Here is a 49,810-nt window from a genome sequence, read left to right on the forward strand (position 1 = left end):
CGCCACCAACCGAGGCTCGCCGCATAAAGCACAATCCGTGCCGGACAGCCGTGGGACAAGCCCGGCCATGACGAGTCTGGACTCGAGACGCATGGCCTGCGTGTAGACGCTGCTTCGCCTACTCGGCCGCCTGCATCTGCTCGGCCCGGAAGGCGGCGCGCAGCGTGTCGATGGGGGCGAGGCCCGTGGCCGTCTCGACGTGCCAGAAGGTCCAGCCGTTGCAGGCGTCGAGGCCTTGCGCGAGGGCGCCGATGCGGTGGATCGAGCCAACCGTGTCGCCGAGGCTGACGGCGCCGTCGGCCCGCACCAGCGCGGTGACGCGGCGCTTGGCGTCGGTGAGCGTGGTGCCGGGCGACACCATGCCGCGCTCGATCAGCGCCGCGAACGGCACCCGCGGCGCCTCGCGGGCGGTCTGGAACGGCGCGACGCTCGCGGCCGGCAGCGGCAGCACGGAATCGATGCGGTCCCGCGCGGCGGTCGCGTAGACGCTGTCGCGCTCGACGCCGACGAAGCGGCGACCGAGCTTCTTGGCCACCGCGCCCGTGGTGCCGGTGCCGCAGAACGGATCGAGCACCAGGTCGTCGGGTCGCGACGAGGAGAGAATCACGCGGGCGAGCAGCGCCTCCGGCTTCTGGGTCGGATGCAGCTTCTTGCCGTTGCCGTCCTTCAGGCGTTCCTCGCCCGTGCACAACGCGAGCGTCCAGTCGGAGCGGACCTGGACGTCCTCGTTGCCGGCCTTCAGGGCCTCGTAATTGAACGTGTAGTTCTTGGCGTTCGGCTCGCGCGCCGCCCAGATCATGGTCTCGTGCGCGTTGGTGAACCGACGCCCGCGGAAGTTCGGCATCGGGTTCGACTTGCGCCAGATCACGTCGTTGAGGATCCAGAAGCCCAGATCCTGGAGGATCGTGCCGACCCGGAAGATGTTGTGATACGAGCCGATCACCCACAGGGTCGCGGACGGCTTCATGACGCGGCGCGCGGCGAGCAGCCAGGCGCGGGTGAAGTCGTCGTAGGCCGAGAAGCTCTCGAACTTGTCCCAGGCGTCGTCGACCGCGTCGACGCGCGAATCGTCGGGACGCTTGAGGTCGCCCTGGAGCTGGAGATTGTAGGGCGGATCGGCGAAGACCAGATCGACCGACGCGGCCGGGAGCTTCGCCATCTCGGCCACGCAATCGCCCGTGAGGACACGGAACGAGGGGGCCGGGCGGGGAGTTGAGCGGGGCGTCCTGACGGACGCCCCGCGACGCGTAACACCCATGACTCGGTACTCTACTTGAGCGACGCGGTCGGCGACGCGAGACCTTCAACCGACCCCAGGAATGTCGCCGACCAAGGTAAAAATCGACTTAACCGGGCCCCCGGACTGGCGCCGAAAATCGTCATGGACCATATTCTCGCCAGGCCCGCGGGCGCCCCCTCCGGACGGACGTGTCCGTCCGGATATCCGGCCCGGTTTCCTCCCCTCGCGCGACGGGCCGCGCGACGACGTGCCGCCACGTGCGACGGAGCAGAACCGATGCGCTGGGACAACCTGCCTGAGAGCAACAATGTCGAGGATCGCCGCGGCGACGACGGCGGCGGCCGCGGCGGCTTCCCGATGGGCATGGGCGGCGGCGGCGGGCTCGGCATCGGCACCATCGTGGTGCTCGGCCTGCTCGGCTGGTTCCTCGGCATCGATCCGCGCATCCTGATCGGCGGCGCCGAGATGATGGGCGCGGGCAGCCAGCGCGAGACGCCGGCGCAGTCGCAGCAATCGGGCCCGCGCGGCAGCCCGACCGACGAGATGGGCAAATTCGTCTCCCGCGTCCTCGGCAGCACCGAGGTGCAGTGGAAGGAGATCTTCGCCAAGGACGGCAAGACCTATCGGGCGCCCGTGCTGGTCCTCTACAACGAGGTGACCAACCAGGCCTGCGGCGGCGTCGCGCAGGCCGCGATGGGGCCGTTCTACTGCCCGGCCGACAAGAAGATCTATCTCGACACGTCGTTCTTCCGCGAGATCGAGCGCCGCTTCAAGGGCTGCGACGTCGGCTCCAAGTCGTGCCAGTTCGCCCAGGCCTACGTGATCGCCCACGAGGTCGGGCATCACGTCCAGAACCTGCTCGGCATCCTGCCCAAGGTGCAGGAGATGCAGCAGGGCCTGAGCAAGGTGGAGGCCAACAAGCTGCAGGTGCGGGTCGAGCTGCAGGCCGACTGTTTCGCCGGCGTGTGGGCCAACAAGTCCGACCAGCGCTGGAACCTGATCGAGCCCGGCGACGTCGAGGCGGCGATGCGCACGGCCGCCGCGATCGGCGACGACAAGCTGCAGATGCAGGCGCGCGGCCGCGTGGTGCCGGACAGCTTCACGCACGGGTCGTCGGCGCAGCGCCAGCGCTGGTTCGACATCGGTTTGAAGCAGGGCTCGGTTGCGGCGTGCAACACGTTCAAGGCGCAGACTTTGTGATACGACACGGCGTGCTTCCGGCGGGCCGCGCGACGAAGCACGTCGTTTCCGACGCATGTCGCGTCGCGGGTGGGCCTGCCTTCAAACGAGGACAGGCCATGATCGTCGAGTTCGTCACCTTCGAATCACCGAAGGGCTGGGACCGCGCGAAGGTGCTCGCCGACGCCGAGACCACGATCCCCAAGTGGAGCGCCAACCAGGAGCTTCTGCGCAAGCACTTCCTGCTCGGCGTCGGCGAGGCGGAAGGCACCGGCGGCGGCATCTACATCTGGCCGTCGATCGCGGCGGCGCAGCGCGCCCATGACGACGCCTGGCGCGAAGGCATCAAGACGCGCACCGGTGGCTATCCGACGGTCCGCTATTTCGACCTGATGCTGCTGATCGACAACGAGCAGGGCCGCGTCACCGCCTGGGACGAGACCGGCGCGCCGCACGACCGCACGCCCGCGAAGGCGTGAGCGTTCCATTGCCGTCATTCCGGAGCGCGGACCGTCAGGTTCGCGAGCCCGGAATCCATATCCCCGGTGACGGTGGCTTACGCCCGCCGAGACAGGGCGTATGGATCCCGGGCTCGCGGGCCTTGCCCGCGCCCCGGGACGACCGAGGCACGTCGGAAAGGCTCCGCCCCCACCCCGCCGATTGACGCCCGCCGGGGCGGACGCCATCGTGCCGGCGGCGGCCGGCGCGCACAGGACGCGGGCTGCGACGAATTCGGAGATCCGCATGCCCGGCCTCGACGACTCGCGCCAGTTCGTGCCGCTGAAGATCGCGGTGCTGACCGTGTCCGACACCCGCACGCCCGAGGACGACAAGTCCGGCAACACGCTGGTGGAGCGGATCACGGCGGCCGGCCACACGCTGGCGGCACGCGGCATCGTGGTCGACGACGTCGCGGCGATCCGCAGCCGGGTCGAGACCTGGATCGCCGATCCGGAGATCGACGTGGTGATCACCACGGGCGGCACCGGCTTCACCGGCCGCGACGTCACCCCGGAGGCGGTCGAGCCGCTGTTCGAGAAGCGCATGGACGCCTTCTCGAGCCTGTTCCTGCTGGTCAGCTTCCAGAAGATCGGCACCTCGGCGATCCAGACGCGGGCGACCGCCGGGGTCGCGCGGGCGACCTACATCTTCTGCCTGCCGGGCTCGCCGGGCGCCTGCAAGGACGCCTGGGACAACATCCTGGTGCACCAGCTCGACTACCGCTACCGGCCGTGCAACTTCGTCGAGATCATGCCGCGCCTCGACGAGCACCTGCGCCGCCCGAAGGCCAAGGGCGCGACGGTTTAGGGCGGGCGGTTTATTCCGTCATGGCCGGGCTCGTCCCGGCCATCCACGCTCTTCCGCACCGAGCGTCAGCAAAGACGTGGATGCCCGCGACGCGCGCGGACATGACGGCTCAGCGCGGCGGCTCGACGCTCAAGCCGAGCGCCAGCTCCCACGTCTCCCCCAGCAGCGCGTGACCGAACACGCAGTGCGGCTCCTGTTTCACCAGCCCGAAGCCGAGCGACGCATAGAGGCCGCGCGCCTCGACCAGGATGCTCTGCGTCCACAGCGTGATTTTCGCGTAACCGCGCGCGCGTGCGAAATCGATGCAGGCCTCGACCAGGCGGCGGCCGAGGCCGAGGCCGCGGGCCTCCGGCACGACCAGGATCAGCCGCAGCTTGGCGACGCCGTCGCCGCCGTTCACCAGGACCGCGCTGCCGACCGGCACGCCGTCGCGCTCGGCGATGAAGCAGACCTCACGCGCCGCGTCGAAGCTGCGCAGGAACTCCGCGACGATCTCGGCGACCAGAGTCTCGAAGCCTGTGCCCCAGCCGTATTCGGCGGCGTAGCAGCGCGCGTGGCTCGCCAGCACGAAGCCCATGTCGCCGGCGCGGTGGGGCCGCAGCAGAACGGCCGGCGGCGCCTCGCCTTGCGTCACCAGGGTCTCGATGGTGCGCATCGCCGCCACGAGGCGTTGCTGCGCCTCCTCGGGCAGCGTCGTCAGCAACGCGGCGACCTGGTCCTCGGCGCGGCGGACCAGATCCGCGAAGGCCGCGGCACCGTCCGCCGTCAGCGACAACAGGCTCTGCCGCGCGTCCTGCGCCGAGGGGCGCCGGACGACCAGACCGGCCGCCTCGAACTTCTTCAGGATGCGGCTGAGATAGCCGTGGTCGAGGCCGAGCGTCGCAGCGACCGCGGTCGCCGTGGTGCCGGGCACCGCCGTGCCGGCTCGATCGGCGACCGGCGTTCCGGCGTTGGCGAGCTCGTAGATCACCCGCGCCTCGGTGAGCGAGAACGGCGTGTCGACGAGCCCGTCCTGGAGCAGCCCGAGGCTTCGGGTGTAGGCGCGGTTGAAGCGCCGCACGGCGTCGAGCCGGGCGGCCGGCGGCCGTGAGGTCGCGAGGGCGGGTTCGGGAGATGCAAGCGACATGACGTGACGATCCGGCAGGCGGGCTGGGACACAGTCACGCATATCGTTGACAAAGTCAACTATCAGCCGGGCAACTCTGCCCCCGTGATCCCGCTGCGCAGCCGAATCAACCGTCGCCGGCCGATCCGGCCGAGCAGCGCGGCCTCCGGCGCGTCGCCGTCCGGGTGACCGCCGAGCGTGTCGTAGAAGCGCCGGCCGATCAGCAGGCCCTGGTCCGGCGACGGCTGCCGCCGCACCGCCTCGCGCAGCAGCGCCATGGCCTGGCCGCCGAGCGACGGGCTCGCCCCGGCCGGCTCGGTGCGGAACACGGCGCCCATGTCGAGCCTGCCGTGCCGCTCCAGATCCTCGACGACCCGGATCGCCTCCTCGGCCCAGGCCGGGTCGGGCATCGCGCCGGGCCGCAGGAACATCAGCCACGACGCCCGCGCCGCAGCGGCGGCGGCGCGCAGCCGCGCCGCCAGCGGGGCGCTCGACACCAGCGTGGTGCAGCCGGCGATCTCGGCCACCTTGGTGGTCTCGTCCTGCGAGCCGGCGTCGGCGACGATCACCTCGCGCACCGCGCCGGCCACGGCCGCGCCGACCAGCACGGCGAGCGTGCGTACCAGCGCCCGCTCGCAATCGCGGGTCGGAATGACGACGCTCAGCATGACCCTCGTGCCCTTTGTCCGGCACCCACTATACGGACGCGCCACCGGAATTTCGATCGCTTCGCGACACTTTCCGCACCCGGGTGTGGCAACCATCACGGTTAATTGTTCTTGTTATGTTCTCTTTCGCGGCTTATAGTCCTCTCCATGAGCGCAGCATCCGCCCTTCGCCGCCGGCCCGATCCGGCCCGCATCGACGCCCGCCTGGGCGCCGAGGCCGCCCTCCGTCAGGTCCATCCGAGCCAGGGTCATCCGAGCCAGGTCCATCCGAGCCAGGCCCATGCGGATCAGGTCCATCCGAGCGGCCTCCCCGGTCCCAGCGCCGTCGCCGCCGAGCGTCGGCGCGGCCGCGGGGCGGTCACCAACGCGTCCGGCCGCTTCGAGCCGGTCGCTCGCGTCGCCTTCGACGACGGCTGGGAGAGCCTGGAGGCGCTGCCGCCCTTCGCCACCACGGTGACCACCGACACGGCCCGCAAGGTGATCACCCGCAACGAATCGCCCGACATCTCGTTCGACCGCTCGATCAACCCGTATCGCGGCTGCGAGCACGGCTGCGTCTACTGCTTCGCCCGGCCGACCCACGCCTATCTGGGCCTGTCGCCCGGGCTCGACTTCGAATCGAAGCTGTTCATGAAGCCGGACGCGCCCGAGCTCCTGGAGCGCGAGCTCGCCGCCAAGGGCTACGTGCCGAAGACCATCGCGATCGGCACCAACACCGACCCGTATCAGCCGATCGAGCGCAAGACCGGGCTGATGCGGCGCATCCTGGAGGTGCTGGAGAACGCCGGGCACCCGGTCGGCATCGTCACCAAGTCGGATCTGATCCTTCGAGATCTCGACATTCTCGCGCGGATGGCCGAGCGCAAGCTCGTCCGCGTCGCCCTGTCGGTCACGACGCTGGATGCAAAGCTGTCGCGCCTGATGGAGCCGCGGGCGCCGACGCCGGCGCGCCGGCTCGCGGCGCTGCGCGGCCTCGCCGCGGCCGGCGTGCCGGCCACCGTGATGGTGGCGCCGCTGGTGCCGGCCATCAACGACACCGAGATCGAGCGCATCCTCGACGCCGCCGCGGCGGCCGGCGCCGAGGGCGCCGGCTACGTGCTGCTGCGGCTGCCGCGCGAGGTACGCGACATTTTTCGCGAATGGCTGGTGACGCATTTCCCCGACCGCGAGCGGCACGTCTTCACGCTGATCCGCCAGATGCGCGGCGGCAAGGACTACGACGCCGAGTTCGGCCGGCGCATGACCGGCTCCGGCCCCTATGCCTGGATGCTCGGCCGCCGCTTCGAGAAGGCCTGCGACCGCCTCGGCCTCAACCTGCGGCGCACCGCCCTGACGGTCGAGCACTTCGTGCCGTCGGCCCGGAAAACCGCGCAGCTCGAGCTGTTCTGAGAGGCGGCGGGTGCGCGGCCCGCATCACCGGACTGCCGTGCCGGGAATCATGGTCGTCGAACGACCGCGCGGCGATCTCCGGCTGTCGAGCTGCGGGACACCGCCTCCGGCCCGGGTGTCGTGCTTGCGATTCCGCGCATGCTCCGCCACCTTCGCGGCCCATGAGTCGCCGTCCCGCTCCCCGGTCCGCCGATCCGGCCCCGCCGCGCCTGCCGCTCGACGACGGGCCGGTGCGGCCGAGCTTCGAGCGCGAGCGCCGGGCGCACCGGCGCGGCCTGTGGCCGGTCGCCGGCTGCGACGAGGCCGGCCGTGGCCCGCTCGCCGGGCCCGTGGTGGCGGCCGCCGTCATCCTCGACCCGAAGCGCATCCCGCGCGGCCTCGACGACTCCAAGAAGCTCACGGCCGAGCGCCGCGCCGTGCTGTTCGAGCGCATCTGCGCGGTCGCCGAGGTCGGCGTCGCGATGGCGTCGCCAGCGCGCATCGACCGCGACAACATCCGCCAGGCGTCGCTGTGGGCGCTGGCGCGCGCCGTGAAGGCCCTGCCGCTCGCCCCGCGGCTCGTCTTCGTCGACGGCTGCGACCGCATCGACGCCGGCTGCGACTGCGAGGCGGTGGTGTCGGGCGACGCCCTGGTGCTGTCGATCGCGGCCGCCTCGATCATCGCCAAGGTGACGCGCGACCGGCTGATGGAGCAGGTCGGCGCGGCCTTCCCGGGCTACGGCTTCGAGCGCCACATGGGCTACGGCGTGCCCGAGCACCAGCGCGCGCTCGCCGCGCTGGGGGCGACGCCGCACCACCGCCGCTCCTTCGCGCCGGTGCGCGCGGTGTGCGGCGAGGCCGCCGCGGCCCGCGTCGATCCGCGCCGGGTCGCTTCCTAGACCCACCCGGGTTTGCTACGACGACGGCACGGCCGGCGTATCCGGACGGCCGAGGCGGCGCCGCGCGGAGCGGTCCCGTCCGCCACCCGTCCCGTCCGCGACCCGATCGCGTCCACACCAGAACCGCGCCGTATCGCCGCCGATGCTCCACGTCTCCCTGTTCGTCGAACTCCTGCGCGCCGATCCGCGCCTCGTGGTGTGGGCGGCCGCCCTCGTCCAGGCGACGCTGTGGTGGCTGGTGCCGACGCTGTTCTATGCGGCGCCGCCCGGCAACCTGCCGCTGATCATCGCGGTCGGCCACGAGTTCCAGCTCGGCTCCTACTGGGGCCCGCCGCTGGCGAGCTGGCTCGCCGAGATCGCCTTCGCGATCGCCGGCACGCCGGGCGTCTATCTGCTCTCTCAGGCCTGCGTGGTGGCGACCTATTGGGGCGTGTTCGCGCTCGGCCGCGCCATCGTCGGCGCCCAGCACGCCGCCATGGCCGTGCTGGTGATGGTCGGCATCGCGGTGCTGACCGTGCCGACGCCCGACTTCGGTCCGCCGATCCTCGCCATGCCGCTCACCGTCTTCGTCCTGCGCCACTACTGGCGGGTGATCGGCGAGGGGCGGCGCAGCGCCTGGTACGTGATGGCGATCGGTCTCGCGCTGCTGCTGCTCACCATGTATGCGGGCCTGATCCTGATCGCCGCCATCGCCGTGTTCACGGTGGCGAGCCGGCGCGGCCGCGAGATGCTGCTCGGCATCGAGCCGTGGGTGGCGCTGTTCCTGATCGGCGTGATCGTGCTGCCGCATTTCCTGTGGATCGACATGTCGGGCGTGTGGGGCGTGTGGACGGGCGCCCCCGGCGGCGCGATCGAGCCGCTGGAGAAGCTCGGGCAGCTTCTCGCCGGGCTGGTGCTCGCGCATCTCGGCGTCGGGCTCCTGTACCTGATCGCGGTCGGCCCGACGCCGCCGAAGGAGAAGTCGCCGACCTTCACGCGAAAACCGCTCACCGGGCTCGAGCGCCACTTCGTGCTGTTCTTCGCCGCCGCGCTGCCGCTCGGGGCGATTGTCGCCGGCGCCTTCATGGGCGACCGCGGGCCGATCGGCGGGCTCGGGCCCTATGTGGTGCTGTCCGGCCTCGCCATCGTGGTGCTGGCCGGCAACACCATCGTGCTGCAGCGGCAGGGGCTCACCAGCCTCGCCTGGACGCTCCTCCTCGTCGCCCCGCCCGCCATCGCGGCCGCCTCGGTCGCGGTGCTGCCGTTCGTCTCCAAGACCGACGTGCCGATCGGCCAGCCGGCCGCGGCGATCGGCGAGTTCTTCGGCGACCGGTTCGAGCGGCGCACCGGCAAGCCGCTGGCGATCGTCGCCGGCGAGCCGCGCCTCGCCAGCTTGGTCGCCATCGCGGCGCCGTCGCGGCCGAGCTTCTATTTCGACGCGGCACCCGACCGCACCCCCTGGGTGACGGGCGAGGAGCTGCGCCGGAAGGGGGCGATCGTGCTGTGGCCGACCACCGGCACCTCGACCACGGTGCCGCCCGACATCAAGGCGCGGTTTCCCGACCTCGTCGCCGAGGTGCCGCAGACCTTCACGCGCACCATCCAGGGCCGGCTGCCGCTGATGCGCATCGGCTGGGGCATGCTGCGGCCGCAGTGACGGCGTCGCCCGGCCGCCCGCTTCGACCGGCTGCCCCGGATCACTCCCGTGTGAAGTGACAATCTCGCCATAAATCCGCGCCAGGATTGCGCTTCCGGTGCAGACTGGTTAGCTCACCCCCGCGGCTCCGTGCGAGCCGTGCGAAACACCGCCCTATCCGAAGAGGAAGACCGTGCCCGTCACACGCCGCGAAGTCGTCACCAGCGCCACCTGCCTCGTCGCCGTCGCGGCGCTCGGCCTTCCCGTCACGGCCCGGGCTGCCGACACGGTCGACGTGACGGAGCTGATGAAGCCGAGCCCGCTCGGCGACGTCGCGATGGGCCATGTCTCGGCCCCCGTCACCATCGTCGAGTACGCCTCGATGACCTGCTCGCACTGCGCCCACTTCTCGCGCGACGTGCTGCCGAAGATCAAGGAGCGCTACATCGACACCGGGAAGGTGCGCTACATCCTGCGCGAGTTCCCGCTCGACCCGCTCGCCGCCGGGGCCTTCATGCTCGCCCGCTGCAGCGGCGACGACAAGTACTACCCGATCGTCGAGTCGCTGTTCAGCCAGTTCAACAAGTGGGTGGTGCAGAACCCGATCCCGCCGCTGCGCGAGATCTCCAAGCAGTTCGGCTACACCCAGCAGTCGTTCGACGCCTGCCTGCAGAACCAAGCCCTGCTCGACAAGCTGGAGGAGGTGCGCAAGCGCGGCTCGCAGACCTTCAACGTGCAGTCGACGCCGACCTTCTTCGTCAACGGCGAGCGCGTCGTCGGCGCCCTGCCGCTGGAGGAATTCGCCAAGGTCATCGACAAGTATCTGAAAGCCTGACAACGACTTGACCTCGCCCCGCCGGCGCGGGGCGAGGGTCCGGCACGCTGTTCCGAGCCGGCGCGGGCGAGGATCCTCGCGCCGGCCCGGCGCCCGCGGCGGTGGACAAGCCGGCCGCCCCTGTTGCGTTCGCGGCCGCGATCGATTCATTCTCCGGCCCGATGCGGCAGACCTCGACCCCACAGGGCCAGAGCCCTTTCCTCGTGCGTTCGGCGGCGACTCCGTCGCGCGCGGCCGACGCCGTTATGCGTGCGGCGCCTCGCGTCCCGTACCGGGCGTCCCGTGGGGGGGAGCACTCCTGACATGAAGTTCAAGCGGCTGCGCCTGATCGGCTTCAAGTCCTTCGTCGAGCCGACCGACTTCGTCATCGAGCCGGGCCTCACCGGGGTCGTCGGCCCGAACGGCTGCGGCAAGTCGAACCTCGTCGAGGCGCTGCGCTGGGTGATGGGCGAGGCGTCCCACAAGGCGATGCGCGCCGCCGACATGAACGACGTGATCTTCTCCGGAAATCACAAGCGCCCGGCCCGCAACACCGCCGAGGTGTCGATCCTGATCGACAACGGCAGCCGCACCGCGCCGGCCCAGTTCAACGGCGACGACACGCTCGAGGTGTCGCGCCGCATCGAGCGCGAGCAGGGCTCGCTCTATCGCGTCAACGGCCGCGAGGTGCGGGCTCGCGACGTGCAGATTCTGTTCGCCGACGCCTCGTCGGGCGCGCGCTCGCCCGCCCTCGTCCATCAGGGCCGCATCGGCGAGATCATCCAGGCGAAGCCCGAGCAGCGCCGCCGCGTGCTGGAGGAGGCCGCCGGCATCTCCGGCCTGCACGCCCGCCGCCACGAGGCCGAGCTGCGCCTGCGCGCCGCCGAGCAGAACCTCACCCGGCTCGAGGACGTGATCGGCCAGCTCGCCCAGCAGATGGAGTCGCTCAAGCGCCAGGCCCGCCAGGCGGTGCGCTACCGCGCCCTCTCGGGGCATGTCCGCAAGGCCGAGGCGACGCTGTTCCACGTCCGCTGGAGCCAGGCGAACGCCGAGGTCGCCGCCGCCGAGGCCGCCAAGGACGAGAGCAGCCGCGCCGTCGTCGAGTTCACGGCCGCGCAGAGCGAGAGCGCCACCGCCCAGGCGCACGCCGCCGCGGCGCTGCCCGGCCTGCGCAACGCCGAGGCGGAGGCCGCCGCGGCGCTGCAGCGCCTCGTCTCGGCGCGCGACGCCCTCGCCCGCGAGGAGGCCCGCGCCAACGAGCGCATGGCGGAGCTGATCCGCCGCGCCGAGCAGATCGCCCGCGACCGTGATCGCGAGGCTCAGATGCTGGCCGACGCCGACGGCACCATCGCGCGCCTGGAGGCCGAGCGCGAGACGCTGATGGCCGACCTCGAGGCCGCCGCCGAGCGCCGCGCCGAGATCGACGAGCGTGTCGGCGACGCCGACGAGACGGTCGCGGCGACCGAGAAGCGCCTGGCCGAGCTGACCGCGGCGCTGGCCGACGTCGGCGCCCGCCGGCGCCAGCTCGAAAGCGCGATGCGCGCCGACAGCGAGCGGGCGAGCCGCGCCGAGAGCGAGCTTGCGAGCGTCACGGCCGACCTCGACCGGATGATGGCCGAGGCGACCAGCGCGGTCGATCTCGATGCGCTCGCCGAGGCCGTCGAGGCCGCGAACGAGGCCGCGGCCGAGGCCGACGCCGCGTCGGTACGGGCCGAAGCGGCGCATTCCGCCGCCCGCCAGGCGCTCGACGTCGCCCGCCAGCCGCTCGCCGAGGCGGAGCGCCGCGCCAACCGGCTGGAGACCGAGGCGAAGACCCTCGCCAAGGTGCTGCATGTCGACGCCAAGCAGCTGTGGCCACCAGTCATCGACGCGCTGACCGTCGACAAGGGCTACGAGACGGCGCTCGGCGCCGCGCTCGGCGACGATCTCGACGCCCCGGTCGAGCCGACCGCGCCGATCCGCTGGACGCTCGCCGAGGGCGACGGCACCGACCCGGCGCTGCCCGACGGCGTCGATTCGCTCGCCGCCCATGTCAGCCGGGTGCCCGACGAGCTGAAGCGCCGCCTCGCCCAGATCGGCGTCGTGGCGCGCGCCGACGGGCCGCGGCTCGCCACGCTCCTGAAGCCCGGCCAGCGCCTCGTCTCGCTCGACGGCGACTTCTGGCGCTGGGACGGCTTCGCCGTCGCGGCGCATGCGCCGACGGGTGCGGCGCGGCGCCTCGCCGAGCGCAACCGCCTCGCCGACATCGAGGCCGAGCTCGCGACCGCGCGGGCCGAGCTGGAGACCCGGCGGGCCGCCGTCGAGGACGCCCAGGCCGAGGTCCGCGCCGCCGCCGAGCAGGAGGCCGCGAGCCGCTCCGCCCGCCGCGACCTGCAGCGCGCCGCCGACGCCGCCCGCGACCGCCATGCCGCCGCCGAGCGCGAGCTCGGCCGTCTCACCGCCCGCCGGGCCGGCCTGATCGAGGCGCAGACCCGTCTCGCCGGCACCCGCGACGAGGCCCGCGCCGCCGCCGAGGAGGCCGCCGCCGCGCTCGAATCGCTGGAGCCGACCGACCGGCTGGAGGCCGATCTCGCCGAGGTGCGGGCCCGCGCCGGCTTGGAGCGCGCCGCCCAGGCGGAGGCGCGCGCCGCCGCCCAGGCGCTCGCCCGCGAGATCGACCTGACGACCCGCCGACTCACCACGGTCACGAGCGACATCGCGGCGTGGCGGACCCGCAAGCTGAACGCCGGTGGCCAGATCGAGACGCTGGAAGCCCGCCTCGCCGAGACCGAGGCGGAGCGCGAGGAGCTGTCCGACGCACCCGCGCAGTTCGCCCTCAAGCGCCGCTCGCTGATCGGCGAGGTCGAGGCGGCCGAGGCCGCCCGCCGCGAGGCCGCCGACGCGCTCGCCGCCGCCGAGACCGCCCAGCGCGACGCCGACAAGGCCGCCAACGTGGCGCGCGACGCCATGGCGATGGCGCGCGAGCAGGCGGTCCGCGCGGAGGAGCGCTTCGAGGCGGCCAAGCGTCGGCTCGCCGACGTCGCGCGCGAGATCCACGACGTCTTGGAGGTCGAGCCGACCGCGCTCCTCGCCATCGCCGAGCTGGCGCCCGAGGCGGCGCTTCCCGACCTCGGCCAAGTCGAGGAGAAGCTCGACCGGCTGCGCCGCGAGCGCGAGCGCCTCGGCGCCGTGAACCTGCGCGCCGACGAGGAGCTGAACGAGATCGAGCAGCAGCACACGACGCTGACGACCGAGCGCGAGGATCTGGTCGCCGCCATCAAGCGGCTGCGCCAGGGCATCCAGAGCCTCAACAAGGAGGCCCGCGACCGCCTGGTCGCCTCGTTCCAGGTCGTCAACGAGCACTTCAAGCGGCTGTTCACCAGCCTGTTCGGCGGCGGCACGGCGGAGCTGCAGCTCACCGAGAGCGAGGATCCGCTGGAGGCCGGCCTCGACATCCTGGCGAAGCCGCCCGGCAAGAAGCCGGCGACGCTGTCGCTGCTCTCGGGCGGCGAGCAGGCGCTCACCGCGATGGCGCTGATCTTCGCCGTCTTCCTCACCAACCCGGCGCCGATCTGCGTGCTGGACGAGGTCGACGCGCCGCTCGACGACCACAACGTCGACCGCTTCTGCGACCTGCTCGACGAGATGACCAAGTCGACCGACACGCGGTTCGTGGTGATCACCCACAACCCGATCACCATGGCGCGGATGAACCGACTGTTCGGCGTGACGATGGCGGAGCGCGGCGTCTCCCAGCTCGTCTCGGTCGACCTCGAGGCCGCCAACCGCATCATCGACCAGGCGGTGGCCTGAGCGGTACGACGCGGTCGGCCGCGTCCCCGCGCGAGCCCTGCGAAGTCCGGGTCGTCCCGGGGCGGCCGAAGGCCGCGCCCGCGACGACGGCGTCTGACATCCCTCGCCGGCGCGAAGCCCCGCCGACGACACGCTCGCCCCTCGCTTCGCCTCTTCTCCAAACATCCGCCGCGCTTTCACAATTCGATGAGCGGCCCGCCGGAGCCGGACTGTTCAGTGGCGGTTCACGTCATCCTGCGACAGTGTCGCGGGACCAAGCGGGCGAGGTACGAGAACCCTTCGGAGAGCCAAGGACCATGCGTTTCTGGACAACGGGGTTGCGAGGCGGAGTGATGGCCGTCCTGGCCGTCGCGACGATGTTCCTGTTCGTGAGCGCCGACACGGCCGACGCGCGCTGGCGCGGCGGCGGCTTCTACGGCGGCGGTTTCCGGGGTTACGGCGGGCCGCGGTTCTACGGTGGCGGCGCCCGCTTCTACGGCGGACCGCGCTTCTATGCCGGGCCGCGAATCTATCGCGGCGGCTTCTATCGTCCGGTCGGCGTCTATCGGCCCGCCTTCCGCCCCGTCTATGCCGGTTACGGCTGGCGTCGTTCCTATTGGAGACCGCGGCCCTATTGGGGGTGGCGGCGTCCCTGGGTCGCGCCCGTGGTGGTCGGCGCCGGCTTCTACGGCGGCGGCTGGTACGGCTCGTGCTGGCGCTGGCGTTTCACGCCGTGGGGCTGGCGGCGCGTGAACGTGTGCGGCTATCCGGTCGTGCCGTACTGGCGGGCGGCCTATCCCTGGGGCTGGTGAGCCGGCTACGGCCGCGCTCGATCAGACCTCGATCACGCGAGAGAGCCCTTCGGGGCTCTCTTGTCGTCCAGGGCCGTGCGGGTCGTTCGGCGCCATGCGGGGCGCTCGTTTCGTTCGAGGCCGGCGTGTCCGGCCCGGCGTCGAACCGGACCGTCTTACCGTGCGACCAAGGGGTGGCGCGGCCGGGGACCGCGCGACGGCGCGCGTCCCGGCCCGCCTTCGGCTATACTCGAGCGTTTCCCGAACCCGGCTCGCACCCCTTCTCGGAGCCCTTTCATGTCCACCACCGCCTGGATCGTCCTCGGAGTGATCGTCGTCCTGATCCTCTGGGTGATCACGGTCTACAACGGCCTGGTCGCGATGCGTCAGCGCGTCGACCAGTCCTTCGCCGACATCGACGTCCAGCTCAAGCAGCGTCACGACCTGATCCCGAACCTGGTCGAGACCGTGAAGGGCTATGCCAGCCACGAGCGCGGCACGCTCGAGGCCGTGGTCGCGGCCCGCAACCGCGCCATCGCGGTGCAGGGTCAGGGACCGGACCAGCAGGTCGCCGCCGAGAACCAGCTCTCCGGCGCGCTGCGCCAGCTCTTCGCGCTGTCCGAGGCCTATCCGGACCTCAAGGCCAACCAGAACTTCCAGCAGCTCCAGACCGAGCTCTCCGACATCGAGAACAAGCTCGCGGCGGCGCGGCGCTTCTTCAACAATTCGGTGAGCGAGTACAACACCGGCATCCAGCAGTTCCCGGCGGCGCTGTTCGCCGCCTCCTTCGGCTTCCATCCGAAGACGTTCTTCGACGTCGGCGAGGAGCGAAAGACGCTGGAGCAGGCGCCGCAGGTGAAGTTCTGAGCCTGTCATTCCGGGGCGCGGGCTGAAGGCCCGCGAGCCCGGAATCCATACTCACGGACAGGGATTATGGATTCCGGACAGCCGACCTTCGGTCGGCTTCCGGAATGACGAGCAGGTCGAGCGCCATGGCCTACGGGCTCTACACCCACATCGCATCCAACCGGCGGCGCTCGATCGTCCTGCTGGTCGGGCTCTTCGCCCTCGTCTACGTGCTGGTCTATGCCGGCGCGCTGGCCGGCGAGGCGCTCGCCGGCGACGCCTCGCTGTCCTGGCTGCTGCACAAGGCGTGGCAGGACTTCGTCGTCGCCGTCCCGTTCGCGACGGTCGGCACCGCGATCTGGATCGCCGTCGCCTGGCGCTTCCACCAGGCCATGATCGACGCCGTGACCGGGGGGCACGACGTCACGCGGAAGGACGAGCCGCGCCTCTATAATTTGTTGGAAAACCTGTGCATCTCGCGCGGCATCCCGATGCCGAAGCTGAAGATCGTCGAGACCGACGCGCTCAACGCCTTCGCCACCGGGCTGAACGAGAAGCAGTACGCCGTCTCGGTGACGACCGGGCTCCTGAACGCCCTCGACGACGCCGAGATCGAGGCCGTGCTTGGCCACGAGCTGACCCACATCCGCAACGGCGACGTCCGCCTGATGGTGATCGCCGTGATCATCGCCGGCGTGATCTCGTTCGTGGCCGAGCTGGTGTTCCGCCTCGGCCTGCGGGTGCGCTGGAGCGGCGGCTCGCGGTCGAGCTCGGACGGCGACCGCGGCAAGGGCGGCGCCGGCGCCGCGATCCTGATCGCCGTCGTGCTGGTCGCGGTCGCCTGGCTGCTGTCCTCGCTGATCCGCTTCGCGCTGTCGCGCTCGCGCGAGTATCTGGCCGATGCCGGCGCCGTCGAGCTGACCAAGAACCCCGACGCGATGATCTCGGCGCTGCGCAAGATCGAGGGGCGCGGCGAGCTGGAAGGTGCCACCTCGGCCGTGATGGAGCTGTGCGTCGACAATCCGCGCCAGGGTTTCGCCGATCTGTTCGCCACCCATCCGCCGGTCGACGCCCGGGTGGCGGCGCTGGTGCAGTTCGCCGGCGGGCACGACCCCGGCCCGATCGCCCTGCCCGCCCCCGGCGCGGAGTCCTTGCCGGACGCGACCGGCGCGGCCGACGGTGCCCCGCCCGGCGAGACCCGGCATGGCGAAATGCGACACGGTCCCTGGGGCGACGCGCCGGGCGGCCCCGGCGCGCCGCCTCCCGGCGGCACGCCCTCGGGCGGCCCCGCGGCACCGCCGCCCTTCCCCGGACCGCTGCCCGGTTCCGGCGGGGGCCGAAATCCGTTCCCGATCCCGGGTCCGTGGGGGCCGCGACGCTGAGTCCGGTCGCCCGCCCGTGGATGACGGCGCCGGCCCGGAGCTTCCGACATGCGCGCGCGACCCGGCTGGCGTAACCTGCGGGCAGTGATTCGCTCTATCCCGGAAGGATCGTCATGGCGAGCCCGGCCGTCGTGCTGGTGGGTGCGGACAAGGGCGGCGTGGGCAAGACGACGGTCGCCCGCACGCTGCTCGACTATCTCTTGGCCCGCAAGCTGCCGACCCGTGCCTTCGACACGGAGTCCCCCAAGGGGACGCTGAAGCGCTTCCATCCCGACATCACCGAGATCGTCGACATCACGACGGTGCCGGACCAGATGCGCATCTTCGACTCGCTGTCGGACGCGCAGGTCACCGTGATCGACGTGCGGGCCGGCCTGCTCACCCCGACGCTGCGCGCGCTGCGCGACATCGGCTTCACCGACGCGGCGCGGAAGGGTCAGATCAGCCTGACCCTGTTCCACATCCTCGGGCCGTCGATCTCGTCGCTGGAGGAGATCGCCGAGACGGCCGAGCACGTCTCAGGGACCAAGTACCACCTGGTGAAGAACTTCATCAACAACACCTCGTTCTTCGAGTGGGACCAGGCCACCTACGACAACTACTTCAAGCGCCTGCAAGGCGTCTCCGAGATCACCATCCCGAAGCTCAACGAGATGGCGGCCGAGCAGGTCGAGCTCGCCTCGGTGCCGTTCCTCACCTTCGTGGCCAACAAGACCGCCAAGGCCGAGACGGCGAACTACTCCTTCGTGCTGCGCGGCTATGTGCGCTACTGGCTCAGCCACGTCTGGGCCGAGTACGACCGCATCAAGCTGTCCGAGCATCTCGGCCCCCGCGATGTCGTGCCCCTGCGGGCCGGCCAGACCGGCTGAGGCTTCCTTCACCTCTCCCCAGCGGGGAGAGGTCGCATCTCGCGTGAAACGCGAGATGCGGGTGAGGGGGTGCCGAGGCCAGCCAACTGGCGCCTACGCCCCTCACCCCGACGCGCAAGAGCGCGTCGACCCTCTCCCCTCGGGAGAGGGTAAGAAACCAGCCGGTGGAGAACGGCCCATGCAGGCCATGCCGGCGCGGCATCGGCCTTGCAACGGCCTTGCATCGGCTTGGTCCGGTCGCCATAACTGCGCGCCTGCACCGCGGCGCCGGCCGTCGGGGGCCGTGGCGGAGGCGACCTGTCGCAACCGCCCGACCGAAGATGCACGATTTCCTCTATCGCCTCGCCCGCCCGGCCCTGAAGCTGCTCGATCCCGAGCAGGCCCACCGGCTCGCCGTCGTCACGCTCCAGCGCGGCCTCCTGCCCGCCACCGCGTCGGCCGACGACCCGATCCTCGCGACCCGCGTGTTCGGGCTCGACTTCGACAACCCGATCGGACTCGGCGCCGGCTTCGACAAGCACGCCGAGGTGATCGACGCGATGCTCGGCTTCGGCTTCGGCTTCGTCGAGGCCGGCACCGTGACGCCGAAGCCGCAGCCCGGCAACACCGGCCAGCGACTGTTCCGCCTCGACGAGGACCAGGCGGTGATCAACCGCTTCGGCTTCAACAGCGAGGGCCTCGGCCCCTTCGTCGCCCGCCTGACGGCGCGCCGCGCCGGCACCCCGCATCGCGGCGTCGTCGGCGCCAATATCGGCAAGAATCGCACGAGCGAGGACGCCGCCGCCGATTACGAGACCTGCCTCGCCGCGGTCGCCCCTCTGGTCGACTACGTCGTCGTCAACGTCTCCTCGCCCAATACGCCCGGCCTGCGCGGCCTGCAGGCGCGCGCCCCGATCGAGGCGCTGGTCGGCCGCGTGCTCGCGGCGCGCGACCGCGCCGCACGCCCTGGCGCGTCGAGCGAGGTGGCGGCGCCGAAGCGGCCGCCGATCCTCATCAAGGTCGGACCCGATCTCGACGAGGATCAGCTCCGCGACATCGCCGAGGTGACGCTCGACACCGGGCTCGACGGGCTGATCGTCGGCAACACCACGGTGACGCGGCCGCCGACGCTGAGGAGCCGCTGGCGCGACGCCGAGGGCGGGCTCTCGGGCCGCCCGCTGATGGGGCTTTCGACCGAGTGCCTGCGCGCCATGTACCGGCTCACCGAAGGCCGCGTGCCGCTCGTCGGGTGCGGCGGCGTCGCCAGCGGCGAGGACGCCTACACGAAGATCCGGGCCGGCGCCTCGCTGGTGCAGCTCTACTCGGCCCTGGTGTTCCACGGCCCCGGTTTCGCCGTGACGGTCAAGCGCGACCTCGCGAAGCTCCTGCGCCGCGACGGCTTCTCGAACGTGGCCGAGGCCGTCGGAGCGGATCATCGATGAGGCGGTCGCGACCGTGGTGACGGCGGACGATCTCGCGATCTTCGACGGCGCCGTCACGCTGTTCCATGTCCCGTCGCGCCGCGACGCGCGTGGTGCCCTGCACCCCTTCGACTTCGACGCGCTGCCCTTCGTGCCGAAGCGCGCCTTCGTGGTCGAGCCGGCGGCGGCCGGCACGGCGCGCGGCGGCCACGCCCACCGCACCGCGCGGCAGATCCTCGTCCGCCTCGCCGGCACGATCGAGATCACGCTGGCGTACCGCGGCCGCGAGGCGACGGTGCGGCTCGACGACACCGCGACGGGGCTCGTGCTCGCGCCCGGGGTGTGGGCGAGCCACACCTACCTGACGGCCGACGCACGGATTCTCGTCTTCGCCAGCGAGCCGTTCGACCCCGGCGCCTACGTCACCGCGAAGGACCGGGCGGGCGCCGGCTGAAGCACGTCACGTCGCCGCCGTCACCGTGCGAGCGTCACCGCGGCGGCGTGCCGTTGGCGGCGAGAACCTCACCGGCCAGATAGAGCGAGCCGGTGATCAGGATGCGTGGGCTCGGCTCGAGATCGAGCGCGCCGACGCGGTCGAGCGCCTCGTCGAGGCTCGCGCAGGCGTCCGCCGCGAGGCCGAGGCCACGTGCCGTCGCCGCGATCTCCTCGGCCGGCCGGCCCTTGTCCTGGTGGATCGGCACCGCGATCAGCCGCAGCGCGAGGCCGAGGAAGTTCTGCAGGAAGCCCTCGACGTCCTTGGTCGCCAGCATGCCGACGATCAGCACCAGCGGGCGCGAGACGCGCTCCTCGAGATCCCCGAGCGCCGCCGCGACGGCGCGGCCGCCCTCGGCATTGTGACCGCCGTCGAGCCACACCTCGCTACCGGCCGGCGCACGCGCGACCAGCGTGCCGGTGGCGAGGCGCTGCATGCGGGCCGGCCACTCGGCCCTCACGAGCCCGTCCTCGTAGGCGGCGACCGGCAGGCCGAGGCCGGCCGCCCGCAACGCCGCGATCGCCGTGCCGGCATTGTCGAACTGATGACGACCGAACAGGCGCGGCGCCGGCAGATCCAGAAGCCCGTCGGCGTCCTGATAGACGAGGCGGCCGCGCTCCTCCGCCGCCATCCACTCCTGCCCGGCGACGACCGGCACGGCCCCCACCGCGTCGATGCGCTCGATCAGCACGTCGCGGGCGACGTCGATCTGGCGGGCGATCACGGCCGGCACGCCGCGCTTGAAGATGCCGGCCTTCTCGACCGCGATCTTCGACAACGTGTCGCCGAGGAATTCGACGTGGTCCATCGAGACGGGTGTCACGACGCTCGCCAGCGGATGAGCGATCACGTTGGTGGCGTCGAGCCGTCCGCCGAGCCCGACCTCGAGCAGCACGATGTCGGCGGGATGCCGGGAGAACAGCAGGAACGCCGCGGCCGTCTCCATCTCGAACACCGTGACGGGCGCGCCGCCGTTGCGCCGCTCGCAGGTCTCGAGGACTTCGGAGAGCTCCTGATCGGAAACAAGCTCGCCGCCGCCCTCGCGGCCGAGCCGGAAGCGCTCGTTGACGCGCACCAGATTGGGCGAGGTGTAGACGTGCACGCGCTTGCCGGCGGCCTCCAGCATGGCGCGCATGAAGGCGACGGTCGATCCCTTGCCGTTGGTGCCGGCGACGTGAATCACCGGCGGCAGCCGGCGCTCCGGATGGTCGAGCGCGGCGAGCAGCCGCCACATCCGATCGAGCGTCAGATCGATACGGCGCGGATGGAGGGCGAGCAGGCGCGCCAAAATCGCATCCGTGGGGGTGGGCGGGGTCATGATAGGGCCGCGCGCACCGAAACCCTCTCCCACAGGGAGAGGGTCGGCGCGCACTTGCGCGCCGGGGTGAGGGGTTCCGGCGCCGATGGCTCGCTCACCCGCCCCCTCAACCGGTCCGCCTGCGGCGGCCCGAACTCTCCGCGCCGGGGAGAGGTGGAACAGAACCCATCACGCTTCTGCACAAAAACGTGGATGGCCGGGACGAGCCCGGCCACGACACGCTGGTGCGTCTGGTCGGACGAGCCGATCACGCCGCCGGCTCGGGCGCGGGCGTCGGCTGGTCGGCGACGGCCGGTAGGTTGGTCGGCGGCTCGGGGGCCGGCTGCTTGGTGAGCAGGCGGCAGATCCGCGCGATGGTGGCGCGCATCTCGTGGCGATGCACCACCATGTCGACCATGCCGTGGGCCTTCAGATACTCGGCCTTCTGGAAGCCGTCCGGCAGCCGCTCGCGGATCGTCTGCTCGATGACGCGCGGGCCGGCGAAGCCGATCAGCGCGCCCGGCTCGGCGATGTGCACGTCGCCCAGCATCGCGTAGGACGCGGTGACGCCGCCCGTCGTCGGGTTGGTCAGCACGACGATGTAGGGCTTCCTCACCTCGCGCAGGCGCTGCACCGCGACCGTGGTGCGCGGCATCTGCATCAGCGAGAGGATGCCCTCCTGCATGCGCGCGCCGCCCGACGAGACGAACAGGACGAACGGCGTCTGCTTGTCGATCGCGGTCTCGATGCCGGCGATGATCGCCTCGCCGGCCGCCATGCCGAGCGAGCCGCCCATGAAGTCGAACTCCTGGACGCCGATGACGACGGGCTGGCCTTCGAGCTTGCCGTAGCCGAGCTTGACCGCGTCGGTCAGGCCGGTCTTGGCGCGGGCGTCCTTGAGACGGTCGGTGTAGCGGCGTGCGTCGCGGAACTTCAACGGATCGGTCGGCACGGCCGGCACGCCGACGTCGAACCAGGTCTCGCCGTCGAACATCGCCTTGAGGCGCGCGGTCGCGCCCATGCGCATGTGATAGTTCGAGCCGGGGATGACGAACTGGTTCGCCTCGACGTCCTTGTAGAAGACGAGCTGGCCGGTCTCCGGGCATTTGATCCAGAGATTCTCCGGCACCTCGCGGCGGTTGAGGAAGCTGCGGATCTTCGGACGGACGACGTTCGAGATCCAGTTCATCGAAGAGATGTCCATGAAACCCTGCTCCGGAGCCTACTCCGCGGCCGAACGGCGCGCGCCGCGCACGCCGCCGGCGAGCTCGCGCACCAGCGCGGCGGCGGCCGCGACGGTCGCCTCCGTCGCGGCATCGTTGCTGTCGAGAGCCGACTTGATCGCGGCGACCAGCGCCGAGCCGACCACCACGGCGTCGGCGCTCGCAGCGATGGCGGCCGCGTCGTCGGCGGTGCGCACGCCGAAGCCGACCGCGACCGGCAGCGGCGTCTTCGCCTTGACGGCGGCGACGGCGCGACCGACCGCGGCGAAGTCGGGCTTCGCCGTGCCGGTCACGCCGGTGATCGAGACGTAGTAGAGAAAGCCCGACGTGTTGGCGAGCACGGCCGGCATGCGCGCCGCGTCGGTGGTCGGCGTGAGCAGACGCACGAAGTTGATACCTGCCTTCACGGCCGGCACGCACAGCTCGTCGTCCTCCTCGGGCGGCAGGTCGACGACGATCAAGCCGTCGACGCCGGCCGCCTTCGCCTCGGTCAGGAAGCGCTCCACGCCGTGCACGTAGATCGGGTTGAAGTAGCCCATCAGCACGATCGGGGTCGTGTCGTCGTGCTCACGGAAGGCGCGGACCAGATCGAGGGTCTTCGCCAGCGTCTGCCCGTTCGCCAAGGCGCGCTGCGACGAGGCCTGGATGGTCGGGCCGTCGGACATCGGATCGGAGAACGGCATGCCGAGCTCGATCACGTCGGCGCCGGCGGCGGGCAGCGCCTTCAGGATGGCGAGCGAGGTGGCGGGATCGGGATCGCCGGCCGTGACGAAGGTCACGAGCCCGGCCCGGCCCTCGCGCTTCAGCGCCGCGAAACGGGTGTCGATGCGGGTGGTCATTAATTGATCCTCATCGCCCGCCACAACCCGTGATATACCTCCCCCCTGTGGGGAGAGGTCGGTCGGCGGCGCGCGGCGGCGACGACCGGGTGAGGGGGATGGAGCGTTTCAGGAAGATTGCACGAAATCTTCGCGCCCGGCAGACGAGCGCCGAGGCGAAGCTCTGGCACGCGCTGCGTGGGCGCCGGCTGGCGGGGTGGAAATTTCGTCGCCAACACCCGATCAACGGCTTCGTCGTCGACTTCGTCACGCTCGACGGCATGTTGATCATCGAGGTCGATGGCGCGACGCACAGCACGCCGGCAGAAATGGAGCGCGACGCCGAACGATCGCGAGTGTTCGGCGCGCTTGGTTTCCACATCGTGCGGGTGACCAACACGGACGTGTACGAGAACCTCGACGGCGTCCTCGACATGATCGACCGCACGCTGCGACCGCCGTGAGGGACGCTCCTTCACCCGCACCTCGCATGCTGGGACGAGCCCCGCCCCTCCCGCGGTCGGGTCGGCTCGATCACGACCGTGGTGTGGGCCAACGAGCCTGCGGCGCCCTCGTTTCACCTCTCCCCGTCGGGGAGAGGTCGGACCGCGAAGCGGTCCGGGTGAGGGGGGACGTCCGCCCGACGGACCCATCAGCGCCGGCTCCCCCTCACCCCGACCCTCTCCCCGACGGGGAGAGGGAGTCGCGCCGTGCTCGCGGCATCGGCAGCGAGCGGCCGCATCGCTGTCGACACAGGGCCGATACATCCCTCGTGCCACGTCTGCGCCCGAACTGACTGCCGGCGAGAGGTGATCCAAGCGGGCGATGCCGCGCCTCACAGCTTACCCCCCAGATGGCGCGCGACGGCGTCGAGATCCTTGTCGCCGCGGCCGGAGAGGTTGACGATCATCAGGTGGTCCTTCGGCTTCTTCGGCGCGATCTCCATCGCCTTGGCGAGGGCGTGGGCGGGCTCCAGCGCCGGGATGATGCCTTCCAGACGCGAGCACAGCTTGAAGGCGTCGAGCGCCTCGTCGTCGGTCGCCGCGAGATAGCTCACCCGGCCGACATCGGCGAGCCAGGCGTGCTCGGGGCCGACGCCGGGATAATCGAGGCCGGCCGAGATCGAGTGCGCCTCGTCGATCTGCCCGTCGGCGTCCATCAAGAGATAGGTGCGGTTGCCGTGCAGGACGCCCGGCCGGCCGCCCGTGATCGAGGCCGCGTGCTTGCCGGTCATCACGCCGTGCCCGGCCGCCTCGACGCCGTAGATCTCGACCGTCTCGTCGTCGAGGAACGGGTGGAACAGGCCCATGGCGTTGGAGCCGCCGCCGATGCAGGCGACGAGCGAGTCCGGCAGGCGCCCCTCGGCCTCCTGCATCTGCGCCTTCGCCTCGATGCCGATGATCGACTGGAAGTCGCGCACCATCATCGGATAGGGGTGCGGGCCGGCCACCGTGCCGATGCAGTAGAACGTATCGGCGACATTGGTGACCCAGTCGCGCAGCGCCTCGTTCATGGCGTCCTTGAGCGTGGACGAGCCCGACGTGACGGGCCGCACCTCGGCGCCGAGCGCCTTCATGCGCAGCACGTTGGGCTGCTGCCGGTCGATGTCGACGGCGCCCATGTAGACGATGCAGTCGAGCCCGAATTTCGCGCACAAGGTCGCCGTTGCGACCCCGTGCATGCCGGCGCCCGTCTCGGCGATGATCCGCTTCTTGCCCATGCGCACCGCCAGCATGATCTGGCCGAGCACGTTGTTCACCTTGTGGGCACCGGTGTGGTTGAGATCCTCGCGCTTGAGGTAGATCTTCGCCCCGCCGAGATGCGCCGTCATCCGCTCGGCGAAATAGAGCGGCGAGGGCCGGCCCACATAGGTGGCGAGATGGCCGTACATGGTGCGCTTGAAGGCCGGGTCGGCCTTGGCGGCCGTGTAGGCGGCCTCCAGCTCCAGCACGAGCGGCATCAAGGTCTCGGCGACGAAGCGGCCGCCGTAGAGGCCGAAATGGCCGCGCTCGTCGGGCCCGGTCCGGAACGAGTTGGGTTTTTGGACGATGGTCATGCGGATCCTGCGGATGCGGGGCCTGACGCGCCAGGGCGCGACGGAAGCTCGGTTGCGCGCCGGTGCGCCCCGGGGAGCGGGCGTCCGCGGACCGCGCAGACCCACCCGCGTCCGCGCGAGGTCACGCGGCCGTCATGGTCGGCCCCTTGCTAGCACCAAGCCGACCGTCAGGGGAGAGGCAAACGCGTCACGCCCGCGGCCCGGCGGCGGCCGGCGCCGTGGCCGCGGCGGCCCGTGCGGCCCGCACGAAATCGACGATCTTGTCGGGATCCTTGTCGCCCGGCGCCCGCTCGACCCCGGACGAGACGTCGACGGCCGGCGCCCGGGTGATGCGCAACGCCTCGGCCACGTTGGTCGGGTCGAGGCCCCCGGACAGCATCGTGGCGAGGCCGGGATCGAGGCTGTCCAGCAGCCGCCAGTCGAAGGCGCGGCCGAGGCCGCCCGGCCGGGTCGCGTCCTCGGGCGGACGGGCATCGAACAGGATGCGGTCCGCCACGGCCGCATAGGCCGGCACGGCAGCGAGGTCGGCCGCCTCGGCGATGCCGAGCGCCTTCATGACCGGCCGGCCGAGCCGCGCCTTCACGGCGGCGACCCGCTCCGGCGTCTCCTTGCCGTGGAGCTGCAGCCAGTCAGGATCGAGCGCCGCGACGATGTCGTCCAGGAGCGCGTCGTCGGCGTCGACCGTCAGCGCCACGACCTGCAGCCGCCCCTTCGCCGGCGCCACGAGCGCACGGCCGCGGGCGAGATCGACATGCCGGGGTGACGGCGGGAACACGACGAACCCCGCCATGTCGGCGCCCGCCGCCACGGTCGCCTCGACCGCCGCCGGCGTCGTCAGGCCGCAGATTTTGATGAGGAGGGTCATGGCTCGACCGTCTCGACGAGCGGCAACAAGCGGTCGATCGCCGCGACCAGTCGCGGACAATCACGCGAGACGACCTCATGGACGATCTCGAAATCGACCCGCCAATAATAACGAACCAGCAAATGACGCATGTTGATCGCAGCGCGCCAAGGAATCTCCGGGGCGAGGCTCGCGACGGCCGACGGGATATTGTTCAAGGCTTCGCCCAGAACAACCAGGCAATAGGCTGCGCTGCCGCATGCATCGTGTCTTTCGGTGAAGACCGATGCGTCCAGCGTCCCGAAATCCGCCGCTCTGTCCGCCATCTCGCGGGCATCGCGCAGATACTCCACCGTCGAGTGGCTCATATCGGCTGAACCAATCGGGGGAAGTCGACGGCCTCCGATCCTTTCAAACCACTGACCAGGACGATCCCGAATTGGCGACCGAGCAGGTCGCCAAGATCGACCTCGGCTTGAGCGAGATCGAGCAGGCTGAGCCCCGGTCTCTTCTCCGCCAGAAAGGCCAGGGAGTCCTCTGACTGGACGTGGCCCGCGCTGCCCTGCGGCAGAAGGCCGACGAACTTCAGGGGAAAGCGCTGCTCGATCGCCGCGACATGCATGCGCAGGATCGAGCGGTTGATGTCCGGGGCGTTCATGGCACGATCTCCGTCGTCCGCGCGCCCTGCAACAGGGACATTCGGCGAACGAACGTCACCTACGGTGACGCGGCAAAGGTTCATTCGTCTGGCTACGACCGCAAGGATAAAATTGCGGACGGAGGAACGAACCCGCAGGGCCGGTGGATGCCGAGCGACGTCCCTCGCCTCAGGCCGCCGGGCGGGAGAGGGCACGGGGCGGCCAGCGGCGGCCTTCGTCCTCGGCATCGGCGACACGCTGCTTGAGCTCGGCGATCTCGGCGCGGGCGGAGCCGAGCTCCCACTCGGCACGGCGGGCGGCGCGACGCCATTTGCCCTGGTTGAGCCAGGTCGCGACGCCGCCGACCAGGACGCCGAAGGCGACGAGGCCGAGCACCAGAACGAACAGCGGCACCTGCACGGCGTATTTCAGGTCGCCCGGATTGAAAGCGTCGAGCGAGATCGGCACGGCGTGGCGGTTGACCAGGGCCAGCGCGACCAGGGCGATCGCCAGCGGCACCAGCACGATGACGGCGATAATCTTGCGGATCATGTCGAAATCACTTTCGCTCGACGTCGAAACGACGACGTGTGGACGGACACCGCGGGCGGCCGGATGCCCGCCGCGGCGAGCCCGATCGCGCCGCGAAGGCCGCGGCGGATCAGGACTGCGGCGGCTCCGGACGGTTGAGCCGCTCGCGCATCTCCTTGCCGGTCTTGAAGAACGGCACGCATTTCTGGTCGACCTCGACGTGCTGGCCGGTGCGCGGGTTGCGGCCCGTGCGGGCCGGCCGCTCCTTCACCGAGAAGGCGCCGAAGCCGCGCAGCTCGACGCGATCGCCGCGGGCGAGCGCCGCCGTGATCTCGTTGAGGATGGCGTTCACGATGTTCTCGACGTCCCGCTGATAGAGATGCGGGTTCTGCGCCGCGATGCGCTGGACCAGTTCCGATTTGATCATCTGTCGTTTCCGCCGATCATCGACGAGTCCGGGCGAGCAATTACCGGGAGACCGCCGCACCGCCGTGTGTCCGGCGATGCCTCCCGTGATGCGGGCGAGCGACGACCGGCTCGTCCGGCCCGCGCCCCGCCGCCCTAGTCAGCCGCCGCAGGGTGCCAAAGCGCCAGCAGACCGTCAAGACTAAGGCGTTCAAAAGATTGAATTGTCCCGGTCCCCAGCAGGCTGCGGGCGAGCGGCCCGAGGCCGACCGCCTCGGCCAACGCGGCGGTGCCGAGATGCAGGAAGGACAGGTCGCCGAGCTTGGGGTCGAGCTTCCAGTCCTTGACTGGCAGCTTGGGGTCGATCCCCTTCTCCTTGGCGAGCCAGGCGACCGCCGTCTCCTCGGTGCCGATGGCGTCGACGAGCTTCAGCTCGACGCCCTGCCGGCCCGTGAACACCCGGCCGTCCGTCACCTTGGCGAGCAGCTCGCCGTCGAGGCCCCGCCGCTCCTTCACCATGGTGCGGAACCAGTCGTAGGAATCGGCGACCAGGGCGGCGATGGCGGCGCGCGCCTCCGGGCTGGTCGGCTCGAAGCCGTTCGGCGCCGCCTTGAGGGGCGACGACTTCACCTCCTCCATGCGGACCCCGAGGGTCTTCAGGAGGTCGGCGACGTTCGGATACTGGAACAGGACGCCGATCGAGCCGACGATCGAGTTGCCCTGGGCGACGATGTGGTCGCCCGCCATGGCGGCGATGTATCCGCCCGAGGCCGCCATGCCGTCGACGACGATCACGGTCGGCTTCTTCTCCGCGAGCTTGCGCAGCGCGGTGTGGAGCTGCTCGGAGCCGGCCGTCGTCCCGCCGGGGCTGTCGATGTGGACGATGACGGCCTTGGCGGCGCTCGCCTTGGACAGCTTCTCCAGCGCCTCGACGCGATCCTGGTCGTTGCGGATGACGCCCTTGATGCCGATGCGGGCGATCTGGGCCGACCCCACCCCGCCGAGCCCCAGCTCGCCGCGGCCGCGCAGCGCCGCCGTCACGGCGACGATGCCGACGACGGCGACCAGCACGGCCAGCACGCGCCAGAAGGTGAGCTTGCGCCGCATACGGCGGCGATCGACGAGAGCATCGGCGTCGAGCGACATCGGGTCTTCCCTGGTCCGGCCGGCCCGCGTCCGCGCGTGGCCGGCACCGTCTCTCGCCATTATGCACGAATCGGGCGCCCGGAAGGCGGCCGCGACGTAAGGGCGCCCCCGAATACGCGAAACCGGCCGCTTTCGCGGCCGGTTCCTGAACAATTCGTTGATCGTTCCCTTGCTGGTCGTTCCGGGCTCGGCTGCGACAGCAGTCGAGACCCGGAACCCAGCCGAGAGCACCGCGGTTTCCGTTGGATTCCGGGTTCGCGCCTTCGGTGCGCCCCGGAATGACGGAAACGTGGTCCGATCAGTCCTTCTTCTCGTTGGCGCGCTTGAGCGCGGTGCCGAGAATGTCGCCGAGCGTCGCGCCCGAGTCGGACGAGCCGTACTGGGCGATCGCCTCCTTCTCCTCGGCCACCTCGAGCGCCTTGATCGACACCTGCACCTTGTGCGACTTGCGGTCGAACTGGGTGACGCGGGCATCGACCTTCTGACCGACCGCGAAGCGGTCGGGGCGCTGCTCGGAGCGGTCGCGGGCGAGCTCGTTGCGCTTGATGAAGGCGGCGAGGTCGGTGCCGACGATCTTCACGTCGATGCCGCCTTCCTTCACCTCGGTCACCTCGCAGGTCACCACGGCGCCCTTGCGGACGTCGCCGGCCTCGGCGAAGGGGTCGCCCTCGAGCTGCTTGATGCCGAGCGAGATGCGCTCCTTGTCGACGTCGACGTCGAGCACCTGGGCGCGCACGTGATCGCCCTTCTTGAACTCCTCGATCACCTGCTCGCCCGGACGCTTCCAGTCGAGGTCGGACAGGTGGACCATGCCGTCGACGTCGCCGTCGAGACCCAGGAACAGGCCGAATTCCGTCTTGTTCTTGACCTCGCCCTCGACCACCGAGCCGGGCGGGTACTTCTCGACGAAGACCTCCCACGGATTCCGCATGGTCTGCTTGAGACCGAGCGAGATGCGCCGCTTGATCGGATCGACCTCGAGCACCTGCACCTCGACCTCCTGGGAGGTGGAGACGATCTTGCCCGGGTGGACGTTCTTTTTGGTCCACGACATCTCGGAGACGTGGATGAGGCCCTCGATGCCCGGCTCCAGCTCGACGAACGCCCCGTAGTCGGTGATGTTCGTGACGCGGCCGTTGAGCCGCGTGTGGACCGGATACTTGGCCTCGATGCCCTGCCACGGATCGGCCTGAAGCTGCTTCATGCCGAGCGAGATGCGGTGGGTCTCGTGGTTGATCTTGATGATCTTGACCTTGACCTGCTGGCCGATGTTCAAGACCTCGGACGGGTGGTTCACACGCCGCCAGGCGATGTCGGTCACGTGCAAGAGGCCGTCGATGCCGCCGAGGTCGACGAACGCACCGTAGTCGGTGATGTTCTTGACCACGCCGTCGATGACCTGGCCTTCCTCGAGGTTCTGGACCAGCTCCTGGCGCTGCTCGGCGCGGGTCTCTTCCAGCACGGTGCGGCGCGACACCACGATGTTGCCGCGGCGCCGATCCATCTTGAGGATCTGGAACTGCTGCGGCACGTTCATCAGCGGGGTGACGTCGCGGATCGGACGGATGTCCACCTGCGAGCGCGGCAGGAAGGCGACGGCGCCGTCGAGATCGACCGTGAAGCCGCCCTTGACCTGGTTGAAGATGACGCCCTGGACCTTCTCGTTGTTCTGGAACGCGCGCTCGAGCTTGCCCCAGCTCTCCTCGCGGCGCGCCTTGTCGCGCGACAGCACGGCCTCGCCGAGCGCGTTCTCGACGCGCTCAAGGTAGACCTCGACGGTGTCGCCGACCTTGACCTCGTTCTGCCGTCCGGGGCCCATGAACTCGCGGAGCGCCACGCGCCCCTCGGTCTTCAGCCCGACGTCGATGACCGCGAGATCCTTCTCGATCGCGACGACGGTTCCCTTGATGACGGTGCCTTCGTGCAGGTTGCCCTGGGTGAAGGATTCCTCGAGCATGGCCGCGAAGTCTTCGTGAGCGGCGTGCGTGGCGTGAGCGGTCTGAGCCATGTAGTCTCCTGACGGGACAGCCGGCGGGCTGGTGTTGATGAAACGTCCATGACCGCTCGGGCCGAAGGCCCCGTAGCCTTCGGCTGCCACGCCGTCCCTTCCCTCCCGCTGCGGGGATGGGTCGAGATGCGTGGGCCGGCCCGATCTACCGAGCGGTCGGGACATGCTGAGCCCGGGTGCCGCAGCGTCGAGGCCGCGGGAGCCGGATCGATCCGTCGTGAGGAAAGACGATCCGTTCGACGCGACGAGCCGCCCTCGTCCGGCGGTGCCCTCGTGGGAGGCTCCGGACAGGTCGGCGCGGACGCATCGGCTCGGGGCGCGCATCGAGGTTGTCGGCGGCCCGGACTGCGGCGTCTATATCGTATCGGCCGGGGTCGGAGCAAGGCGTCGCAATCCCCGCGCAAGACGTTAAGTTGTGCGAGCACGGTGCGCTGCAGCACCGACCGGCGACCCGAAGCGCGAGCGCCGCATCCGACTACCGGAACGAGACTGCCGAGGCCATGACCGTCCTGAAGGTGCGCCACCTGACGACCTACCGGTATCGCAGGCCGGTCGGCTTCGGCGAGCACCGGATGATGTTCCGGCCGCGCGACTCCTACGATCAGCGGTTGCTCGAGGCGACCATGACGATCTCGCCGCGGCCGAGCGCGCTGCGCTGGGTGCACGACCCGTTCGGCAACGCCGTGACGCTGGTCCGCTTCGACCGGGACGCCGACGAGCTCGTCTTCGAGAGCCGGATCACGGTCGAGCACTTTCCGGACCCGATCGACTTCCAGAGCGAGGAGCGGGCCAAGACCTACCCGTTCTCCTATGCGCCCGAGGAGACGCCCGACCTCGCCCCCTACATGGTGCGCCAGTGCCCCGATCCGGACGGCGAGCTCGAGCGCTGGGCGCGGCGATTCCTGCGTCCGGGCCAGGACACCCCGACCGGCCGGCTGCTGATGACGCTGACGGCGGCGGTCGGCGAGAGCTTCGTCTACAACCGGCGCACCGAATCCGGCACCCAGGATCCGCTGACCACGCTGCGGCTCGGCCGCGGCACCTGCCGGGACTTCGCCCTGTTCATGATGGAGGCGGTGCGCTCGCTCGGCTTCGCGGCGCGGTTCGTGTCGGGCTATCTCTACGTGCCGACCCGCGACGGGCCGCGCCATCTCGGTGGCGGCTCGACCCATGCCTGGGTCCAGGTCTACCTGCCGGGTGCCGGCTGGGTGGAGTTCGACCCGACCAACGGCATCATCGGCAACCGCGACCTCATCCGAGTCGCGGTCGCCCGCATGCCGTCGCAGGCCGTCCCCCTCTCCGGCACCTTTCTGGGCCGCGCCGAGGACGAGCTCGGCATGACGGTCGAGGTCCAGGTGACGTCGAACGACCCGGCGGCGGGGTGAGACGGGCGGCGAGGCTTGGCGTGCTGGTGCGTGGAGTTTCCCCCTCCCCGACCCTCTCCCGCACGCGGGGGAGGGTCGGTGAGGGGACAACCGCGGGCTCGGCGTTGGCACCCCGCTTGCTTTTTCGATGAGACGACCTGCCCCGCAACCGGAGACCCCGCCGCGTGAAAATCCGTGCCGGCTACGACATCGCCTTCGACTGTCCTCAGCCCACCCCGATGATCCTCCTGGTGTCGGTCCATGCGTCGCGCATCGGCGACCTCTTGAGCCCGCAGCACATCACCTTCGACCCGCCGCTGCCGACCCGCACCTACGAGGACCAGTTCGGCAATGCTTGCACCCGCGTCCTCGCGCCGGCCGGCCGAGTGCGGTTCTCGGCGGACTTTCTGGTCGCCGACAGCGGCCGACACGACGAGGTGGTTCCCGACGCGCCCCAGGTCGCCGTCCAGGATCTGCCCGACGACACGCTCGTCTACCTGCTCGGCAGCCGCTACTGCGACACCGAGCACTTGGCCGAGGAGGCGTGGTCGCTGTTCGCCGGCACGCCGCCCGGCTGGGCCCGGGTGCAGGCGATCTGCGACTACGTCCACGACCACCTGACCTTCGACTACATGCAGGCGCGATCGACCCGCACGGCCGCCGAAGGCCATTCCGAGCGGCTCGGCGTGTGCCGCGACTTCGCTCATCTCGCCATCACGTTCTGCCGCTGCATGAACATCCCGGCGCGCTACTGCACCGGCTATCTGGGCGATATCGGGGTGCCGAAAGATCCGCAGCCGATGGATTTTTCCGCCTGGTTCGAGGCCTATCTGGGGGGCCGCTGGTACACGTTCGACGCCCGCCACAACGTGCCGCGCATCGGCCGCATCCTGGTCGCCCGCGGCCGCGACGCGACCGACGTCGCGATCTCGACCTCGTTCGGCCGCGCCGATCTCGCCAATTTCACGGTGATCACCGACGAGGTGGAGTGACGGCGCCGACGCGCGAAGAGTCACCTCCCCGCATGCGGGGAGAGGGAACCGCCCGCGCAGCGGGGAGAGGGAAGCAGCGGGGAGAGGGAACAGGCGCCGCCGTCAGCCCCGACGCGCCTCGACGAGCGCGATCGCGGCGGCCACGGCCGCCTCGACGTCGAGCTCGGTCGTGTCGAGCACATGCGCGTCGGCGGCGGCGACGAGCGGGGCGACGGCGCGGCCCGAGTCGCGCGCGTCCCGTCGTCTGATGTCGGCCAGCACCTCGGCCTCGTCGATCGCGAGCCCGCGCGAGGAAAACTCCAGCCAGCGGCGATGCGCCCGCGCTTCGGGTGACGCGGTGACGAAGATCTTCACGTCGGCCTGCGGGCAGATCACCGTGCCGATGTCGCGGCCGTCGAGCACGGCGCCTCCCGGCATCGCGGCGAACTCCTGCTGAAAGTTGAACAGGGCCGCCCGCACTTCCGGGATCGCCGAGACGATCGACGACGCCTCGCCGACGACTTGGCTCTTCAGCACCGTCTCGTCGAATCCGGTCGGGTCGAGCGCCTGGGCAGCCGCCGCCGCCTTCGCGCGGTCGTCCGGAGCGTGGCCGGCGGCCAGCACCGCATGGGCGACCGCCCGATAGAGAAGCCCGGTGTCGAGATGGCGCAGCCCGTAATGGGCGGCGAGGCGCTTGCCGAGCGTCCCCTTGCCGGACGCCGCCGGCCCGTCGATGGCGATGATCATCGGTCTCGTCGTCAACCCGTTGCACGAGCCTCGGGCGCCGGGGGTCGCCGTCGGGCCGGCTGGCTATTCCATGCCGGACACACTTCTGCAATATCCCCCCGCCCGGTTGTATCCCGGGCAGTCGTGAAGGGGGACATCATGGACGCGGCCGCACGGCGCCTCGACAGCTTCGGAAAGCTCCTCGCCCATGCGCGTGAACGGCTCGCGCTCGACATCGGCTTCGTGCTGTGGGACGGCGCGCGGGTGCCGGCCGATCTCGCCCCCGAGGCGCTGGCGGTCAGGATCGCCGACGAGGGCGTCGTCGCCGCGCTGGTGCGACGGCCGAACCTCGAGACGCTGGCCAACCTGTGGGCCGCGGGCCGCATCGCGCTCGTCAACGGCACCATCTTCGATCTGGTGAAGCAGCGCCCCAAGGTGCGCACCAAGGACTTTCTGAAGACCCTCGACAAGACCCTGACGCTCACCACGGCGGCGCGCTTCTTCACCGTGTCGCGCGGTGGCCCGTGGCCGCTCGAGGACACGCCCGACGAGGCGCCGAGCAGCGGTGCGCCGACCGAGAACAAGAAGAACATCGCCTATCACTACGACGTCTCGAACGCCTTCTACGCGCTCTGGCTCGACCGCGAGATGGTCTACACCTGCGGCTACTGCACCGACTGGGACAACGACGTCGACACCATCCAGCGCGACAAGCTCGAGCACATCTGCCGCAAGCTGCGGCTGAAGCCCGGCGAACGGCTCCTGGACGTCGGCTGCGGCTGGGGCGCGCTGTCGTGCTACGCGGCGCGGCACTACGGCGTGATCGCGCACGGCGTCACGCTGTCCGAGCAGCAGGTCGCCTGGGGCCGGGAGAAGGTCCGCCGGCTCGGGCTCGAGGACCGGGTGACGATCGAGCTGCGCGACTATTCGACGGTCGACGGCCAGTACGACAAGGTCGCGGCGATCGGCATCCAGGAGCATATCGGGATCGACAACTACCCGACCTATTACGACACCGTGAACCGCGTGCTGGCGCCGGGCGGGCTGTTCCTGCACCACGCCATCACCCGGCCGGCGAAGCGCGACGACAAGACCTTCCGCAAGAAGCGCGCCGAGTTCGCGCTGCTGACCAAGTACATCTTCCCGGGCGGCGAGCTCGACCACATCGGCAACACCGTGACCATGCTGGAGCGGCACGGCTTCGAGGTGCACGACGTCGAGCAGCTGCGCGAGCACTATTGGAAGACCTGCAAGCTCTGGCACGATCGCCTGGTCGCCAACGAGACAGCGGCGATCGCCGAGGTCGGCGCGGTCAAGACGCGGATGTGGATCGCCTATCTGGCCGCGTGCGCGATCGCCTTCGAGCGCAACACGGTCGGGCTCTACCAGACGCTCGCCTCCAAGCGCCGCCGCGGCCCCTCCGGCCTGCCGCCGACCCGGGCGGATCTGTATCGCGACACGCCGGCCGGCGCGGCGCCGGCCGCCCAGAACGGCAGCCGCGGCGTACCGACGCCGGTGCGATCGGCCGTCAGGCCGCGGTAGGAAGCGCCCCCGGAACGGCCGTCGTCCCGGGGCGGCGGCGCCTCTCCACGCCGTCATGGCCGGGCTCGTCCCGGCCATCCACGCCTTCGCGTACACGACCGGCCCCGGAAGAGGTGGATGGCCGCGACGCGCGCGGTCATGATGGGCTCCCTACGGGGGATCGACCCCTACCCGATGTCGGCGCCCAGGCTCCGCATCGTCTCGACGAAGCCCGGGAAGCTCGTCGCGATGAAGGCGGCGTCGTCGACCGCCACGGGACGCTCGGTCGCGAGGCCCATCACCAGGGCCGACATGGCGATGCGGTGATCCATGTGGGTCGCGACCGTGCCGCCGCCGGGCGGGAGGCCCATGCCACCCTGCCCCTTGCCCCCAAATCCCTCGACGATCATGTCGTCGCCGTCGATCGTCACCGTGACGCCGTTGACGCGCAAGAGATCGGCCGTGGCGGCGAGCCGGTCGGATTCCTTCACCCGCAGCTCCTTGAGGCCGCGCATCACCGTGGTGCCGCGCGCGAAGGCGGCGGCGACGGCGAGCACCGGGTACTCGTCGATCATGGCCGGCGCCCGCTCGGGCGGCACCTCGACGCCGGTGAGCTGCGAGAACCGCACCCGCAGATCCGCCATCGCCTCGCCGCCGTCCTCGCGGGCGTCGACCGCCTCGATCGACGCGCCCATCTCGCGCAGCGTGGTGATCAGCCCGATGCGCAGCGGGTTGGTCATCACGGTCTCCAGCACGACGTCGGAGCCCGGCACCAGCAGCGCCGCGACCAGGGGGAACGCCGCCGAGGACGGGTCGGCCGGCACCACGACGTCGGCGCCGTGCAGCTCCGGCTGGCCCCGGAGGGTGATTCGCCGCCCGTGCGTCCCCTCCGGCACCACCGTGACGGTCGCGCCGAAATGCAGAAGCATCTTCTCCGTGTGGTCGCGGGTCGCCTCGCTCTCGATCACCACGGTCTCGCCCGGCGCCGACAGGCCGGCGAGCAGCACGGCCGACTTCACCTGGGCCGAGGGCACCGGCGTCGCGTAGACGATCGGCAGCGGGTCGCGGGCGCCGGCGAGCATGATCGGCAGGCGGTCGCCCTCGGCGGCCTGCAGCACGGTCGCGCCCATCTTCACCAGCGGATCGAGGATGCGGCGCATCGGCCGGCGGCGCAGCGAGGCGTCGCCGTCGAACATGGCGGCGACCGGGCAGCCGGCGACGGCGCCCATCACCAGCCGCGAGCCGGTGCCGGCATTGCCGAAGTCGAGCGTCTCGGGCGGCGCGGCGAAGCCCCCCACCCCGACCCCGTCCACGGTCCAGGCGCCCGGGCCGATGCGCGCCACGGTGGCGCCGAGCAGGCTCATCGCCTTGCCGGTCGCCAGCACGTCCTCGCCCTCCAGCAGGCCCGTCACGGTGGTGCGGCCGACCGCGAGCGCCCCGAGAATCAGCGCCCGGTGGGAGATCGACTTGTCGCCCGGCACACGGACGCGGCCGGCGAGCGGGCGGGCGCCACGGGCGGCGAGCGGCATCGGGGCGGCGGTCGAGGAGGCGGTCGAGGATGCGGTCGAGGACATCGTCGGGATCCCGGAAACGGCGGCGGGAGATCGGAAAGCGGGCTGTCTTACCGGGGATCGCCCGCGCCGCCCACAGGAATCTCGGGGCGGCCGCCGGGCCGGGACCGCGCCCCGATTCGGCCGTCGCGAACCTTTCACCGGGACCGCGGCGCCCCCGCAGGCCGGCCCGTCGACCGCCGACCCGCGGACCCGCTGCGAATCACCGGACATGGCTGTCCGGCGGTGCGGTCCCGCTATTGACAGGGGACATCTGAGTCGCCAGACGAAGGGTCCGTTTTTTCCGACTTCCGCTTCAAGGATTTCCGACCGTGGCAAAACCCGAGCTCGGTACGAAACGCCTCTGCGCCTCGTGCGGCGCCAAGTTCTACGATCTGTCCAAGGATCCGATCGTCTGCCCGAAATGCGGCACCGTCTACGAGGTCGCCGCCCCGGTGGCGCCGCGCGGCGGTCGCGGCGAGGCCGCCCGCATGGCCACCGAGAGCGAGCTGCCGGAGACCACCGAGGCCGAGTTCGTGTCGCTCGAGGAGGCCGATGCCGAGGCCTCCGGCGGCAAGAAGGTGACGGCCGGCGAGGACATCGCGGATGTCGACGAGGACGTCGATCTCGACGAGAGCCTCGACGACGACGACACCTTCATCGCCGAGGACGAGGAAGAGGACACCGACGTGTCGGAAATCCTCGGCGGCGACATCGAGGACGAGGAAGAGACTTGATGTCCGGCCCAAGGTGTGGTTCTAAGCGCGGCGCCGACGCGCCGGGCCTTGAACCGGCGGGCGACCGGGCCTAGAAGGCTCGGGACGACACCCCGGCGGACCGCGCCGCCGATCCGGCCGAAAGGCCGGCGGACGACACCGGGGTGAGCGTAGGTGAGCGTTCGGAGGTGAGCCTTTCGAGGCGAGACTTTCGACGCGAGAGTTTCGACGCGAGACTTTCGACACGGTGATCCCAAGCCCGTGTCGCGCGTGGGGCCATAGCTCAGTTGGGAGAGCGCTTGAATGGCATTCAAGAGGTCAGGGGTTCGACTCCCCTTGGCTCCACCAATCTCCTAAGATAAGCACCTGAATTCGATACGGTTTCCCGGCTCCGGCGGCGTCCGGCCCCGATCCCCGAGTCCTCTTTCGGATCGGTCGACCGGGACGAAGCCGGTGGACGTTCCGGACCGACGGTGACGCGCGGCCCGCTCGTCCTCGATGGTGACGGCGTGACCAGCCGAATTCGCGCGTCGTGTCCGTCGCCCCCCGCCGGACAGCCCGGCCTGTGAGAGCCTTGCCGGACTCGTCGAACGGCTCACCTTCAATGATCCCGCGAACAGCTCCCGAGTCGCGCGGCGCGCGCCCGTGATCATCGAGCCCCCGTGACCGTCGTCGGCCACGCCGCGACCATTTTCGGCCGGCGAGCGGCTCACGGCCTGTGGCGAGTGGGTGAACGACCGGACCCATGGCCTGGCGGTTCGAGACCAGCGTCCTCGAGCGCAGCCAGCGGGTGTGGATCGTCCGACCGTAGCGGCGTGAGCGCCCGCCCTTGCAGGTGCATCCGCGCGTATCGACACGCCCGGATGCGTCGCGCGACCGCGGCGCAAGAGAGCGACGGGCCCTGCCGCGGAAACACGAGAACCGACAGTTACCGGACGGCGCTGCATCGCCTGATCTCTGTGACGTGTCTGTTCCGGATCGGCCGACGCCGGTGTCCGCCCTCGCCTATTTCGACGCATCCGCGCCCCCGGCGCCGCCCAGGAGCGACATCGTCGGAAGATACCGATACTCGCCGAGGAAGCGGGTCCGTCGTCCTTTCTCGAAGCCCGACGCGAACAGCTTCGTCATGTATCTGGAGCTGACCGCACCTTGCGCGACGCTCTCGAAGCCGGGATCCATCGCCGCGACGTTCAGCTCGACGCCGTCACGGCGCGCCGCCTGATGCACCATCGCGAGCTGGCCGCGAATCGCCGACACCATCGCCATGGCGGACGACCTCTCTCGGATCGACGTGAGCCTCCGCTCCGGCGACGCGAACTCCGGGACTGCCTTCCCGTTCAAGATCAGATAGAGGCGTGCCATCGGCAGGCGCGCGCCGCCGGCCACGATGTACGCGTCGGGAGCCACGTAAAACGTTCCGGTCACACGAGCGTCGACATGCATCTCGAGGAACCTGCGATCCTTCGCTTCGGCCTCGATATAGACAGGGGGGCATATTCCGGGGATGCTCGCCGCGGCCAGCAGCACGTCGCGGAACAGATTCAGCGCAGCCTCGCCGCCGATCGCGGCGATCGCGCCCATGTTCCATACCACCGAGCGTCCGGCGTCGAGGTTGGTCGTCAGAACGAACAGGCGTCGGCCCTTTGCGTGCTCGGCGGCGATGTCGCCGAGGAGATCGAGACCGATACGCCTGGCGATGAGCCGCTTGAACGGCCATGTCTCGACGAGGCTCTCCGCCGTCGGACGGAGAGCGAAGACGTCGCCCGCGTCGATGCCGGTGAACAACGCGCGCATCGCCTCGTCGTATCGAGGGCCGGCGAACGCGTAGACGGCCGCGAACGCCGCGGTCCCGTTTCCGATCACGACGGAGTAGTCGGGCCGACCGTGGGCGGCCGACCAGCCGGACAGGAACCCAGCCCCGAACGCACTGTCCTGGGCACCGGAGGAGAGAACCAGCCAGTCTCCCCGCGAGGCCGGAAGGGCCTCTTCGTAGTCGCCGGCGGAGTCGGCCCAGAACCGTGTTCCGGGAAAACCAGGGATCGTGGCGAGTTGTTGCTCCTTTTCGCTGAACACCGGCCGCGGCAGCGGACCGGACGGCTTCGGTTCCGCAGCCGGACGGTCCGCCGTTCGGGGCGGCGTCTCGCGCCGTGCCGGCTTGGCCGCCTTCCGAGGCACGGCCGGTCGCTCGACGGGCTTGGCCGCGAAAGGCGGCCAGAAGTCCGGCAGCCCGGCCGCCGCGGCGCGTCGCTGCATCGGCGCGGCGGCGACGGCCGTGCTCTCGACCACGACGAGGCCGATGCCGATAGCCAGAATCCACGCGGCCGCGATCACGAGAAGGGATGCGATGGAAAACATGGAGCGCCACATGAGTTGGTCCGTTCTGGATGTCGGCGTCGCCTATCGGGCGGAGCGCAGCCCGGCGAGGCAAAGCTCGAGGACTCGATCGAACGAAGGACCGGCGGAATCGGAGGCGGGCTCCAGCCCGCGATGAACGAGCCGCGCGAAGGCCATCCGGACAGCTCGGCCGTCCCGGACCGGATCGCCTCGCCTGAACTCGTCGCGCTGCATTCCCCGAGCCACGATGGCGACGATCGCCGCGTCGACGCGGGCGATATACGCGCGTGCCGCCCCCCAGCGCGCCGTCAACGCCACGTTCAACAGGTCGTCCAGCCGCGGCTCGGATCTGCGGCTCTCGCGCGCCAGTTCGTGCAGGGTGGCGAGGAACCCCTGCAGTCGCGCCGCCGCCGACGGGTACCGCATCGCGACGTCGCAGGCCCGATCGACGGACCTGTCGAACCGTCTTCGGGCGACCGCCGCCGCGATCGCATCCCGCGAGGGGAAGAGCCGTTGGATCCCGGCTCGCGGGATCGCGAGCTCGCAGGCGATATCGGTCAACGTCGCCGTCTCGTGTCCCACGCCTCGATACAGCCGCTCGGCCGTGTCCAAGATCAGATCACGCAGCTCGCCGTCGCTCGCGACGGACGTGCCGCCCGAGCCGCGGCCGCATCGACGCGGCTCGGAAAAGCCGCGGCCGGTCGCCGCCGGAGCGATGTGAAGGGACTGGCTCACGATACGACTCCGGTCGCCGGCCGATCGATCGACGCGGCCGGTCCGTCACCCGTCGATTCGTGCTCCTGTCGGGACGTCGCGGAATCGTCCCTCGGCTCCTTGATTCGGAACCAGGTGACGTAGAGCGCCGGAAGGAACAGGAGCGTCAGTGCGGTGCCGACCAGGATGCCGCCCATCATCGCATAGGCCATGGGCCCCCAGAACACGTCGCGCGCGATCGGGACGAGGCCGAGACTCGCCGCCGAGGCCGTGAGCATGATGGGCCGCACGCGCTCCTCGCACGCCCGAACCACGGCGTCCCATGCCCCGAGACCGTCCTTGCGCAGGGTCTCGATCTGCACGACCAGGATCACGGAGTTGCGGATCAGGATGCCGATCAGAGCGACGATGCCGAGGATTGCCACGAATCCCAGGGGAGAGCCGCTGAGAAGCAGGGCGATGACGACGCCGATCAGGGCCAGCGGCGCCACCGAGGCCACCAGGAACAGCCGGTTGAAGCTGCGCAGTTGCAGCATCAGGATCGTCGCCATGGTGATCAGCATCATCGGCACCACGGCGAAGATGGGGCTCTGCGACTTCGCACTCTCCTCCACCGGCCCACCGATCGCGAGGCGGTGTCCGGCGGGCAGGCGCTCCTCGAAGCTCTTCACGGCGGGAGCCAGACCCTCGGCGACCGTCGCGGCTTGTCTGCCGTCGAGGATGTCGGCCTTGACGGTGACGGTCGGCAAGCGATTCCGTCGCCAGACCACCGGCTGTTCGAGATCGTACCGGAAGGTGGCGAGCGCCGCCAGCGGAACGGCCTGCCCGGCCTTGTTGAGCAGTTGCAGGTTCTGCAGCGTCTCGATCGCGCCGCGCTCCTTCTCGCCGGCGCGAACCATGACGTTGACCAGATAGATGCTGTCGCGCACCTGGGTGATGGGCACGCCGCCGACGACGCCGTTCAGCACCGTGGCGATATCGGCCGAGCTGACCCCCAGCTGGCGCGCCTTGTCCTGAAGGACGTCGACCCTGACGACGCGGCCGGGCTCGTTCCAATCGAAGACCGGCGAGCTGAGATTGCGATCGGCGCCCACGATGCCGGCCAGCTCCCGCGCCAGTCCACGGACCTTCTGCATGTCCGGGCCGCTGATGCGGTATTGCACGGAACGGCCGGCCGGCGGACCCAGCGCCAGGAGGTTCACATAGGCGTCGACGCCGACGAAGTCTTTCTTCAGAAGGTCCGTGATCCTGGCACGCACCCGCTCCCGGGCGGCGAGATCCTTGGTCAGGATGACGGTCTGGCCGTAGTAGGCGTTCGGCGGCTGCACGTCGAGCGTCAGGATGAAGCGCACGGCGCTCCGGCCGACATAGGAGCTCCAGCGGACGATGTCGGGGTCGCCTTCGATCGCCTTCTCCAGGCGATCCATCTGGGCTCTGGTCTCGTGAATGGTCGAGTTCTGCGGCAGCGTCCAGTCGACGAGCAGCTCGGGTCGGTCCGACGGAGGAAAGAACTGCTTTTGGATGGAGCCCATTGCGTAGAGGGACGCGGCGAATATCCCGACCGTGACGCCGATGGTGATCCAGCGCCAGCGCATGGCCCAGAGCAACGCCGCCCGGAACATCAGGAACACGCGGCCCGGCTTGTCGTGCTTGTGCAACGTGGACGGCAGGATGACATAGCCGAGCAATGGCGTGAAGACACCGGCGACGAGCCACGACAGCAGCAGCGCCACGGCGAGGACGACGAAGAGGGTGAACGTGTACTCGCCGGCAGACGAGCTGTTGAGCCCTATCGGGGTGAAGCCGGTGATGATCACCAGAGTGCCGGTCAGCCGCGGGAACGCCGTGGAGGTGTAGATCTGCAACGCGGCCTGCCGCAGCGTGTCGCCCTTCTCCAGTCGGGCGATCATCATCTCGATGGCGATCATCGCATCGTCCACCAGGAGACCGAGCGCGATGATGAGCGCCCCGAGCGACACGCGCTGCAGCGTGACCCCGAGATACGCCATGGTCATGAACGTCATGGCCAGCACGAGCGGAATGGCGAGCGCCACGATCAATCCCGCGCGCATGCCGAGCGCGACGAAGCTGACGGCCAGCACGATCACCACGGCTTCGAACAGCGATCGCGTGAAATGACCGATCGCCTCTTCGACGACGACCGGCTGGTCCGCCACGAGATGGACGCCGACGCCGACGGGCAGGTTTCCGACGGCCTTGTCCATCTCGGCGGTCAAGGCCTTGCCGAACTCCAGCAGGTTCGCTCCGCTCTTCATGCTGATGGCGAGGCCTATGGCGGGCTGGCCGTCGAAGCGGAACAACGACGACGGCGGATCGGCGTAACCGCGCTTGATCGTCACGACGTCGCTGAGCCGAAAGAAGCGGTCGTTGACGCGCAGGTTGAACGCCTCGAGGCTCTTCTCGGAGGCGAATTGGCCGCTGACGCGAATATTGACACGTTCGGGCCCGGCCTGGATGACGCCGGAGGGTACGATCGCATTCTGGCTCTGCAGCGCCTGGATCACGGACTGCATGTCGAGCCCGAGATTGGCGATCCGGCGCGAGTCGAACTCGAGATAAATCACCTCGTCCTGTGCGCCGATCAGATCGACCTTGCCGACATTGGGCACGGTCAGGACGTCGGTGCGAACGGACTCGACGTAGTCGCGCAATTGTCGCAGGGTCAACCCGTCCGCCGTGAACGCGTAGACGTTGCCGTACACGTCCCCGAAGCGGTCGTTGTAGAACGGCCCGATCACGCCTTGCGGCAACTGCGCCTGGATATCCTCCACCAGGTGCCGGACCGTGACCCATGTGGGGCGCACGTCGCGATTCTTCGTCTTGTCGCGCAGATAGACGTAGATCGTGGTCTGCCCCGGAATGGTGACGCTCTTGGTGTAGTCGAGCTGCTCCAGCTCCTCGAGCTTCTTCTCGATCCGGTCGGTGACCTGATTGATGGTGTCCTCCACCGAGGCGCCGGGCCACACGGCCGAGATGACCATCGTCTTGATGGTGAAGTCGGGATCCTCCTCGCGGCCCAGACTGAAATACGCCATCACGCCCGCGACCATGCACACGATCATGAAGTACCAGACGACCGATGCGTTATCGAGGGCCAACGCCGAGAGATTGAACTTCTTCCCGCTGCCGTCGGCAGTCCCGTGATCAGTGCTCATTGCGATGCCTCTCCGGAGATCTTGACGGACTGCCGGACCGCGAGCGAGTGCACGCCTGCCGTCACCACGCGGTCGCCGGGTCGCAGGCCGCCGGACACGGTCGCGCTCTCGCCGGTCCGGGCGGCGACGGTCACCTCACGCAGATTCACGGTCTTGGAATCCGGGTCGACGATCCAGACGTGCTGCTTGCCGTCCCGCTCCAGCAGCGCGGTCGCGGGGATCCCGATCGCCCCGGCCGACGATGCCGCCGCGTGAGCGGTTATCGTCGTTCCCAGACGGAAGTCGTCGGGCGGATCGTCGAGCGCGATCTTCACGCGCCGGCTGCGGGTGAGGGCGTCGATGCGTGGCGCGATCTCCCGCACCCGCCCGTCGATCCGCTGCGACGGAGCGATTTGCAGCGCGACTTGAAACGAGCTGCCTTCCTTGAGACCGGCGGCGACATCGTCCGGCACGTCGATGACGGCTTCGCGCACATCCGGCCGCGCGATGGTGACCACCGGCTGGCCGGCCGTCGCGACCTGGTTGACCTCGGTGTGGACGGCCGTGACGATGCCGTCGAACTCGGCCCTGAGCTCGGTGTAGCCGCGCTGCTCGAGCGCCTTGTCGAGCGCGCTCCCGGCCCGTATCACGGCCGCTGCCGCGGCCTCCCGAGCCTGCTGAGCCGCCTCGAACTGCTGCGGCGGAACATGGTTCCCTTCGAGGAGGATGCGGAGTCGCTTCTCCTGCGCCTCGGCGTTGGCGAGCTTTGCGGTCGCGTCGGAAAGACCGGCCCGGGCGTCGCTGACGGCCAGGTCGTATGGAACCGGATCGAGCGCGGCGAGACGCGCACCTTTCTTGATCCGATCGCCGACGCTCGCGTCCCGGGCGGTGATCCGCCCCACGACGCGAAACGCGAGCGTGGAGGCGTAACGCGGCTCGATCGTGCCCGCGAAGGCACTGTGGGCGGCGACTTCCTTCTGGACGACGACCGAGAGCACCGGGCGAACGCGCGGCGCCGGTGTCGCGCGTTCACCTTCGGGCTTGCATCCGGGCAGAGCCGCACAGGCGAGCACGAGCAGGGTGAGGTGTGCCTTCTTCACGGCCGGTCCTCCGCAAACGCCACTTGTTGCCGCGGCCGCAGGAGATGTGCTCCCGAGGTCACGACGATCTCGCCCGGACGCAGACCTTCGCGAACGACGATATCCGCGTTCCGATAGGCCTCGATCTCGATGCGTCGGAGCGCGACGGCCCGGCTCTGTCGATCCACCACCCACACCGCAGGCCGACCATCGTCCGAGGCGAGGACGCTCCACGGCAGGACCACCATGTCCCGCTGCCGGGGATGCGCCGTCACCCGAACGGCGGCTCCGAGCACCATTTCGGCCGGGGTCTCCGGAATGCCGATCTTCACGCGGACCGCGCCCGTCGCGTTGACGGCCGGGGCGATCTCCCGGATCTCGCCGCGCGCCTTGATTCCGGGATCGGAGATCAACGCGATCTCGATGTCGTCCATCGGGCCGGCGCCGAGAAGCGTTTCATGGACGTTGACGACGGCGTCGCGCGGGCCGTCCTGGGCCAGCGAGAAGACCGGCGAGCTGGGCTGCACCACCTGTCCGACCTCGACATGACGCGCCGTCACGATGCCCGGAGACGCCGCATGGAGGACCGTTTGGGCGAGCTGATCGCGCGCCGTCGCGAGCTGGGCCGTCGCGCTCTCGAGCATGGCTTGCGCGCTCCGGTGCGCCTGCTCGGCCTGATCGTAGTCGCGCCTCGTGGTGAACCCCTGCGCCAGCAGCGCCTTCTGGCGCTCGAACACCGATGCCACCTGACGCAGCTTGGCGGCAGCGGCCTGGACGGCCGCCGCGGCACCGGCGACGTCCGCTTCCTGGACCTTCGAATCCAGCCGGGCCAGAACGTCGCCGGCGTCGACATGCGCGCCGATATCGACGAGACGCTCGGTGATCTGGCCGCTGATGCGGAACGACAGGTCGCTCTGGATGCGCGCCGAGACCACCCCGGTGAGCGTGAACGCTTGATCGTCTTTCAGGAGGCGGACCTCCTGTGCCCTGACCGGCAGCGGTGCTGCGGATTTCTCCTCCTTCTGCTCGCAGCCGCCGAGCAGGACGATCGCCAGGCAACCGGCCAGAGGCACGACCGCGGGCCGGCCTCGTCTCCGACAGCCCCTCGAGAGTCCGGCTGTGCGAGCTTTCGGCATCGCGAGATCCTCCTGTGAATGCGTTCGGTCGCCGCCGGCGCCGCGGACCGCCCCGCAGCGGCTCTGTCGACATCATCGCGGTATGTACTTGGGTGCATACATATCTAGGAGCACCGAGAAGGCTTGTCAAGTATTCACATACATACTAAATTGACCGCAGACAGCCGGAGGATCGGGGCAGGCAATGGATCAGACGGTGCGGAAGCGGGACAAGGAAGCCAGCAAGCAAGCCCTCATGCAGGCAGGGCTGAGCGCGTTCTCGACGCGTGGCTATGACGCCGCGACGACGAAGATGATCGCTGCGGACGCGGGGCTCAACGAGCAGCTCATCACCCGGTATTTCGGCGGAAAGGCCGGGCTTCTGCTTGCGATTCTTGCGTCGTTCGTCGACGAGGAGGCCAATGGTCGGATATATCCGGCGCCGGCCGAGGATGTGGAAACGGAGATCAGGCAGTTTCTACTGTATCGGCATCAAAAACTACTGGTTTTGCAGGACTTTTTTCGCGCCTATCTACCCCTCAGCTTGCGCGACGACGCCATCCGCGATTCGCTCAGGCCGATTCTGCTTCGGGAGTCCGCCGTCCTGCGTGATCGCCTGGTTGCACTTCAAGGGCGCGGCCTCATTCGCGCCGACGCCGATCTGGAGGCCGTCAGCATGATCATCGGCGGGCTGTCGTTTCACGCGTCGTTCCTTTTGCGCGTCAACCTCGACCTCCCCGATGACCGTCTCGACCACATCATTTCGGAATTCGTCCGCTGCATGACACTGGCGTTGGCGCCGATGCCGTGAGCGACGGTTCCTCGCTCGGTCGGGCGACATGCCCTGCGCACGGGCCGCTGTGGCGCGCCCCGGCACCGCTTCAATGAGGCCGCGGCTGTTTGGCCGCGGAAGTTTCAAGCCCTACAAGCCGCGCGACTACGGCTCCACGCTTCAATGAGGCCGCGGCTGTTTGGCCGCGGAAGTGCTGCCGTCCCCGCCGCGTCGGCTGAGGTGTCCTGGATGGGGACGCTTCAATGAGGCCGCGGCTGTTTGGCCGCGGAAGTCACTCGGGCTGCGAAGGGCGCTATCATCCCGCTGACGGCTTCAATGAGGCCGCGGCTGTTTGGCCGCGGAAGTCCCGCGCCGCCGCCCGGCCGGCCGGAAAACGACGGTGCCGCTTCAATGAGGCCGCGGCTGTTTGGCCGCGGAAGTACTGAGAAATGCCGATCATGACCAGTCAGACGAACACGCTTCAATGAGGCCGCGGCTGTTTGGCCGCGGAAGTCACCGCGCCCGGCGGGACCGGGCAATCACGAACAGGTGAGCTTCAATGAGGCCGCGGCTGTTTGGCCGCGGAAGTCTCGCGGGCGTGTCGAATGACCCGCCGGGTGCTCCTGAATCAGCTTCAATGAGGCCGCGGCTGTTTGGCCGCGGAAGTCAACGGCTGGTCGGCGCGGCCGTGTCGTCATCTGAGCGCTTCAATGAGGCCGCGGCTGTTTGGCCGCGGAAGTCGTTGCCGTAGCGGAGCAGCGGCTTGGCCCGGAGCGTGGCGCTTCAATGAGGCCGCGGCTGTTTGGCCGCGGAAGTCCGGCATCTACCAAGAGGCGGATGTGCGCGGTGTCCCGTCGCTTCAATGAGGCCGCGGCTGTTTGGCCGCGGAAGTCGGCGCGAGGTCATGGCGGCGCGGTTCGGTTGGCCGACCATCGCTTCAATGAGGCCGCGGCTGTTTGGCCGCGGAAGTCGGTGCCGTTCGTCGTCGCCTACGCACTGACCAAGTCGCTTCAATGAGGCCGCGGCTGTTTGGCCGCGGAAGTCATCGCCGGCGTACTCATGAGGCTGCGCCGTGGCTGAGGCTTCAATGAGGCCGCGGCTGTTTGGCCGCGGAAGTCATCGTGTCCGAGGGGCTGATGGACGCGCCGCGGGTGCTTCAATGAGGCCGCGGCTGTTTGGCCGCGGAAGTCGGCGCCGTCGGCCCCGTCGTCGCCCTTCGGCAGCACGCTTCAATGAGGCCGCGGCTGTTTGGCCGCGGAAGTAAGAAGCTCCGAACCGGAATCGCGGCGACGGGCGGGCTTCAATGAGGCCGCGGCTGTTTGGCCGCGGAAGTCCAGCTCGGGCTTCGGCTGATCAGTGAGGCGTCTGCACGAGCTTCAATGAGGCCGCGGCTGTTTGGCCGCGGAAGTCGCTCGGCGCGACGTGGTCGCTCTATCGCTCGACCGACGGCGGCTTCAATGAGGCCGCGGCTGTTTGGCCGCGGAAGTCGACCCTGCCGAGCCCGTACCAGTCGTTGAGCGGGTGGCTTCAATGAGGCCGCGGCTGTTTGGCCGCGGAAGTTCGTCTCGACTTCTCGGTCGTCATCCATTTCAAGAAGCTTCAATGAGGCCGCGGCTGTTTGGCCGCGGAAGTCCGGAGCTGATCGCCGTGGTGGTGCCTGCCTCGGCCGCTTCAATGAGGCCGCGGCTGTTTGGCCGCGGAAGTCTGCGCCTCACGAGAGACGGCGCCGCGAAACTGCAAGCTTCAATGAGGCCGCGGCTGTTTGGCCGCGGAAGTCTCACGCTGACCAACGCCGCGATGCCCGCCAGTCACGGGCTTCAATGAGGCCGCGGCTGTTTGGCCGCGGAAGTCCGGTCGATGGACCGCCTGATTAGTGTGGATTCGGACGCTTCAATGAGGCCGCGGCTGTTTGGCCGCGGAAGTCGTACTGCGCGATCGCGCCCGCGACCTGCGCCGCAAGCTTCAATGAGGCCGCGGCTGTTTGGCCGCGGAAGTCACGGCCCCGGTGTCCTTGTCGACCACGATCGCCGTGCTTCAATGAGGCCGCGGCTGTTTGGCCGCGGAAGTTCCCTCGGCGCCGTCCGCCGTCGCCCGCTCGGCCGTGGCGGCTTCAATGAGGCCGCGGCTGTTTGGCCGCGGAAGTCCTCGGCGTCGACGTCGAGCAGCTCGTCGCTTTGGACGCTTCAATGAGGCCGCGGCTGTTTGGCCGCGGAAGTGCTTGCTCAACAGGGCACTCAGATCGGAGACATTTTTGCACTTCAATGAGGCCGCGGCTGTTTGGCCGCGGAAGTCGAGGTGCCGGCGGAGATGCGGCTTGGGCCGGGTCTCGCTTCAATGAGGCCGCGGCTGTTTGGCCGCGGAAGTCCACCCCGACGACCGATCACGCCAGCGTCGCCGCCATGCTTCAATGAGGCCGCGGCTGTTTGGCCGCGGAAGTTTGCCAATGGTGATCATCGTGTTCATTTACTAAGACAGCTTCAATGAGGCCGCGGCTGTTTGGCCGCGGAAGTCCCAGTATCGTTAGCAGTTGGTGTTGATGGTACACGAGCTTCAATGAGGCCGCGGCTGTTTGGCCGCGGAAGTCCGTTCTGGGCGAGGTCGTCGTAATCCCCTTCGGTGTTGCTTCAATGAGGCCGCGGCTGTTTGGCCGCGGAAGTCCGCGGCGGACGGGACATCGCCGAACGCCGCGCCGCCGCTTCAATGAGGCCGCGGCTGTTTGGCCGCGGAAGTCGGCAATTCCACGACTCGATGCGCGAGACGAACGGTGGCTTCAATGAGGCCGCGGCTGTTTGGCCGCGGAAGTCCACGCGCCAATCCCTCGGGTGCCCACACGGCGCCGCCGTGCTTCAATGAGGCCGCGGCTGTTTGGCCGCGGAAGTCCAGAAGTAACCGAAGGTAAGCATTCTGAAAAATTTGCTTCAATGAGGCCGCGGCTGTTTGGCCGCGGAAGTCGATGCGCACACCACCAGGCGGTGGCAGGGCGAGGGCGGCTTCAATGAGGCCGCGGCTGTTTGGCCGCGGAAGTTAGACCGGTTTTCGCTCACGTTGGTGCATAGCCTGCGTGTCGGATGAAATTTCT

The 49,810-nt window shown here is 69.9% G+C and carries 41 protein-coding genes, 1 tRNA gene, 1 pseudogene and 1 CRISPR repeat array; of the genes and pseudogenes, 22 read left to right on the plus strand and 21 right to left on the minus strand.

All coding sequences use genetic code 11. From position 1 onward, the window contains the following. Positions 1-118: 118 nt before the first annotated feature. On the minus strand, positions 119-1,258 hold the full coding sequence (locus tag ACFSOX_RS20720) for a site-specific DNA-methyltransferase (protein ID WP_378479729.1): 1,140 nt from the start codon (positions 1,256-1,258) through the stop codon (positions 119-121). A gap of 258 nt (positions 1,259-1,516) precedes the next feature. Here ACFSOX_RS20720 and ypfJ point away from each other — a divergent pair, with 258 nt between their 5' ends. From ypfJ to moaB, 3 genes are all read left to right on the plus strand, one after another. Continuing rightward, positions 1,517-2,440: a KPN_02809 family neutral zinc metallopeptidase gene (ypfJ, locus tag ACFSOX_RS20725; protein ID WP_378479730.1), complete on the plus strand. Its 924-nt coding sequence runs from the start codon at positions 1,517-1,519 to the stop codon at positions 2,438-2,440. Between the two features lie 98 nt (positions 2,441-2,538). After that, the gene (locus tag ACFSOX_RS20730; protein ID WP_378479731.1) at positions 2,539-2,898 is read left to right on the plus strand and encodes a hypothetical protein; all 360 of its coding nucleotides are present in this window, start codon (positions 2,539-2,541) and stop codon (positions 2,896-2,898) included. A 265-nt stretch (positions 2,899-3,163) separates the two neighbouring features. Further along, on the plus strand, positions 3,164-3,727 hold the full coding sequence (gene moaB / locus ACFSOX_RS20735; protein WP_378479732.1) for a molybdenum cofactor biosynthesis protein B: 564 nt from the start codon (positions 3,164-3,166) through the stop codon (positions 3,725-3,727). A gap of 109 nt (positions 3,728-3,836) precedes the next feature. Here the strand turns inward: moaB and ACFSOX_RS20740 are convergent, their stop codons facing one another. Together ACFSOX_RS20740 and ACFSOX_RS20745 are read right to left on the minus strand one after the other, a co-directional pair. Continuing rightward, on the minus strand, positions 3,837-4,853 hold the full coding sequence (locus tag ACFSOX_RS20740; RefSeq protein WP_378479733.1) for a bifunctional helix-turn-helix transcriptional regulator/GNAT family N-acetyltransferase: 1,017 nt from the start codon (positions 4,851-4,853) through the stop codon (positions 3,837-3,839). A 62-nt stretch (positions 4,854-4,915) separates the two neighbouring features. Beyond that, positions 4,916-5,500 carry a glycosyltransferase gene (locus ACFSOX_RS20745; protein WP_378479734.1) on the minus strand — a complete coding sequence of 195 codons (585 nt, stop codon included), beginning with the start codon at positions 5,498-5,500 and terminating at the stop codon, positions 4,916-4,918. 147 nt (positions 5,501-5,647) lie between these two features. On the opposite strand from ACFSOX_RS20745, the gene ACFSOX_RS20750 reads away from it, so the two are divergent. The 11 genes from ACFSOX_RS20750 (at position 5,648) to ACFSOX_RS20800 (ending at position 19,709) form a co-directional block, all read left to right on the plus strand. Continuing rightward, complete coding sequence (locus ACFSOX_RS20750) at positions 5,648-6,889, plus strand: PA0069 family radical SAM protein (protein WP_378479735.1); 1,242 nt, start codon at positions 5,648-5,650, stop codon at positions 6,887-6,889. A 161-nt stretch (positions 6,890-7,050) separates the two neighbouring features. Beyond that, a complete protein-coding gene (locus ACFSOX_RS20755; RefSeq protein WP_378479736.1) occupies positions 7,051-7,767 on the plus strand; it encodes a ribonuclease HII in 717 nt (238 codons plus the stop codon). Positions 7,768-7,909: 142 nt separating this feature from the next. Further along, complete coding sequence (locus ACFSOX_RS20760) at positions 7,910-9,403, plus strand: glycosyltransferase family 39 protein (RefSeq protein WP_378479737.1); 1,494 nt, start codon at positions 7,910-7,912, stop codon at positions 9,401-9,403. A gap of 172 nt (positions 9,404-9,575) precedes the next feature. Then, a complete protein-coding gene (locus ACFSOX_RS20765; RefSeq protein WP_378479738.1) occupies positions 9,576-10,217 on the plus strand; it encodes a DsbA family protein in 642 nt (213 codons plus the stop codon). Positions 10,218-10,520: 303 nt separating this feature from the next. Next, entirely contained in the window at positions 10,521-13,988 is a 3,468-nt protein-coding gene (gene smc / locus ACFSOX_RS20770; protein ID WP_378479739.1) for a chromosome segregation protein SMC, read from the plus strand. A gap of 332 nt (positions 13,989-14,320) precedes the next feature. Beyond that, the gene (locus tag ACFSOX_RS20775; protein ID WP_378479740.1) at positions 14,321-14,779 is read left to right on the plus strand and encodes a hypothetical protein; all 459 of its coding nucleotides are present in this window, start codon (positions 14,321-14,323) and stop codon (positions 14,777-14,779) included. A gap of 276 nt (positions 14,780-15,055) precedes the next feature. Next, positions 15,056-15,625, plus strand: a complete 570-nt coding sequence (locus tag ACFSOX_RS20780) for a LemA family protein (RefSeq protein WP_378479741.1) — start codon at positions 15,056-15,058, stop codon at positions 15,623-15,625. Between the two features lie 104 nt (positions 15,626-15,729). Continuing rightward, the gene (locus ACFSOX_RS20785) at positions 15,730-16,986 is read left to right on the plus strand and encodes a M48 family metallopeptidase (RefSeq protein WP_378479742.1); all 1,257 of its coding nucleotides are present in this window, start codon (positions 15,730-15,732) and stop codon (positions 16,984-16,986) included. 113 nt (positions 16,987-17,099) lie between these two features. Further along, positions 17,100-17,855, plus strand: coding sequence for a P-loop NTPase family protein (locus ACFSOX_RS20790; protein WP_378479743.1), 756 nt, complete (start codon positions 17,100-17,102; stop codon positions 17,853-17,855). Positions 17,856-18,175: 320 nt separating this feature from the next. Then, positions 18,176-19,276: a quinone-dependent dihydroorotate dehydrogenase gene (locus ACFSOX_RS20795; RefSeq protein WP_378479744.1), complete on the plus strand. Its 1,101-nt coding sequence runs from the start codon at positions 18,176-18,178 to the stop codon at positions 19,274-19,276. A gap of 13 nt (positions 19,277-19,289) precedes the next feature. Beyond that, a complete protein-coding gene (locus ACFSOX_RS20800; protein ID WP_378479745.1) occupies positions 19,290-19,709 on the plus strand; it encodes a sugar 3,4-ketoisomerase in 420 nt (139 codons plus the stop codon). Between the two features lie 34 nt (positions 19,710-19,743). Here ACFSOX_RS20800 and ACFSOX_RS20805 read toward each other — a convergent pair whose 3' ends face one another. The 3 genes from ACFSOX_RS20805 to trpA all read right to left on the minus strand — a co-directional run bounded on the left by ACFSOX_RS20805 (position 19,744) and on the right by trpA (position 23,107). Continuing rightward, positions 19,744-21,066, minus strand: a complete 1,323-nt coding sequence (locus ACFSOX_RS20805) for a bifunctional folylpolyglutamate synthase/dihydrofolate synthase (RefSeq protein WP_378479746.1) — start codon at positions 21,064-21,066, stop codon at positions 19,744-19,746. A 247-nt stretch (positions 21,067-21,313) separates the two neighbouring features. Then, entirely contained in the window at positions 21,314-22,234 is a 921-nt protein-coding gene (accD, locus tag ACFSOX_RS20810) for an acetyl-CoA carboxylase, carboxyltransferase subunit beta (protein WP_378479768.1), read from the minus strand. A 33-nt stretch (positions 22,235-22,267) separates the two neighbouring features. Continuing rightward, positions 22,268-23,107 (minus strand): tryptophan synthase subunit alpha, encoded by an 840-nt coding sequence (gene trpA / locus ACFSOX_RS20815; RefSeq protein ID WP_378479747.1) that lies wholly within the window; start codon positions 23,105-23,107, stop codon positions 22,268-22,270. A gap of 98 nt (positions 23,108-23,205) precedes the next feature. Between trpA and ACFSOX_RS20820 the strand changes: the two genes are divergently transcribed. Continuing rightward, positions 23,206-23,550, plus strand: coding sequence for an endonuclease domain-containing protein (locus tag ACFSOX_RS20820; RefSeq protein ID WP_378479748.1), 345 nt, complete (start codon positions 23,206-23,208; stop codon positions 23,548-23,550). Positions 23,551-23,921: 371 nt separating this feature from the next. Here the strand turns inward: ACFSOX_RS20820 and trpB are convergent, their stop codons facing one another. From trpB to rpsA, 8 genes are all read right to left on the minus strand, one after another. Continuing rightward, positions 23,922-25,142 carry a tryptophan synthase subunit beta gene (gene trpB / locus ACFSOX_RS20825; RefSeq protein ID WP_378479749.1) on the minus strand — a complete coding sequence of 407 codons (1,221 nt, stop codon included), beginning with the start codon at positions 25,140-25,142 and terminating at the stop codon, positions 23,922-23,924. Positions 25,143-25,329: 187 nt separating this feature from the next. Beyond that, entirely contained in the window at positions 25,330-26,007 is a 678-nt protein-coding gene (locus ACFSOX_RS20830) for a phosphoribosylanthranilate isomerase (RefSeq protein ID WP_378479750.1), read from the minus strand. Next, positions 26,004-26,354, minus strand: coding sequence for a HepT-like ribonuclease domain-containing protein (locus tag ACFSOX_RS20835; protein WP_378479751.1), 351 nt, complete (start codon positions 26,352-26,354; stop codon positions 26,004-26,006). Before ACFSOX_RS20835 ends, ACFSOX_RS20830 begins: the two co-directional genes overlap by 4 nt. Next, positions 26,351-26,644 (minus strand): hypothetical protein, encoded by a 294-nt coding sequence (locus ACFSOX_RS20840; protein WP_378479752.1) that lies wholly within the window; start codon positions 26,642-26,644, stop codon positions 26,351-26,353. The genes ACFSOX_RS20835 and ACFSOX_RS20840 overlap by 4 nt, the downstream gene beginning before the upstream one ends. A 169-nt stretch (positions 26,645-26,813) precedes the next feature. After that, positions 26,814-27,176: a LapA family protein gene (locus ACFSOX_RS20845; protein WP_378479753.1), complete on the minus strand. Its 363-nt coding sequence runs from the start codon at positions 27,174-27,176 to the stop codon at positions 26,814-26,816. A gap of 109 nt (positions 27,177-27,285) precedes the next feature. Next, positions 27,286-27,582, minus strand: coding sequence for an integration host factor subunit beta (gene ihfB, locus ACFSOX_RS20850; protein WP_111357548.1), 297 nt, complete (start codon positions 27,580-27,582; stop codon positions 27,286-27,288). A 134-nt stretch (positions 27,583-27,716) separates the two neighbouring features. Further along, entirely contained in the window at positions 27,717-28,706 is a 990-nt protein-coding gene (sppA, locus tag ACFSOX_RS20855; RefSeq protein WP_378479754.1) for a signal peptide peptidase SppA, read from the minus strand. Between the two features lie 298 nt (positions 28,707-29,004). Continuing rightward, the gene (gene rpsA, locus ACFSOX_RS20860) at positions 29,005-30,714 is read right to left on the minus strand and encodes a 30S ribosomal protein S1 (RefSeq protein WP_378479755.1); all 1,710 of its coding nucleotides are present in this window, start codon (positions 30,712-30,714) and stop codon (positions 29,005-29,007) included. Between the two features lie 500 nt (positions 30,715-31,214). On the opposite strand from rpsA, the gene ACFSOX_RS20865 reads away from it, so the two are divergent. Together ACFSOX_RS20865 and ACFSOX_RS20870 are read left to right on the plus strand one after the other, a co-directional pair. Further along, positions 31,215-32,099 (plus strand): transglutaminase family protein, encoded by an 885-nt coding sequence (locus tag ACFSOX_RS20865; protein ID WP_378479756.1) that lies wholly within the window; start codon positions 31,215-31,217, stop codon positions 32,097-32,099. A gap of 164 nt (positions 32,100-32,263) precedes the next feature. Next, positions 32,264-33,070 carry a transglutaminase-like domain-containing protein gene (locus ACFSOX_RS20870; protein WP_378479757.1) on the plus strand — a complete coding sequence of 269 codons (807 nt, stop codon included), beginning with the start codon at positions 32,264-32,266 and terminating at the stop codon, positions 33,068-33,070. A 102-nt stretch (positions 33,071-33,172) separates the two neighbouring features. On the opposite strand, the gene cmk is transcribed toward ACFSOX_RS20870, so the two are convergent. Next, positions 33,173-33,796, minus strand: coding sequence for a (d)CMP kinase (gene cmk, locus ACFSOX_RS20875; RefSeq protein WP_378479758.1), 624 nt, complete (start codon positions 33,794-33,796; stop codon positions 33,173-33,175). Between the two features lie 138 nt (positions 33,797-33,934). Between cmk and ACFSOX_RS20880 the strand changes: the two genes are divergently transcribed. Then, the gene (locus ACFSOX_RS20880; RefSeq protein ID WP_378479759.1) at positions 33,935-35,317 is read left to right on the plus strand and encodes a class I SAM-dependent methyltransferase; all 1,383 of its coding nucleotides are present in this window, start codon (positions 33,935-33,937) and stop codon (positions 35,315-35,317) included. Between the two features lie 167 nt (positions 35,318-35,484). On the opposite strand, the gene aroA is transcribed toward ACFSOX_RS20880, so the two are convergent. Further along, entirely contained in the window at positions 35,485-36,870 is a 1,386-nt protein-coding gene (aroA, locus tag ACFSOX_RS20885) for a 3-phosphoshikimate 1-carboxyvinyltransferase (protein ID WP_378479760.1), read from the minus strand. A gap of 308 nt (positions 36,871-37,178) precedes the next feature. On the opposite strand from aroA, the gene ACFSOX_RS20890 reads away from it, so the two are divergent. From ACFSOX_RS20890 to ACFSOX_RS20900, 3 genes and pseudogenes are all read left to right on the plus strand, one after another. After that, positions 37,179-37,583: a TIGR02300 family protein gene (locus ACFSOX_RS20890; RefSeq protein ID WP_378479761.1), complete on the plus strand. Its 405-nt coding sequence runs from the start codon at positions 37,179-37,181 to the stop codon at positions 37,581-37,583. A gap of 251 nt (positions 37,584-37,834) precedes the next feature. Continuing rightward, positions 37,835-37,910, plus strand: a tRNA-Ala gene (locus tag ACFSOX_RS20895). A gap of 177 nt (positions 37,911-38,087) precedes the next feature. Continuing rightward, positions 38,088-38,228 (plus strand): annotated as a pseudogene (locus ACFSOX_RS20900) (hypothetical protein); the annotation flags it as partial. 339 nt (positions 38,229-38,567) lie between these two features. Here the strand turns inward: ACFSOX_RS20900 and ACFSOX_RS20905 are convergent. From ACFSOX_RS20905 to ACFSOX_RS20925, 5 genes are read right to left on the minus strand one after another with little or no spacing between them, the layout of a single operon-like run. Then, the gene (locus ACFSOX_RS20905) at positions 38,568-39,929 is read right to left on the minus strand and encodes a patatin-like phospholipase domain-containing protein (protein ID WP_378479762.1); all 1,362 of its coding nucleotides are present in this window, start codon (positions 39,927-39,929) and stop codon (positions 38,568-38,570) included. A gap of 30 nt (positions 39,930-39,959) precedes the next feature. Continuing rightward, positions 39,960-40,631, minus strand: coding sequence for a hypothetical protein (locus ACFSOX_RS20910; RefSeq protein ID WP_378479763.1), 672 nt, complete (start codon positions 40,629-40,631; stop codon positions 39,960-39,962). Then, positions 40,628-43,786, minus strand: coding sequence for an efflux RND transporter permease subunit (locus ACFSOX_RS20915; RefSeq protein WP_378479764.1), 3,159 nt, complete (start codon positions 43,784-43,786; stop codon positions 40,628-40,630). Before ACFSOX_RS20915 ends, ACFSOX_RS20910 begins: the two co-directional genes overlap by 4 nt. Next, positions 43,783-44,865: an efflux RND transporter periplasmic adaptor subunit gene (locus tag ACFSOX_RS20920; RefSeq protein WP_378479765.1), complete on the minus strand. Its 1,083-nt coding sequence runs from the start codon at positions 44,863-44,865 to the stop codon at positions 43,783-43,785. Before ACFSOX_RS20920 ends, ACFSOX_RS20915 begins: the two co-directional genes overlap by 4 nt. Beyond that, the gene (locus ACFSOX_RS20925; protein WP_378479766.1) at positions 44,862-45,917 is read right to left on the minus strand and encodes an efflux RND transporter periplasmic adaptor subunit; all 1,056 of its coding nucleotides are present in this window, start codon (positions 45,915-45,917) and stop codon (positions 44,862-44,864) included. Before ACFSOX_RS20925 ends, ACFSOX_RS20920 begins: the two co-directional genes overlap by 4 nt. A 247-nt stretch (positions 45,918-46,164) precedes the next feature. Here ACFSOX_RS20925 and ACFSOX_RS20930 point away from each other — a divergent pair, with 247 nt between their 5' ends. Continuing rightward, a complete protein-coding gene (locus tag ACFSOX_RS20930) occupies positions 46,165-46,770 on the plus strand; it encodes a TetR/AcrR family transcriptional regulator (RefSeq protein WP_378479767.1) in 606 nt (201 codons plus the stop codon). 67 nt (positions 46,771-46,837) lie between these two features. Continuing rightward, positions 46,838-49,757: direct repeats of the CRISPR family, unit length 37 nt; unit sequence GCTTCAATGAGGCCGCGGCTGTTTGGCCGCGGAAGTC. Positions 49,758-49,810 lie beyond the last annotated feature (53 nt).

The sequence above is a fragment of the Rhodoplanes azumiensis genome (genome assembly GCF_042682915.1).
Lineage (GTDB): Bacteria > Pseudomonadota > Alphaproteobacteria > Rhizobiales > Xanthobacteraceae > Rhodoplanes > Rhodoplanes azumiensis.

Bases quoted from the DNA above. Each gene is read 5' to 3' on its own strand.
- ACFSOX_RS20720 (WP_378479729.1), bottom strand. From the start codon at position 1,258: ATGGGTGTTACGCGTCGCGGGGCGTCCGTCAGGACGCCCCGCTCAACT.
- ypfJ (WP_378479730.1), top strand. From the start codon at position 1,517: ATGCGCTGGGACAACCTGCCTGAGAGCAACAATGTCGAGGATCGCCGC.
- ACFSOX_RS20730 (WP_378479731.1), top strand. From the start codon at position 2,539: ATGATCGTCGAGTTCGTCACCTTCGAATCACCGAAGGGCTGGGACCGC.
- moaB (WP_378479732.1), top strand. From the start codon at position 3,164: ATGCCCGGCCTCGACGACTCGCGCCAGTTCGTGCCGCTGAAGATCGCG.
- ACFSOX_RS20740 (WP_378479733.1), bottom strand. From the start codon at position 4,853: ATGTCGCTTGCATCTCCCGAACCCGCCCTCGCGACCTCACGGCCGCCG.
- ACFSOX_RS20745 (WP_378479734.1), bottom strand. From the start codon at position 5,500: ATGCTGAGCGTCGTCATTCCGACCCGCGATTGCGAGCGGGCGCTGGTA.
- ACFSOX_RS20750 (WP_378479735.1), top strand. From the start codon at position 5,648: ATGAGCGCAGCATCCGCCCTTCGCCGCCGGCCCGATCCGGCCCGCATC.
- ACFSOX_RS20755 (WP_378479736.1), top strand. From the start codon at position 7,051: ATGAGTCGCCGTCCCGCTCCCCGGTCCGCCGATCCGGCCCCGCCGCGC.
- ACFSOX_RS20760 (WP_378479737.1), top strand. From the start codon at position 7,910: ATGCTCCACGTCTCCCTGTTCGTCGAACTCCTGCGCGCCGATCCGCGC.
- smc (WP_378479739.1), top strand. From the start codon at position 10,521: ATGAAGTTCAAGCGGCTGCGCCTGATCGGCTTCAAGTCCTTCGTCGAG.
- ACFSOX_RS20775 (WP_378479740.1), top strand. From the start codon at position 14,321: ATGGCCGTCCTGGCCGTCGCGACGATGTTCCTGTTCGTGAGCGCCGAC.
- ACFSOX_RS20780 (WP_378479741.1), top strand. From the start codon at position 15,056: ATGTCCACCACCGCCTGGATCGTCCTCGGAGTGATCGTCGTCCTGATC.
- ACFSOX_RS20785 (WP_378479742.1), top strand. From the start codon at position 15,730: ATGACGAGCAGGTCGAGCGCCATGGCCTACGGGCTCTACACCCACATC.
- ACFSOX_RS20790 (WP_378479743.1), top strand. From the start codon at position 17,100: ATGGCGAGCCCGGCCGTCGTGCTGGTGGGTGCGGACAAGGGCGGCGTG.
- ACFSOX_RS20795 (WP_378479744.1), top strand. From the start codon at position 18,176: ATGCACGATTTCCTCTATCGCCTCGCCCGCCCGGCCCTGAAGCTGCTC.
- ACFSOX_RS20805 (WP_378479746.1), bottom strand. From the start codon at position 21,066: ATGACCCCGCCCACCCCCACGGATGCGATTTTGGCGCGCCTGCTCGCC.
- accD (WP_378479768.1), bottom strand. From the start codon at position 22,234: ATGAACTGGATCTCGAACGTCGTCCGTCCGAAGATCCGCAGCTTCCTC.
- trpA (WP_378479747.1), bottom strand. From the start codon at position 23,107: ATGACCACCCGCATCGACACCCGTTTCGCGGCGCTGAAGCGCGAGGGC.
- ACFSOX_RS20820 (WP_378479748.1), top strand. From the start codon at position 23,206: ATGGAGCGTTTCAGGAAGATTGCACGAAATCTTCGCGCCCGGCAGACG.
- trpB (WP_378479749.1), bottom strand. From the start codon at position 25,142: ATGACCATCGTCCAAAAACCCAACTCGTTCCGGACCGGGCCCGACGAG.
- ACFSOX_RS20830 (WP_378479750.1), bottom strand. From the start codon at position 26,007: ATGACCCTCCTCATCAAAATCTGCGGCCTGACGACGCCGGCGGCGGTC.
- ACFSOX_RS20835 (WP_378479751.1), bottom strand. From the start codon at position 26,354: ATGAGCCACTCGACGGTGGAGTATCTGCGCGATGCCCGCGAGATGGCG.
- ACFSOX_RS20840 (WP_378479752.1), bottom strand. From the start codon at position 26,644: ATGAACGCCCCGGACATCAACCGCTCGATCCTGCGCATGCATGTCGCG.
- ACFSOX_RS20845 (WP_378479753.1), bottom strand. From the start codon at position 27,176: ATGATCCGCAAGATTATCGCCGTCATCGTGCTGGTGCCGCTGGCGATC.
- ihfB (WP_111357548.1), bottom strand. From the start codon at position 27,582: ATGATCAAATCGGAACTGGTCCAGCGCATCGCGGCGCAGAACCCGCAT.
- sppA (WP_378479754.1), bottom strand. From the start codon at position 28,706: ATGTCGCTCGACGCCGATGCTCTCGTCGATCGCCGCCGTATGCGGCGC.
- rpsA (WP_378479755.1), bottom strand. From the start codon at position 30,714: ATGGCTCAGACCGCTCACGCCACGCACGCCGCTCACGAAGACTTCGCG.
- ACFSOX_RS20865 (WP_378479756.1), top strand. From the start codon at position 31,215: ATGACCGTCCTGAAGGTGCGCCACCTGACGACCTACCGGTATCGCAGG.
- cmk (WP_378479758.1), bottom strand. From the start codon at position 33,796: ATGATCATCGCCATCGACGGGCCGGCGGCGTCCGGCAAGGGGACGCTC.
- ACFSOX_RS20880 (WP_378479759.1), top strand. From the start codon at position 33,935: ATGGACGCGGCCGCACGGCGCCTCGACAGCTTCGGAAAGCTCCTCGCC.
- aroA (WP_378479760.1), bottom strand. From the start codon at position 36,870: ATGTCCTCGACCGCATCCTCGACCGCCTCCTCGACCGCCGCCCCGATG.
- ACFSOX_RS20905 (WP_378479762.1), bottom strand. From the start codon at position 39,929: ATGTGGCGCTCCATGTTTTCCATCGCATCCCTTCTCGTGATCGCGGCC.
- ACFSOX_RS20915 (WP_378479764.1), bottom strand. From the start codon at position 43,786: ATGAGCACTGATCACGGGACTGCCGACGGCAGCGGGAAGAAGTTCAAT.
- ACFSOX_RS20930 (WP_378479767.1), top strand. From the start codon at position 46,165: ATGGATCAGACGGTGCGGAAGCGGGACAAGGAAGCCAGCAAGCAAGCC.